Source organism: Bradyrhizobium sp. ISRA442 (assembly GCF_038085055.1).
Taxonomy (GTDB): domain Bacteria; phylum Pseudomonadota; class Alphaproteobacteria; order Rhizobiales; family Xanthobacteraceae; genus Bradyrhizobium.
Genome location: NZ_JALGCN010000003.1, coordinates 168,921 through 224,313, shown reverse-complemented (window position 1 = coordinate 224,313; position 55,393 = coordinate 168,921). Strand labels below are relative to the sequence as shown.

At 65.0% G+C, this 55,393-nt stretch carries 56 protein-coding genes, 1 tRNA gene and 1 pseudogene (2 of these 58 only partly in view); 26 read left to right on the top strand and 32 right to left on the bottom strand.

The genetic code is table 11. From position 1 onward, the window contains the following. The 4 genes from MTR72_RS07340 to MTR72_RS07325 form a co-directional block, all read right to left on the bottom strand. Positions 1-870 carry the 5' portion of an electron transfer flavoprotein subunit alpha/FixB family protein gene (locus MTR72_RS07340; protein ID WP_280968180.1) on the bottom strand. It extends 75 nt beyond the left edge of the window, so 870 of the gene's 945 nt are visible here — the first part of the coding sequence; the start codon lies at positions 868-870; its stop codon lies off the left edge, out of view. Then, positions 870-1,619, bottom strand: a complete 750-nt coding sequence (locus MTR72_RS07335) for an electron transfer flavoprotein subunit beta/FixA family protein (RefSeq protein ID WP_280968179.1) — start codon at positions 1,617-1,619, stop codon at positions 870-872. The genes MTR72_RS07340 and MTR72_RS07335 overlap by 1 nt, the downstream gene beginning before the upstream one ends. A gap of 126 nt (positions 1,620-1,745) precedes the next feature. Further along, the gene (locus MTR72_RS07330) at positions 1,746-2,318 is read right to left on the bottom strand and encodes a cob(I)yrinic acid a,c-diamide adenosyltransferase (RefSeq protein WP_280968178.1); all 573 of its coding nucleotides are present in this window, start codon (positions 2,316-2,318) and stop codon (positions 1,746-1,748) included. A 22-nt stretch (positions 2,319-2,340) separates the two neighbouring features. Then, positions 2,341-2,535 carry a twin transmembrane helix small protein gene (locus tag MTR72_RS07325; protein ID WP_279374876.1) on the bottom strand — a complete coding sequence of 65 codons (195 nt, stop codon included), beginning with the start codon at positions 2,533-2,535 and terminating at the stop codon, positions 2,341-2,343. Positions 2,536-2,875: 340 nt separating this feature from the next. Between MTR72_RS07325 and MTR72_RS07320 the strand changes: the two genes are divergently transcribed. Beyond that, positions 2,876-3,769, top strand: a complete 894-nt coding sequence (locus MTR72_RS07320) for a YihY/virulence factor BrkB family protein (RefSeq protein WP_341510261.1) — start codon at positions 2,876-2,878, stop codon at positions 3,767-3,769. On the opposite strand, the gene MTR72_RS07315 is transcribed toward MTR72_RS07320, so the two are convergent. Together MTR72_RS07315 and gluQRS are read right to left on the bottom strand one after the other, a co-directional pair. Continuing rightward, positions 3,696-4,958 carry an ATP-binding protein gene (locus MTR72_RS07315; RefSeq protein ID WP_280968176.1) on the bottom strand — a complete coding sequence of 421 codons (1,263 nt, stop codon included), beginning with the start codon at positions 4,956-4,958 and terminating at the stop codon, positions 3,696-3,698. The two genes, MTR72_RS07320 and MTR72_RS07315, sit on opposite strands and share 74 nt — an antisense overlap. 102 nt (positions 4,959-5,060) lie before the next feature. After that, a complete protein-coding gene (gene gluQRS / locus MTR72_RS07310) occupies positions 5,061-5,933 on the bottom strand; it encodes a tRNA glutamyl-Q(34) synthetase GluQRS (protein WP_280968175.1) in 873 nt (290 codons plus the stop codon). 223 nt (positions 5,934-6,156) lie between these two features. Between gluQRS and MTR72_RS07305 the strand changes: the two genes are divergently transcribed. The 4 genes from MTR72_RS07305 (at position 6,157) to MTR72_RS07290 (ending at position 10,945) form a co-directional block, all read left to right on the top strand. Next, on the top strand, positions 6,157-6,804 hold the full coding sequence (locus tag MTR72_RS07305; RefSeq protein ID WP_280968174.1) for a DNA-3-methyladenine glycosylase family protein: 648 nt from the start codon (positions 6,157-6,159) through the stop codon (positions 6,802-6,804). A 95-nt stretch (positions 6,805-6,899) separates the two neighbouring features. Next, positions 6,900-7,985, top strand: coding sequence for a DUF2855 family protein (locus tag MTR72_RS07300; protein WP_280968173.1), 1,086 nt, complete (start codon positions 6,900-6,902; stop codon positions 7,983-7,985). 77 nt (positions 7,986-8,062) lie between these two features. Continuing rightward, entirely contained in the window at positions 8,063-9,838 is a 1,776-nt protein-coding gene (locus tag MTR72_RS07295) for a flavin-containing monooxygenase (RefSeq protein WP_280968172.1), read from the top strand. 132 nt (positions 9,839-9,970) lie between these two features. Then, complete coding sequence (locus MTR72_RS07290) at positions 9,971-10,945, top strand: peptidyl-alpha-hydroxyglycine alpha-amidating lyase family protein (RefSeq protein WP_280968171.1); 975 nt, start codon at positions 9,971-9,973, stop codon at positions 10,943-10,945. A 136-nt stretch (positions 10,946-11,081) separates the two neighbouring features. On the opposite strand, the gene MTR72_RS07285 is transcribed toward MTR72_RS07290, so the two are convergent. Beyond that, positions 11,082-12,059: a Bug family tripartite tricarboxylate transporter substrate binding protein gene (locus tag MTR72_RS07285; protein WP_341510260.1), complete on the bottom strand. Its 978-nt coding sequence runs from the start codon at positions 12,057-12,059 to the stop codon at positions 11,082-11,084. 162 nt (positions 12,060-12,221) lie between these two features. On the opposite strand from MTR72_RS07285, the gene MTR72_RS07280 reads away from it, so the two are divergent. Both MTR72_RS07280 and MTR72_RS07275 read left to right on the top strand, forming a co-directional pair. Beyond that, on the top strand, positions 12,222-12,779 hold the full coding sequence (locus tag MTR72_RS07280; protein ID WP_025033554.1) for an HNH endonuclease: 558 nt from the start codon (positions 12,222-12,224) through the stop codon (positions 12,777-12,779). A 243-nt stretch (positions 12,780-13,022) separates the two neighbouring features. Further along, positions 13,023-14,249 (top strand): glycosyltransferase family 87 protein, encoded by a 1,227-nt coding sequence (locus MTR72_RS07275; protein WP_341510259.1) that lies wholly within the window; start codon positions 13,023-13,025, stop codon positions 14,247-14,249. A 1-nt stretch (position 14,250) separates the two neighbouring features. Here the strand turns inward: MTR72_RS07275 and MTR72_RS07270 are convergent, their stop codons facing one another. Beyond that, the gene (locus MTR72_RS07270) at positions 14,251-15,129 is read right to left on the bottom strand and encodes a DMT family transporter (RefSeq protein WP_280968168.1); all 879 of its coding nucleotides are present in this window, start codon (positions 15,127-15,129) and stop codon (positions 14,251-14,253) included. 182 nt (positions 15,130-15,311) lie between these two features. Between MTR72_RS07270 and MTR72_RS07265 the strand changes: the two genes are divergently transcribed. Both MTR72_RS07265 and MTR72_RS07260 read left to right on the top strand, forming a co-directional pair. After that, the gene (locus MTR72_RS07265; protein ID WP_279374866.1) at positions 15,312-15,533 is read left to right on the top strand and encodes a dodecin; all 222 of its coding nucleotides are present in this window, start codon (positions 15,312-15,314) and stop codon (positions 15,531-15,533) included. A 249-nt stretch (positions 15,534-15,782) separates the two neighbouring features. Next, complete coding sequence (locus MTR72_RS07260) at positions 15,783-16,406, top strand: HAD family hydrolase (RefSeq protein ID WP_341510258.1); 624 nt, start codon at positions 15,783-15,785, stop codon at positions 16,404-16,406. Positions 16,407-16,418: 12 nt separating this feature from the next. Here MTR72_RS07260 and MTR72_RS07255 read toward each other — a convergent pair whose 3' ends face one another. The 7 genes from MTR72_RS07255 to MTR72_RS07225 all read right to left on the bottom strand — a co-directional run bounded on the left by MTR72_RS07255 (position 16,419) and on the right by MTR72_RS07225 (position 25,034). Beyond that, positions 16,419-17,669 carry an MFS transporter gene (locus MTR72_RS07255; protein ID WP_280968167.1) on the bottom strand — a complete coding sequence of 417 codons (1,251 nt, stop codon included), beginning with the start codon at positions 17,667-17,669 and terminating at the stop codon, positions 16,419-16,421. Positions 17,670-17,733: 64 nt separating this feature from the next. After that, positions 17,734-18,702, bottom strand: a complete 969-nt coding sequence (locus MTR72_RS07250; protein WP_280968166.1) for an ABC transporter ATP-binding protein — start codon at positions 18,700-18,702, stop codon at positions 17,734-17,736. Then, positions 18,699-19,679 (bottom strand): ABC transporter ATP-binding protein, encoded by a 981-nt coding sequence (locus MTR72_RS07245; RefSeq protein ID WP_280968165.1) that lies wholly within the window; start codon positions 19,677-19,679, stop codon positions 18,699-18,701. Before MTR72_RS07245 ends, MTR72_RS07250 begins: the two co-directional genes overlap by 4 nt. Next, positions 19,679-20,608, bottom strand: a complete 930-nt coding sequence (locus MTR72_RS07240) for an ABC transporter permease (RefSeq protein ID WP_280968164.1) — start codon at positions 20,606-20,608, stop codon at positions 19,679-19,681. The genes MTR72_RS07245 and MTR72_RS07240 overlap by 1 nt, the downstream gene beginning before the upstream one ends. Next, entirely contained in the window at positions 20,574-21,533 is a 960-nt protein-coding gene (locus MTR72_RS07235; RefSeq protein ID WP_280968163.1) for an ABC transporter permease, read from the bottom strand. The genes MTR72_RS07240 and MTR72_RS07235 overlap by 35 nt, the downstream gene beginning before the upstream one ends. Positions 21,534-21,564: 31 nt before the next feature. Further along, positions 21,565-23,355, bottom strand: a complete 1,791-nt coding sequence (locus tag MTR72_RS07230) for a peptide ABC transporter substrate-binding protein (RefSeq protein ID WP_280968162.1) — start codon at positions 23,353-23,355, stop codon at positions 21,565-21,567. Positions 23,356-23,615: 260 nt separating this feature from the next. Next, complete coding sequence (locus tag MTR72_RS07225; RefSeq protein WP_280968161.1) at positions 23,616-25,034, bottom strand: M20 family metallopeptidase; 1,419 nt, start codon at positions 25,032-25,034, stop codon at positions 23,616-23,618. A 287-nt stretch (positions 25,035-25,321) separates the two neighbouring features. Here MTR72_RS07225 and MTR72_RS07220 point away from each other — a divergent pair, with 287 nt between their 5' ends. From MTR72_RS07220 to MTR72_RS07210, 3 genes and pseudogenes are all read left to right on the top strand, one after another. Then, positions 25,322-26,293 (top strand): S1C family serine protease, encoded by a 972-nt coding sequence (locus tag MTR72_RS07220; RefSeq protein ID WP_280968160.1) that lies wholly within the window; start codon positions 25,322-25,324, stop codon positions 26,291-26,293. Between the two features lie 30 nt (positions 26,294-26,323). Further along, positions 26,324-27,392, top strand: a pseudogene (locus MTR72_RS07215) (carboxylesterase family protein). Between the two features lie 82 nt (positions 27,393-27,474). Further along, a complete protein-coding gene (locus MTR72_RS07210) occupies positions 27,475-27,681 on the top strand; it encodes a hypothetical protein (protein WP_280968158.1) in 207 nt (68 codons plus the stop codon). A gap of 93 nt (positions 27,682-27,774) precedes the next feature. Here the strand turns inward: MTR72_RS07210 and MTR72_RS07205 are convergent, their stop codons facing one another. The 3 genes from MTR72_RS07205 to MTR72_RS07195 all read right to left on the bottom strand — a co-directional run bounded on the left by MTR72_RS07205 (position 27,775) and on the right by MTR72_RS07195 (position 29,424). Further along, a complete protein-coding gene (locus MTR72_RS07205) occupies positions 27,775-28,440 on the bottom strand; it encodes a DsbA family protein (RefSeq protein ID WP_280968157.1) in 666 nt (221 codons plus the stop codon). A gap of 108 nt (positions 28,441-28,548) precedes the next feature. Next, on the bottom strand, positions 28,549-28,992 hold the full coding sequence (locus MTR72_RS07200) for a PaaI family thioesterase (protein ID WP_280968156.1): 444 nt from the start codon (positions 28,990-28,992) through the stop codon (positions 28,549-28,551). Between the two features lie 3 nt (positions 28,993-28,995). Beyond that, entirely contained in the window at positions 28,996-29,424 is a 429-nt protein-coding gene (locus MTR72_RS07195) for an acyl-CoA thioesterase (protein WP_280968155.1), read from the bottom strand. 110 nt (positions 29,425-29,534) lie between these two features. Between MTR72_RS07195 and MTR72_RS07190 the strand changes: the two genes are divergently transcribed. Then, complete coding sequence (locus tag MTR72_RS07190) at positions 29,535-30,083, top strand: TetR/AcrR family transcriptional regulator (RefSeq protein WP_280968154.1); 549 nt, start codon at positions 29,535-29,537, stop codon at positions 30,081-30,083. A gap of 55 nt (positions 30,084-30,138) precedes the next feature. Here the strand turns inward: MTR72_RS07190 and MTR72_RS07185 are convergent, their stop codons facing one another. After that, positions 30,139-30,621, bottom strand: a complete 483-nt coding sequence (locus tag MTR72_RS07185) for a hypothetical protein (RefSeq protein WP_280968153.1) — start codon at positions 30,619-30,621, stop codon at positions 30,139-30,141. 191 nt (positions 30,622-30,812) lie between these two features. Between MTR72_RS07185 and MTR72_RS07180 the strand changes: the two genes are divergently transcribed. Both MTR72_RS07180 and MTR72_RS07175 read left to right on the top strand, forming a co-directional pair. Further along, the gene (locus tag MTR72_RS07180) at positions 30,813-31,082 is read left to right on the top strand and encodes a PsiF family protein (protein WP_280968152.1); all 270 of its coding nucleotides are present in this window, start codon (positions 30,813-30,815) and stop codon (positions 31,080-31,082) included. Positions 31,083-31,183: 101 nt separating this feature from the next. Next, positions 31,184-32,269, top strand: a complete 1,086-nt coding sequence (locus MTR72_RS07175) for an AbrB family transcriptional regulator (protein ID WP_280968151.1) — start codon at positions 31,184-31,186, stop codon at positions 32,267-32,269. A 16-nt stretch (positions 32,270-32,285) separates the two neighbouring features. Here the strand turns inward: MTR72_RS07175 and MTR72_RS07170 are convergent, their stop codons facing one another. Further along, entirely contained in the window at positions 32,286-32,825 is a 540-nt protein-coding gene (locus MTR72_RS07170) for a disulfide bond formation protein B (protein ID WP_280968150.1), read from the bottom strand. A gap of 158 nt (positions 32,826-32,983) precedes the next feature. On the opposite strand from MTR72_RS07170, the gene MTR72_RS07165 reads away from it, so the two are divergent. The 6 genes from MTR72_RS07165 (at position 32,984) to MTR72_RS07140 (ending at position 39,707) form a co-directional block, all read left to right on the top strand. Next, positions 32,984-33,068: transfer RNA gene (locus MTR72_RS07165), tRNA-Leu, on the top strand. Positions 33,069-33,238: 170 nt separating this feature from the next. Then, entirely contained in the window at positions 33,239-33,541 is a 303-nt protein-coding gene (locus tag MTR72_RS07160) for a hypothetical protein (protein WP_341510257.1), read from the top strand. Positions 33,542-33,742: 201 nt separating this feature from the next. Continuing rightward, positions 33,743-33,973: a hypothetical protein gene (locus MTR72_RS07155; protein WP_280968148.1), complete on the top strand. Its 231-nt coding sequence runs from the start codon at positions 33,743-33,745 to the stop codon at positions 33,971-33,973. A 207-nt stretch (positions 33,974-34,180) separates the two neighbouring features. Continuing rightward, a complete protein-coding gene (locus MTR72_RS07150) occupies positions 34,181-36,946 on the top strand; it encodes a DUF2235 domain-containing protein (RefSeq protein ID WP_280968147.1) in 2,766 nt (921 codons plus the stop codon). Positions 36,947-37,101: 155 nt separating this feature from the next. Continuing rightward, positions 37,102-37,785, top strand: coding sequence for a response regulator (locus MTR72_RS07145; protein ID WP_280968146.1), 684 nt, complete (start codon positions 37,102-37,104; stop codon positions 37,783-37,785). After that, positions 37,782-39,707 carry a sensor histidine kinase gene (locus MTR72_RS07140; protein WP_280968145.1) on the top strand — a complete coding sequence of 642 codons (1,926 nt, stop codon included), beginning with the start codon at positions 37,782-37,784 and terminating at the stop codon, positions 39,705-39,707. Before MTR72_RS07145 ends, MTR72_RS07140 begins: the two co-directional genes overlap by 4 nt. 181 nt (positions 39,708-39,888) lie before the next feature. Here the strand turns inward: MTR72_RS07140 and MTR72_RS07135 are convergent, their stop codons facing one another. Next, positions 39,889-40,179 (bottom strand): hypothetical protein, encoded by a 291-nt coding sequence (locus MTR72_RS07135; RefSeq protein ID WP_280968144.1) that lies wholly within the window; start codon positions 40,177-40,179, stop codon positions 39,889-39,891. Positions 40,180-40,425: 246 nt separating this feature from the next. Between MTR72_RS07135 and MTR72_RS07130 the strand changes: the two genes are divergently transcribed. Then, positions 40,426-40,650, top strand: coding sequence for a hypothetical protein (locus MTR72_RS07130; RefSeq protein WP_280968143.1), 225 nt, complete (start codon positions 40,426-40,428; stop codon positions 40,648-40,650). Between the two features lie 168 nt (positions 40,651-40,818). Here the strand turns inward: MTR72_RS07130 and MTR72_RS07125 are convergent, their stop codons facing one another. The 4 genes from MTR72_RS07125 to MTR72_RS07110 all read right to left on the bottom strand — a co-directional run bounded on the left by MTR72_RS07125 (position 40,819) and on the right by MTR72_RS07110 (position 43,888). Continuing rightward, entirely contained in the window at positions 40,819-41,514 is a 696-nt protein-coding gene (locus tag MTR72_RS07125) for a hypothetical protein (RefSeq protein ID WP_280968142.1), read from the bottom strand. Between the two features lie 89 nt (positions 41,515-41,603). Then, complete coding sequence (locus tag MTR72_RS07120; protein WP_280968141.1) at positions 41,604-42,299, bottom strand: hypothetical protein; 696 nt, start codon at positions 42,297-42,299, stop codon at positions 41,604-41,606. A gap of 132 nt (positions 42,300-42,431) precedes the next feature. Then, the gene (locus MTR72_RS07115; protein WP_280968140.1) at positions 42,432-42,680 is read right to left on the bottom strand and encodes a hypothetical protein; all 249 of its coding nucleotides are present in this window, start codon (positions 42,678-42,680) and stop codon (positions 42,432-42,434) included. Between the two features lie 230 nt (positions 42,681-42,910). Further along, positions 42,911-43,888: an NAD(P)H-dependent flavin oxidoreductase gene (locus MTR72_RS07110; protein ID WP_341510256.1), complete on the bottom strand. Its 978-nt coding sequence runs from the start codon at positions 43,886-43,888 to the stop codon at positions 42,911-42,913. A gap of 107 nt (positions 43,889-43,995) precedes the next feature. On the opposite strand from MTR72_RS07110, the gene MTR72_RS07105 reads away from it, so the two are divergent. After that, a complete protein-coding gene (locus MTR72_RS07105; protein ID WP_341510255.1) occupies positions 43,996-45,558 on the top strand; it encodes an AMP-binding protein in 1,563 nt (520 codons plus the stop codon). Positions 45,559-45,997: 439 nt separating this feature from the next. Here the strand turns inward: MTR72_RS07105 and MTR72_RS07100 are convergent, their stop codons facing one another. From MTR72_RS07100 to MTR72_RS07070, 7 genes are all read right to left on the bottom strand, one after another. Then, a complete protein-coding gene (locus MTR72_RS07100) occupies positions 45,998-46,771 on the bottom strand; it encodes a thioesterase family protein (RefSeq protein WP_280968137.1) in 774 nt (257 codons plus the stop codon). A 173-nt stretch (positions 46,772-46,944) separates the two neighbouring features. Then, positions 46,945-47,913: an NAD(P)H-dependent flavin oxidoreductase gene (locus tag MTR72_RS07095; RefSeq protein ID WP_280968136.1), complete on the bottom strand. Its 969-nt coding sequence runs from the start codon at positions 47,911-47,913 to the stop codon at positions 46,945-46,947. A gap of 218 nt (positions 47,914-48,131) precedes the next feature. Beyond that, a complete protein-coding gene (locus MTR72_RS07090; RefSeq protein WP_280968135.1) occupies positions 48,132-49,532 on the bottom strand; it encodes an aspartate ammonia-lyase in 1,401 nt (466 codons plus the stop codon). A gap of 36 nt (positions 49,533-49,568) precedes the next feature. Further along, positions 49,569-50,102, bottom strand: coding sequence for a hypothetical protein (locus MTR72_RS07085; RefSeq protein ID WP_280968134.1), 534 nt, complete (start codon positions 50,100-50,102; stop codon positions 49,569-49,571). A 50-nt stretch (positions 50,103-50,152) separates the two neighbouring features. Further along, complete coding sequence (locus MTR72_RS07080) at positions 50,153-50,755, bottom strand: YqaA family protein (protein WP_280968133.1); 603 nt, start codon at positions 50,753-50,755, stop codon at positions 50,153-50,155. A gap of 45 nt (positions 50,756-50,800) precedes the next feature. Further along, a complete protein-coding gene (gene hisE / locus MTR72_RS07075; protein WP_280968132.1) occupies positions 50,801-51,205 on the bottom strand; it encodes a phosphoribosyl-ATP diphosphatase in 405 nt (134 codons plus the stop codon). A 118-nt stretch (positions 51,206-51,323) separates the two neighbouring features. Then, complete coding sequence (locus MTR72_RS07070; protein WP_280968131.1) at positions 51,324-51,692, bottom strand: hypothetical protein; 369 nt, start codon at positions 51,690-51,692, stop codon at positions 51,324-51,326. A gap of 226 nt (positions 51,693-51,918) precedes the next feature. On the opposite strand from MTR72_RS07070, the gene MTR72_RS07065 reads away from it, so the two are divergent. The 3 genes from MTR72_RS07065 to MTR72_RS07055 all read left to right on the top strand — a co-directional run. Further along, the gene (locus tag MTR72_RS07065; RefSeq protein WP_341510254.1) at positions 51,919-52,968 is read left to right on the top strand and encodes an ABC transporter substrate-binding protein; all 1,050 of its coding nucleotides are present in this window, start codon (positions 51,919-51,921) and stop codon (positions 52,966-52,968) included. An 87-nt stretch (positions 52,969-53,055) separates the two neighbouring features. After that, a complete protein-coding gene (locus MTR72_RS07060) occupies positions 53,056-54,852 on the top strand; it encodes a glucan ABC transporter ATP-binding protein/ permease (protein ID WP_280968129.1) in 1,797 nt (598 codons plus the stop codon). A gap of 177 nt (positions 54,853-55,029) precedes the next feature. Beyond that, positions 55,030-55,393, top strand: partial view of a serine hydrolase gene (locus tag MTR72_RS07055; RefSeq protein ID WP_280968128.1) — the beginning only. 1,130 nt of this gene lie beyond the right edge of the window; the window shows 364 of its 1,494 coding nt (coding positions 1-364); it begins with the start codon at positions 55,030-55,032; the stop codon falls past the right edge of the window.

Here is a 55,393-nt window from a genome sequence, read left to right as displayed (position 1 = left end):
GGCAACCTGGAAGATCGGCGCGTCCTCGTCCTTGTTGATCGCGACGATCACCTTGGAGTCCTTCATGCCGGCCAGATGCTGGATCGCGCCGGAAATGCCGACCGCGACATAGAGCTCAGGGGCCACGACCTTGCCGGTCTGGCCGACCTGCCAGTCGTTCGGCGCATAGCCGGCATCGACCGCCGCGCGCGAGGCACCGACGCCGGCCCCTAACTTGTCGGCGAGCGGCTCGATGTATTTGGTAAAGTTTTCCCGGCTCTGCATCGCGCGACCACCGGAGACGATGATCTTCGCCGAGGTCAGCTCGGGGCGGTCGCTCTTGGCGACTTCCTCGCCGACAAAGGACGACAGGCCCGGATCGGCCGCCGCCGCCACGTTCTCAACAGCCGCGCCGCCGCCTTCGCCCGTCGCGGAGAAGGTGGAGGTGCGGACCGTGATGACCTTCTTGGCATCCTTCGACTTCACCGTCTGGATGGCGTTGCCGGCATAGATCGGGCGCTCGAAGGTGTCGGGTGCGACCACCTTGGTGATCTCCGAGACCTGCATGACATCGAGCAGCGCGGCGACGCGCGGCATCACGTTCTTGAAGCGCGAGGTCGCCGGCGCGACGATCGCGTCATAGCCGGACGCCAGCGACACGATCAGCGCAGCCAGCGGCTCGGCGAGATCGTGCGCGTAGAGCGCGCCGTCGGCGAGCAGCACCTTCTTCACGCCGGCGAGCTTGGCGGCGGCATCCGCCGCGGCCTTCGCGTTCTGGCCGGCGACCAGCACCTCGACGTCCGCGCCGAGCGCGGCAGCCGCGGTCAAGGCCTTGTTGGTCGCATCCTTCAGCGACGCATTGTCGTGTTCGGCAATCAGAAGCGTCGTCATCAGAGCACCCCGGCTTCGTTCTTGAGTTTCGCCACCAGTTCGGCGACGTCCTTGACCTTGACGCCTGCCTTGCGGCCCGGTGGCTCCGTCGTCTTGAGAACTTCGAGACGCGCGGTGACGTCGACGCCGTAATCGGCGACTGTCTTCTCCGCGATCGGCTTCTTCTTCGCCTTCATGATGTTCGGCAGCGAAGCATAACGCGGCTCGTTGAGGCGCAGGTCGGTGGTGACGATCGCCGGCCCCTTCAGCTTGACAGTCTGCAGGCCGCCGTCGACTTCGCGCGTGACCTTGAAGTCGGAGCCGTCGACCTCGAGCTTGGAGGCGAAGGTCGCCTGCGACCAGCCGAGCAGCGCGGCCAGCATCTGGCCGGTCTGGTTGCTGTCGTCATCGATCGCCTGCTTGCCCAGGATAATCAGGCCCGGCTGTTCTTCCTCCGCGACCTTCTTCAGGATCTTCGCGACGGCGAGCGGCTCGACGGTGCCCTCGGCCTTCACCAGGATGCCGCGGTCGGCGCCCATGGCAAGACCGGTGCGGATCGTCTCCGACGCCTGCGCCGGTCCGATGGAGACCACCACGACCTCGGTGGCCTTGCCGCCTTCCTTCAGGCGCAGCGCTTCCTCGACCGCGATTTCGTCGAACGGGTTCATCGACATCTTGACGTTGGCGAGTTCAACGCCCGATCCATCGCCCTTGACGCGGACCTTGACGTTGTAATCGACCACCCGCTTTACCGGCACTAAGACCTTCATCGATCCTCTTTCACTTATTTTGGGAGGGGGGTTATCAACTGGCGCGGAACCTAAAGGCCTGATCCGGCCCGGTCAACGCGCGAACGGGCCAAATTTTGGGTGGGCCGAACGCTACCCCCCAATGGGTCAGCGGTTCTGGCCCGGAACCCACAGCACGTCGCCCGCGCCATTATGATTTGCGGAGCGGCTCGCCACAAACAGGAAATCGGACAGCCGGTTCATATACTGAATGCCAGCCGCGCCGACCGGCTCGCCCGGCTTGGCGGCAAGCTCCACCATCACCCGTTCCGCCCTGCGGCATATCGTGCGCGCGACATGGAGATGCGCCGCCGTCGGGGTGCCACCCGGCAGCACGAAGGAGGTCAGCGGCGCCAGGTTTTCGTTGAGCGCGTCGATGTCGCGCTCAAGCCGCTCCACCTGGCTTGCCACGACCCGCAGCCGGTCCGCTTTGCCCTCACGCTCGGGCACCGCAAGGTCGGCGCCGAGATCGAACAGATCGTTCTGGATGCGGCCGAGCATCGCATCGAGATCGGAGGCGTCCTTGGTATGGAGCCGCACCACGCCGATCGCGGCATTGGTCTCGTCGACCGTGCCATAGGCCTCGATGCGCAGATCGTACTTGGCCCGGCGTTCACCGGTGCCGAGCGCCGTCGTGCCGTCGTCACCGGTGCGGGTATAGATGCGGTTGAGCACGACCATGTTTGCCTCGCGGATCTCTGCGCTAGCGGCCCATCGCCCACACCGCCAGCATGGCGATGATGATCGCCACGAACTGAAGCAGCACGCGCCACCGCATCAGCTTCTGCGAGGTGTTGGGCGAGCCGCCGCGCATCATGTTGACGAGTCCGAGCAGCAGCACCAACGCCACGGCGCCGGCTGCCACCGGCAGGATGAAAGAACTCAAAAGGGATGCCATTGGGGCTAGATAACACCGTGCTTGCCGATGCGCCATGGCGTCGCCGTGGCGACCGGCGTCATTCCGCGGCGATGCGACGGGACCGCGCAAAAGCGCCGCCCCGGAGCATCGAGCCCGGAATCCATTTCGCCATTAGCACCGCCGCTGAATGGATTCCGGGTTCGCGCTGCGCGCGTCCCGGAATGACGATCGACGGGGAACGGCCGCATCCACGATCTGGCTTTTAGGTCAATAATATCAGATGCTAGCGGGATGATCTCCGATCTGCGCCAATTGTCTGCCTTGTTCGCCTCTCCCCATATGCGGGGAGAGGGAGCAGCATCAGCTATGTAGGTGGCGCGTGAAGGCGGTTCGCTACCTCTATATCGTCGCGATGGATGCGTTCTACACGTTCCTCGCCGACGACGGCTGGGCGATTGCGAGCCATATCGCGCTGTCGACGCTGATGGCGCTGTTCCCGTTCCTGATCGTGCTGACCTCGCTCGCCGGCTTCTTCGGCTCCAAGGAGCTCGCCGACCAGGCCGCAGGCCTGATGCTGCAGGTCTGGCCGAAGCAGGTCGCCGATTCGATCTCGGGCGAAGTCCACGACGTGCTGACCACCACCCGCTCCGGCGCGCTGACGATCGGCGCGGTGCTGTCGGTCTATTTCGCCTCGAACGGCGTCGAAGCGCTCCGGGTCGCGCTCAACCGCGCTTATGCGGTGGTTGAGATGCGGCGCTGGTACTGGCTGCGGCTGGAGTCGATCGGCTACACGCTGGTCGCCGCCTTCACCGCGCTTGCCATGGCGTTCCTGATCGTGCTCGGGCCGCTCATCATCGAGGCGGCGCGGCGCCACATCCCGCTATTCGTCGAGTCCAACGAGAGCATCCTCACTTGGCTGCGTTACGGCATCACCATCGGCGCACTGGTCGTGGCACTATTCATCCTGCACGCCTGGCTCCCGGCGGGACGGCGCGGCTTCCTGCAGATCCTGCCCGGCATCGTCTTCACCGTGGGGGCATCGCTGATCTCCGGCATCGTGTTCGGGCAATATCTGGCGCGCTTCGCCAACAACTACGTGACGATGTATGCGGGCCTCGCCTCGGTGATCATCGCGCTGGTGTTTTTGTATTTCATCGCCGCGATCTTCGTCTACGGCGGTGAGCTCAATGCCGCGATCATCAAGTCGCGGCTTCCTCACGGCGTCTCGCTTCAAGCAGCGCAGTCGCTAAAGCCCGCGGGGACACAGGCTTGACCAGGAAGGCGTCGGCGCCAGCCTGACGCGAGGGCACCTCGTCCTCGCCGCGGCCCGACACTCCGATGATGGGGATATGAGCGAGCGGCGGCGGCATAGTGCGGATCCGCTTGATCGCCTCGATGCCGCCGATGCCCGGCAGCACCATATCCATCAGCACCGCGTCGAAGGTGCCCTGCGCGAGCCGGTCGACCGCATCCTCGCCGCGCCCGACGAACTCCGCATGATGGCCGAGCTCGGTCAGGATGGTGTTGAGCACGACCCGGCCGAACGGATTGTCTTCCACGCTGAGCACGCGCAAGGCCGCCACCGCATCAGCCTCGGGATCGTCGCTGCCCAATCCGTGGGGCTCGCCTGATCCCGACGCATGCAGCGATACCGTCAGCGTGAAGGTGGCGCCGCCGTTGCGCCGCGGAGCGACCGTGATGTCGCCGCCCATCGCACGCGCCAATTGCTTCACCGAAGACAGCCCGAGCCCGGCGCCGCCGAAGCGCGCCGCGATGGTGACGTTGGCCTGGGTGAACGGACGGAACAGCCGCTTGATCTCGGCCATGCTCAGGCCGATGCCGCTGTCGGAAACCGCAAACGCAACGCCGACCTTGCCCTTGTCTTTCGCCTTACCGCTGCCCGCTGGGGGACGCCAGGGCGCGACCGCAAGAGCTACGCCGCCCCGGTCGGTGAACTTCACGGCATTGTCGATCAGGTTCTCGAGCGCAGCGCGCAGGCGGACGGGATCGCCCACCACCAGGGCGGGAAGCTTGTCGGAGATCTCGACCTGGGCCTGAAGTCCCTTGGCCGCGGCGCGCCCGGCCAGCGAGTCGCCCATGCTGCGGGCCAGCGCCCGCAGGTCGAACAGGTCCTGGCGCAGCGCGTTTGCGCCCTTCCCGGTCCTGGCCGCGTCGACGAACAGGGTGGCAAGGCTCGCCAGGTGCTCGGCGCCGGCCTTGATGGTATCGGCCCAGCGCCGCTCCCGCTCGCCGAGATCGGAGGTCGCCAACAGGTCGCTGATCGCCAGAATTCCGGTCAGAGGCGTGCGGACCTCATGGGCGAAAGCAGCCAGCGCCGCCTGGACCACGTCGGGCGTGATGGCCGTGGCGCGTTTGCGCGCCGGGGCAACCACCCCGGACCGCTTCCGAGGCGGCCGCCTGGACGTCCGCGTGGTGCGCAATGCGCGCGTTTTCGCCGCCATGAATCCCTTCGAAGTATCGCTTCGAACCCCCGGGCTCACGGCGAGCATCGCACGGAGGAACACTCCGAGTCACGGCGACCTTTTGCTAAACCCCAGAGAAACTTAACCTAATCCCACCAGCCGGCGGATGTCGGCGGGCGTGGCGCCGGCCGCGCGCAACTCCCGCAGACCGGTCGAGCCGGTCGATTTCGACAGCTTCCGCCCCGCCTCGTCGCGAATCAGCCGGTGATGACGGTAAGCGGGCTCGGGCAGATCGAGCAGACTTTGCAGCAACCGGTGCACCGAGGTGGCGTGAAACAGGTCCTGGCCCCGCACCACCTCGCTTGCGCCCTGGAGCGCATCGTCGACCACCACCGACAAATGATAGCTGGTCGGCGTCTCCTTGCGCGCGAGGATGACGTCGCCCCACGCCTCGGGCCGCGCCGTGACAAGGTTGCGCTCGCCGTCCGGCCCTTCGCCCAATTCGTGCCAAGTCAGGTCGGCAACCCAGCGGCAGGCGGCCGCCATATCGAGCCGCAAGGCATAAGGCGCGCCGGACTCGATGAGGCGCGCGCGCTCGTCGGTCGGCAGCGACTTCGCGTCACCGGGGTAAAGCGGCGCCCCGTCGGGATCGCGCGGCCAGGGCCCGGCCGCCTCGCGCCCGGCTATCAGCCTCGCGATCTCGGCGCGGCTTTCGAAGCTGGGGTAGACGAGGCCGAGCACGGCAAGCTTCTCCAGCGCGGAGTGGTAGTCGGCAAGATGCTGCGACTGCCGCCGCACCGGCGTCTCCCAAGTGATGCCGAGCCAGGCGAGATCGTCGTAGATCGCCGTCTCGTATTCCGGCCGGCAACGCGTCGCGTCGATGTCCTCGATTCGCAGCAACAGCCGCCCGCCGCTCTCACGCGCACGGTCGAAGTTCAGCAGCGCCGAATAGGCGTGGCCGAGATGTAGGAAGCCGTTCGGGCTCGGCGCGAATCGGAAAACGGGTGGCGACATACGACAGATCTCGTCATGGCCGGGCATAGCCGTCTGAAGGACGGCGTGCTTCCGCTCACCTACGACCCGGCCATCCACCTTCTTCGGTGCCACATGCCGATCGTGTCAAGCTCAGGGACGAATACGAAGACCGTCACTCATGCTAACAATGATGCGCGGTTAGAAAGACGTCATGGCCGGGGCAAGCCCGGCCATGACGCTGGAAAGAGCTTGCCCAACCCCAATGACCATCCACCTCGAAAGCCAGTCCGATCTCGAAGATGCCGTCCAAACGCTGGTGAAACGCGACCCGCGCCTCAAACCCGTATTCGAGGTCGCCGGCATGCCCGCCTTGCGGCGGCGCGAGCCGGGCTTTGTCGGGCTTGCGCACATCGTCTGCGGGCAGCAGCTCTCAACCGCAAGCGCCGCGGCGATCTGGGGTCGGTTGTCGGCCGCTTTCGATCCATTCGACCATGACGCGGTGCGCCGCGCCCGCACCGACCGGCTGGGACGGCTCGGCCTCTCCGCCGCCAAGATCAAGACCTTGAAGCATCTTGCGCGCGAGATCACCGCGCAGCGGCTCAACCTCGAGGTGCTCGCCGAAGAGGACGCTGACGCGGCACATCACACCCTGATCTCGCTGCCGGGCATCGGGCCGTGGACGGCCGACGTCTACCTCCTGTTCTGTCTCGGCCATGGCGATGCCTGGCCGGCCGGCGACCTCGCCGTGCAGGAAGGCATCCGCATCGGACTGGGTTTGAAGGCACGGCCGACGGAAAAGCAGATGGCGCCGCTCGCCGAACCATGGCGGCCGCTGCGCGGCGCCGCGGCGCATCTGTGGTGGAGCTACTATCGCGCCGTGAAGAAGCGCGAAGGCGTGCTGACGGCCTGAAATGGCCGAACACCGTTTAAAACTATGTTGCTGTTGCAAACGGCACGCGCGTGACCGATGAGATGCCGGCGCGGACAGGAGCCGGGATCAAGACCATGACAGCCGCCGAGTTCATCGTTGCGCGAGACGATCTCGAAACGTGCAAGACGATCGCAACCGAGCTTCCTGCCGGCGAGGCGCTGCCGCAAGATGCGCTGCTCGTGAAGGTCGAGCGCTTTGCCTTCACCGCAAACAACATCACCTACGCTGTGCTCGGCGACGAACTGAAGTACTGGCAGCTCTTTCCCGCACCGAACGGCTTCGGCAACATTCCGGTGTGGGGCTTCGGCGAGGTAATCGCCTCGAAGCATCAAAACGTCGCCGTGGGCGAACGCCTCTTCGGCTATTTCCCGATGGCAACGCATCTCGTGATCGAGGCCACCGATGTCAGCAAACGCGGCTTGCGCGACGGCGCCGCGCACCGGCAGGGCGTGGCGCCGGTCTATAACGCCTATTCGCGCATCGGCGGCGATCCCGCTTACGCAGGCCGCCAGGGCGACTATCAGGCGCTGCTGCGGCCGCTGTTCATGCTCTCGTTCCTGGTCGACGATTTCCTCGCCGAGAACGACGATTTTGGCGCGCGGACCGTGCTGCTCTCGAGCGCCTCGAGCAAGACAGCGTTCGGGCTTGCGTATCTTCTGCACACGCGCGGGCGCAAGGTGATCGGATTGACGTCGGCCGGCAATGCGGGCTTCGTTGCCTCGCTCGGCTGCTATGACGAGGTCGTCACCTACGACGGTGTGACGACGCTGCCGTCGGATACGCCGGTCGCCTTCATCGACATGGCCGGCAACAGCGCACTGCGCGCTGAGCTGCACCGGCACTTTCGCGATCAGATGAAATGCTCCGTGCGCGTCGGATTGACGCATCGCGCCACCGATGCCGACGAGGGTGAGTTGCCCGGCGCGAAGCCGCGCTGGTTCTTCGCTCCCGACCAGATCCGCAAGCGCGCCAAGGAATGGGGCCCCGGCGGCATCGAGCAGCGTTTTGCCACGGCATGGTCCGGCTTCGCTCCGCTCCTGGAGACATGCCTGACCGTCGTCGAGAGCCGCGGACCGGAGGCCGTGCGGCGCGTCTATCTCGGCACGCTGAAGGGCCGTATTCCGCCTGAGCAGGGCCACATGCTCTCCTTGCTCGGGTAATCGGCTTTTGGGCGCTGGCGAAACGGTATAGCGTCGATCTCAGAGGAAACGCCGCGAAGACGGCCATGAGGTCGCGCATGCTGGACAGGACGAAGGATATTTCCGTATCCGCGCAAGCCTGGCTCGATGAGTTCGAGCGCACGCTGGGCAAGCCTGATCGCACTGCGCTGGACCGCCTCTTCCTCGCCGACAGTTTTTGGCGCGATGTGCTGGCGCTGAGCTGGAACCTGCAGACGATCGCCGGCCGAGATGGCATTGCGCAAGAGCTGGCGACGCTCGCGCCCAAGGCGGCACCACGCAGCTTCCAGATCGCACAGAACCGCGCGGCGCCGCGCTGGGTGGCGCGCGCCGGCACCAACAACATCGAAGCGATCTTCAATTTCGAGACCGCGATCGGCCGCGGCAGCGGCATCGTCCGGCTCGCTCCCGATCCCGCTGACGGCGACCGGTTGAGGGCATGGACGCTGCTCACGGCGCTCGACGAGCTGAAGGGTTTTGAGGAACAGCTCGGCACGACGCGGCCGCGCGGACAGGCCTACTCGCGCGATTTCCGCGGGCCGAACTGGCTCGATTTGCGCAAGGCATCGACCGACTACGCCGATCGCGATCCCGCCGTGCTGGTGGTCGGCGGCGGACAGGCCGGGCTCGCGATTGCAGCGCGGCTGAAGCAGATGAAGGTCGATACGCTGATCGTCGACCGATGGCCACGGATCGGCGACAACTGGCGCAAGCGCTATCACGCGCTGACGCTGCACAACCAGGTGCAGGTCAATCACCTGCCCTACATGCCGTTCCCGCCGAACTGGCCGGTCTATATCCCCAAGGACAAGCTCGCCAACTGGTTCGAGGCGTATGTCGATGCCATGGAGCTGAACTTCTGGACCGGCACAGAATTCGAGGGCGGCTCCCACGACGATGCGAAGGGCCGCTGGACGGTCACGCTGCGCCGCGCAGACGGAACCAAGCGCATCATGCATCCGCGCCATGTGGTGATGGCAACCGGCGTCAGCGGCATCGCGAACATCCCGGACCTCCCGAGCCTCGACAATTTCAAGGGCACGTTGGTGCATTCGAGCCGATACGAGGACGGCGAGAACTGGACAGGCAAGCGCGCCATCGTCATCGGCACCGGTAACAGCGGCCACGATATCGCGCAGGATCTTTATTCCAGCGGCGCCGAGGTGACGCTGGTGCAGCGCTCGCCGACACTGGTCACCAATATCGAGCCGTCGGCGCAGCTTGCGTATGCGACCTACAATGAGGGCACGCTCGAGGACAACGACCTGATCGCGACCTCGATGCCGACGCCGCTCGCGAAGAAGACGCATGTGATGCTGACGGAGCAGTCGAAGGAGCTCGACAAGGAGCTGCTGGAGGCCTTAGGGCGCGTCGGCTTCAAGCTCGACTTCGGCGAGGCCGGCACCGGCTGGCAGTTCAAATATCTCACCCGCGGCGGCGGCTATTATTTCAACGTCGGCTGCTCCGATCTCGTCGCCCAGGGCGCGATCAAGCTGAAGCAGTTCGCCGACATCGAGGGTTTTGTCGCCGAAGGCGCGCGAATGAAGGACGGCGCGCTCCTCACCGCCGACCTCATCGTTCTCTCCACCGGCTACAAGCCGCAAGCCTATCTGGTGCGAAAGCTGTTCGGCGACGGCGTCGCCGATCGCGTCGGCCCGATCTGGGGCTTCGGCGACGGCTTCGAGCTGCGCAACATGTATGCGCGCACCAGGCAGCCCGGCCTGTGGTTCATCGCCGGCAGCCTCGCGCAGTGCCGCATCAACTCGAAATATCTCGCCCTTCAAATCAAGGCGATCGAGGAAGGGATGCTCGGGCGCGATGTAGGCGCGGCTTGAGCCTCTCGTCATTGCGAGCGGAGCGAAGCAATCCAGAATCTTTCCGAAAGCCAGTCTGGATTGCTTCGCTGCACTCGCAATGATGGTGTGGCAACGACCGCGCGTCGCTGAAACGAACAAGAGGAGAAGCCAATGCCAGCCATTCTCGGCACCGGCGAGCACCGCTACCGCGTCGTCGACAACTTCGCAAAGCTGCCGGATGGTTGGCAGCTCACCGACGTCGCCTCCGTCGCCGTCGACAGCAAGGACCGCATCTACGTCTTCAACCGCGGCGCCCACCCGATGGTGGTGCTGGACCGCGAGGGCAATTTCCTGCGGAGCTGGGGCGAGGGCCTGTTCTCGCGTGCGCACGGCCTGCACATCGACGCCGACGACAATCTCTACTGCACCGATGACGGCGACCACACCGTGCGCAAATGCACGACCGACGGCAAGGTGCTGCTGACGATCGGCATTCCCGAGAAGCCGGCGCCGTTCATGAGCGGCGATCCCTTCCATCGCTGCACCCACACGGCGCTGTCGCCAAAGGGCGAGATCTACGTCTCGGACGGCTATGGCAACGCGCGCGTGCACAAGTTCACCCCTGACGGCAAGTTGATGAAGAGCTGGGGCGAGCCCGGCACCGATCCCGGCCAGTTCAACATCGTCCACAACATCGCGACCGACGCTGACGGCTGGGTCTACGTCGCAGACCGTGAGAACCATCGCGTGCAGGTGTTCAACGACGAGGGCAAGTACGAGGCGCAGTGGAACAATCTGCACCGGCCCTGCGCACTGTGCTGCTGCGGCGGAAAGCAACCGACTTTCGTCGTCGGCGAGCTCGGCCCCGGCATGGCCGTCAACCGCAAGGTACCCAATCTCGGCCCGCGGCTGTCGATCGTCGACGCCAAGGGAAACCGCATCGCGCGGCTCGGCGGCGAGGAAGGCCCGGGCATTGCGAGCGGCAAATTCCTGGCGCCGCACGGCATCGCGCTGGATTCGAAAGGCGACATCTATGTCGGCGAGGTCGGCGTCACCGACTGGAAGACCAGTTTTCCCGACGAGGAGATGCCTGCCGCAGTGCGCACCGCGCGATGCCTGCAGAAGCTGGAGCGGGTACCGGAGTAGACGCGCAAACAGGACCGCCGCACGCCGTCGAGGCGACAGTGCCCACCCAACGTCGTCCCGACGAAGACTGGTCATCGTGTGGTACTGAGACTATCCGATGTGGCGGCATCGTTCGACACGTCAAGCTGTCGAAGGCTCACTCGACCTTGATCCCCGACGCCTTGATGATCGGCCACCAGCGTTCGGCCTCTTCCTTCTGGTAGGCGCGCAGCGCTTCCGGGGATTGCTGCATCAAGGGCGAGACCTGGATGCCGAGCTCGGCGAAGCGCTGCTTCACCTGCGGGCTCGCCAGGATCTGCACCATGGCGGCGTTGAGCTTTGCGATGACGTCTTTCGAGGTGCCCTTCGGCGCCCACAAGCCGTACCACAGCGACGCGGAGAAGCCGGGCACGCCGGCCTCATCCGCGGTCGGAAACTTCGGCCAGGACGGCGAGCGCGACTTGCTCGTGACGGCGAACGGCTTGATGGTGCCGGCGCCGACGAGGGATTTGAAGTTCGAGGCCGGCTCGATCATCGCATCGATCTGGCCGGCGACGAGGTCCTGCATCGCCGGACCATTGCCGCGATACGGCACGAACTGGAATTGCGTGCCGGTTTCCTTCTGGAACGAGATGCCGGCGAGATGGCCGGTGGCGCCGACACCGGCGATGCCGACCGACGCCTTGTCCGGATTTGCCTTCAGCCACACGATCAATTGTTTGAGATCGTCGGCGGGCAGGTCCTTGCGGCCGACGATCAAGAGCGGCTCGCTGCCGATCAGGATGACCGGTTCGAGATCGCGCAAGAGGTCGAACGGCAGCGCGTAGAGCCCGCCGGTCAGCATGTGCGTGGTCGAGGTTCCGATCGACAGCGTATAGCCATCGGCTGTGGCGCGCACCGCGCGGCCGACGCCGAGCGAGCCGGCCGCACCGCCGACATTTTCAATGACAATGGGCTGCTTCAGCACGGCGTGCAGGCGTTCACCCAGGAACCGCGCCAGCGTGTCGGTCGCACCGCCCGCCGGGAACGGCACGATCATGGTGACGGGGCGCGCAGGATAATCCTCGGCCATAGCAGGCCCGATCGACGCAGCACCGAGCACGGCCGCGAGCAGCACGGCGAGCCAGCCTCGCATGGATCTTCCCCAAATCGCGGCGTTTTTTGCGCGCTTGCCACCCGGCCGCCGCATTGCGTGCGGCTGAATAAGTCGCTCGGCGGGCTTCACAATCCCGTCACGCTGCATGTAGTATGTCAATACATGCTGCTTCGCAGCGTATATGGAGGCCGGGAGCGTTACTTGAACGCACATGTCTCGCAAGGCAGTTGGCCGGTGTTGGTGCTGAATGCGGACTTCCGGCCGCTGAGTTATTACCCGCTGTCGCTCTGGTCCTGGCAGGACGCGATCAAGGCGGTGTTCCTCGACCGTGTCAACATCGTCGCGCATTACGATCAGGCGGTTCGAAGTCCCACGCTGGAAATGCAACTGCCGAGCGTCGTCTCGCTCAAATCCTTCGTCAAGCCGACCACCCATCCCGCCTTCACCCGTTTCAACGTCTTCCTGCGCGATCGTTTCGCCTGCCAATATTGCGGCTCGCCCGAAGACCTCACCTTCGATCACATCATCCCGCGCAGCAAGGGCGGCCAGACCACCTGGGAGAACGTGGTCGCGGCCTGTTCGCCCTGTAACTTGCGCAAGGGCAATCTCACCCCGGCGCAGGCAAAAATGTTTCCGCGCCAGACCGCCTTCGCCCCGACCGTGCACCAGCTCCACCGCAACGGCCGTCTCTTCCCGCCGAATTATCTGCACGATAGCTGGCTGGACTATCTCTACTGGGATACGGAGCTGGATCCGTAGGATCAGCGCACACGGGGCAACTGGCCCGCGTTTCGAGTGGCCCCCCGATCTCAAGCCGGCGCGATGAGAGCACGGCTGGTCACGCCAAAATCCTCTCCAATCCGTTACCGGACCTTAAGATTCAGGCGGCAATCTCTCCCGCAATACTGCCGGCTGTTCCGTCCCGTTGCCAGAGATAGCGCGTTCATGCTCACCGAAACGCTTGAGCAAATTCAATTCCTGCCGTCGAAGCGGGAGACGTATGTGCGCGTCATTGTTGCGGGACTGGCGGCGATGGTGGCTTTCAAGGTCTTCCGGTTCTTCGAGGGCGGTCTGTGGGCCGGCAACCAGACAGCCGATTTCTCCGCGTTCCACATCGTCGCGCAGCACGTATGGCGCGGCGATCTCGACCTGACTTACCAGTTCGCGTTGTTTGCGCGGATGCAAGCGGAAGCATCCGGCGGCGCGACCAGCTTCATGCCCTGGACCTATCCGCCGCAATTCGATCTGCTGCTGGCGCCCCTTGGATTCCTGCCCGGCTGGGCCGGCTACTTTGTCTTCACCGCAGCAACGCTTGCAGCCTATCTGATCACGCTTCGCACAGTCGCGGCAAACCATCTGGCGCATGTGCTCGTCATCACGTTCCCGGCAATCGCGATCACCATCGCCTGTGGCCAGAACGGTTTTCTCACCGGCGCGCTGATAGGACTTGTCTGCATCAATGCCGATCGACGCCCGGTCCTCGCCGGTCTCGCGCTCGGTGCGATGGTGATAAAGCCTCACCTGGCCATTGCGGTCGGCGTCTATATGCTCCTGACACGCCGCTGGACCACGATCGCCACTGCCGCGATCGTGGTGATCGCGAGCTCGCTCGTGTGCACGATCGCGTTCGGGCCGCAAATCTGGATCGCATGGCTGGGCGCCATCAAGGAGTCCGCCGGCTATCTGGAGCAAGGGCGGTATCCGCTGTTTCGGATGATCTCGGTCTACGCGTCGCTGCACAAGTCCGGCCTTCCTCCGGTCCTGGCATTCTGGGGACAAACGGCCGTCGCGTGCCTTGCGCTCGCGGCCGTCGCACTCGCCGTCCTTCGCGGGCCGTCTGCCCGCTTCGCGCTCGGCGTCGTCGCGATCGTGTCGGTGATGATCAGCCCTTACGCCTACGACTACGATCTGCCGATCGTGGGGATCGGTCTTGCGTTGCTGCTTCCGGATCTTTCCAGACTGGCCAGTGCGCGTGAACGCAGCGTCTTGTACGGGCTCATCCTGTTCGTCAACTCCTACGGGCTGCTGCAATCGGCGCGGCTGGCTGCGGAGCACGCCACCGCGGAAGAGCTCGAGCACTATTTCACGCCGGCCGTCGCCGGCGTCGTGCTCCTGGCCGTGCTCGCGATGTTGCTGCGTCTCCTGCTTCGCGATGCCAGGACCGCGAACGCAACGCAGCGCGAGGAGCCCGCCGATCTTCTGCCGCGCCCCGCGCGCGTCCTGGAGTGAATCAGGCCCGCTGCAGCGCCAGTGTCACGCCCCCGAGTGTCAGCGCCATCGCCGCCCCTTCGCGCAGGCCGAGCGATTCGCCGAGAATGATTGCGGCGGAGACCACGCCGATTGCGGGAACCATCAGCATGCCGGTCGAGGCAGAGGTCGGCGGCAGGCGCCGCAGGGTCTCGAACCAGGTGACATAGCAGACGCCCATTGGCACCAGCGTCATGTAGATGAAGCAGCCGAGTCCTAGAGGCGTGATCGCGGTGGTATCGGGATGCTCGAAGAGAACACCGAGGATCAGCATCGTGGCGCAGCCGAGCCCGACCTGCCAGGCCACGACGACCAGCGGCGGCATCGGCAGCGGCTTACGGTTGAGCACGTTGCCAAGCGCAAACAGGATGGCGCAGGATAGCGCCAGGGCGATGCCGAGCAGCTTGTCAGCGCTGAATGCCAGGCCGTTGCCGCTGAGCAGCAACGCAACACCCGCAACGCCGAGAACGAGGCCTGCGACGTCGCGGATGGTCGGCCGCGTATGCAGGACCGGCCAAGCGAACAGCATCGCCCAGATCGGCATGGTGTAGGCGAGCAGAGCGCCTTCGCCCACGGTCACATATTTCATGGCGACCGTACCGAGCCCCATCCAGGCAAACACATTGGTGAAGGTCGCAAACAACAGCCGCGGGATCACCTCGCGTGGGACGGCAAGCGTCTCCTTCCGGCTGAGGGCCAGCATGGCGAGGATCGTCGCGGCGCAGATACCTGCGAGCCCGCGGGCGAACAGCGGCGGCCATTGCTGCAGCAAAAGCTTCATCAGCGGCCAGTTCAGCGCCCAGCCGAACGCTGTCACGCAGAGGCAGAGAAAGCCGATCGTCCTGTCGCGCCCCGAATCCATGGAGAACGCGCTTAGCAGGCGAACGCGGCCCGCTCCACCTCGGCTGGTGCATGCGGGCCATCGCGGACGACGGAACCCGCGACCGTTCCGCCCGTTCAGGTGAGAGGTGGCGCGGCTTACGAATGAGGGCATTTGTAGATGCTGCCCCTAGCCTGCCGTAGCCGACCAATCGGAGGTTCGCCATGCCCACAGCCGAGAAGGACCACGTCTACAAGATCCTGGAACTCGTCGGATCGTCGGAGACGTCGATCGATGATGCGATCAAGAACGCGATCAGCCGCGCCGCCAAGACCGTTCGCGAGATGAAGTGGTTCGAGGTCGTGCAGACGCGCGGCCACATCGAGAACGGCGCCGTGCGTCACTACCAGGTGACGTTGCGCGTCGGCTTCACGCTGGAGGGATGAGGACGGCAGCACCGCGCTCGAGCTGTGCAGCGCACTGGTGGCCGCCGCCGACCGCGAACTCTACGCGGCCAAGGACGGCGGCCGCGCCCGGCTGGTGATGTCGGGCGAGGTCATGCCCTCGCCGGCCAAGAGCGCGTGACGACCGAGGAATAGCCTTCATATGTTGGCGCCGCCGGATTTGTCGCCCGCGTTCCGACGGGATATGATTCCTGTGCCGCCGGATGCTTCGGCCAGGCTGAGAGCGTTGCTGTGGCTAACAAGATCGAGCTTATCCTCTTCGACATGGACAATGTCCTCTGCGAATATGACAGGGGAAAGCGCATCGCACATCTCGCGGAGATTGCGGGATCCACCAGCGAGTTCGTCTACAAGGCGATCTGGGAGGCAGGATTCGAGTTTCTCGGCGACAGCGGCGCCCTCGATGCAGCGGATTATTTACGTGGTTTTGGCGAACGCATCGGCTACCCCTTGTCGCTGGAGCAGTGGGTGGAGGCGCGGCGCCGTTCGATGAGGGCCGACCTCGCGATGCTGGAGATCGCCGGCGGCTTGCGCGGATCGGTCGACATTGCCGTCCTCACCAACAATACGACGCTGGTTGCCGAACACATCGATACGCTGCTGCCGGAATTGCGGCCGCTGTTCGGCTCCAGGATCTACACCTCGGCCCAGTTCAAGGCGGCCAAGCCCGACCCGCGATGTTACCGCCTCTGCCTCGCGGAGCTCCAGGCGAAACCCGAGACCGTCTTCTTTGTCGACGACCTCCCGGCAAATGTCACAGGCGCACGGCAAGCCGGTCTCGTCGCGCATCACCACACGTCGGTAGAGGCCTTCAAGCAAGCTCTGTCGAGTAACGGCCTGCTTCGGGGACGATGAACGAGCATCGCTTCAGGCGAGATCGACGCCGCCTCGCTCCGGGATCAGTGCGAGCAGCGCCACGATATCGAGGATGTAAAGCAGCGCGAGACCGGCGATCGCCGTCGGGAAGCCATAAGCTGCGCTGACGATGCCGACCACCAGCGGACCGAAGCCGGCGACCGCGCGACCGATATTGAAGAATACGTTTTGCGCGGTGGCGCGCGCCGCGGTCGGATAGAGTTCGCTCATCAGCGCGCCGTAACCACCGAGCATGCCGTTGACGAAGAAGCCCATCACCGCTCCGCCGATCAACAATGCCGTCGCCCCCGTCAATTGCGAATAGACCACCACCATGACGGCCGCGCCCAGCATATAGGTCAGGAACGCCGGGCGGCGACCGAAGCGATCGGCGGCGTGGCCGAACAGGAAGATGCCGAGCGCCATGCCGGCGATGGTGACGGCGGTCCACAGCGCCGATTGCGTGAGGCCATAGCCGAACCGCGTCGAGAGATAGTTCGGCAGCCAGATCATGATGCCGTAGTAACCGAAATTCTGCACCGAGCAGAGGATGATCATCCCGAGGCTGATCCTGGTCGTCTCGCGGTCGGCCACGAGCGCGCGGAGCGCGGAGCCGGCGTCCGCCGTCTTCGCCTTGTGCGCCACGAACACATCAGGCTCATGCAGCTTGCGCCGAATCACATAGGCGACGAGCGCCGGAAACACGCCGATCGCGAACATCCCGCGCCAGCCGATGAGGGGTAGCAGGATCGGCGTCACCAGCGCCGCGGTGAGCACGCCGAATTGCCATCCGAGGCCGACATAGGACGTCGCCCGCGCGCGCTTCGCGGGCGGCCAGGCCTCCGCCACCAGCGCCATGCCGATGCCGAATTCGCCGCCGAGACCGAGCCCGGCGATGGCCCGGTAGGTCAGCAGATCCCAATAGCCCTGCGCCAGCGCGCACAGCCCGGTAAAGACCGCGAACAGGACGATGCTCCAGGTCAGGACGCGGACCCGGCCAAGCCGGTCCGACAGCATGCCGAAGATGAAGCCGCCGACGACAGCTCCGACCAGAGTCCCCGTCACCAGCGAGGCCGCCTGCGGTTGCGTGAGATGAAGATCCCTGGAAATCGCCGTCAGCATGAAGCCGAGGATGAGGAGGTCGAACCCATCCATGGCATAGCCCAGCGCCGATCCCCACAGCGCACGGCGTGCCTCCGTGTCCGCATCCCTCGACGGCTGCGCGTCGATACCGGCAAGACCGACGCCTTCTATCTGGCTCATTGCTCCCCCGCTCCCCGGGCCGATCCGTTTGAATCAAGCCGTATCTCACATGCGCAGCGCGCCTTTAGGCCAGATGACACGCCACGGCGTGTCCACCCGGCCCCTCCTTCAGCTCCGGCGCGCTCTCCGAGCAGCGCGGCTGGGCGATCGGACAGCGGGTGTGGAAGTGACAGCCCTTGGGCGGCTTCATCGGGCTCGGCACGTCGCCCTTCAGGCGAATGCGGTTGCGCTTGAGTTTCGGGTCCGGCACCGGCACGGCGGATAGCAGCGCCTTGGTATAGGGGTGTTGCGGATTGCGGTAGAGGTCGCTCGCTTTCGCGATCTCGACGATGCGGCCGAGATACATCACCGCGACGCGGTCGGAGATGTGCTCGACCACCGAGAGATCGTGCGCGACGAAGAGATAGGTGAGGTTCAACTCGGCCTGGAGGTCCTCCAGGAGGTTGATGACCTGCGCCTGGATCGAGACATCGAGCGCGGAGACCGGCTCGTCACAGACGATCAGCTTCGGCTCGACTGCAAGCGCACGCGCGATCACGATGCGCTGACGCTGGCCGCCGGAGAATTCGTGCGGGTAGCGGCGCATGTGCTCGGCCTTGAGGCCGACCTTCACCAGCAGGCCCGCGACGCGCTCCTCCCGCTCCTTGGCGGAGGACGCGAGATTGTGGATGGTGAAGGCTTCGCCGAGGATGGCACCGACCGTCATGCGTGGATTGAGCGAGGCGAACGGATCCTGGAATACGAGCTGCATGTTCCGCCGCATCGCGCGCAGGTCGTTGCCACCGAGCTTGCGCACGTCCTGACCGTCGAACACGACTTCGCCGTCGGTCGGCTCGATCAGCCGCAGCACGCAGCGCCCCGTGGTGGACTTGCCGCAGCCGGATTCGCCGACCAGCCCAAGCGTCTCGCCGCGATTGACCGAGAACGACACGCCGTCGACCGCATAGACGCTGCCGACCTGGCGCGACAACAGGCCGCCGAGCACGGGGAAGTACTTCTTCAGCCCGGAGACGCGCAGCAAGGGCTCGCTCATGACGCATCTCCCAGATGACAGGCCATGCGGTGGCCGGGCGCGATCTCGCGCAACAGCGGCTCCTTCTTGGTGCAAATATCCATGGCAAAGCGGCAACGCGGGGCAAAACGGCAGCCGACCGGCGGATTGATCAGGATCGGCACCGAGCCGCCGATCGCCTCCAGCCGCGTCTTGTGCTCGCTGGCGAGATCGATACGCGGGATCGAGCGGATCAGGCCTTGGGTATAGGGATGACGCGGATCGCCGAAGAGCTCGTCGACCGGAGCCTCCTCCACAACCTTGCCGGCATACATCACGACTACGCGCTGCGCGGTCTCGGCGACGACGCCCATGGCATGGGTGATCAACATCACCGCCATGCCGAAGCGCTCCTTCATGTCCTGCAGGAGGTCGAGGATCTGCGCCTGAATGGTGACGTCGAGCGCCGTGGTCGGCTCGTCGGCGATGACGAGCTTCGGCTTGCAGGCGAGCGCCATCGCGATCATCACGCGCTGGCGCATGCCGCCGGAGAACTGGTGCGGATAGTGGTGCACGCGCCCCTCCGAGTTCGGGATCTGCACCAGCTTCAGCATCTCGATGGTGCGCTCGAGCGCCTGCTTCTTGGTCACGGCCTCGTGCCGGCGCAGGCTCTCGGCGATCTGCTCACCGATGGTGAGCACCGGATTGAGCGAGGTCATCGGTTCCTGGAAGATGAAGCCGATCTCCTTGGCGCGGATCTCGTCGAGCTGGTTGCTCGTCAGCGGCACGAGATCGCGGCCCTCGAAGATGATCTCGCCGGCCGCGATGCGGCCCGGCGGCATCGCGATCAGCTTCAGGATCGACATCGCGGTCACGGTTTTGCCGCAGCCGGATTCGCCGACGACACAGAGCGTCTCGCCCTTGTTGATGGAGATGTCGACGCCGTCGACGGCCTGCAAGATGCCGTCGTCGGTGGAGAAGTGGGTCTTGAGCCCTTTGATCTCGAGCAGCGGCGCCATCAGATCACCCGTCGCGCATCGAGCGCGTCACGCAAACCGTCGCCGATGAAGTTGATCGCAACCACCGCGATGAAGATCGCGCCGCCCGGAAACAGCGCCCAATGCGGGCCGATGTCGAGGAAGTCCTTGGCGTCATAGAGCAGCCGTCCCCAGGTCGGCGTATCCGGCGGGAAGCCGAGGCCGAGGAAGGACAGCGTCGATTCGGCAATGATAGCGGCGGCGACGTCGATGGTGCCGGCGATGATCACCGGGCCAACCGCATTGGGCAGGATGTGGCGCACCACCTGCCGCACCGGGCTCGCGCCGAGCGCACGCGCGGCCTCGACGAACTCCTTCTCGCGGATCGACAGGAACTGCGCGCGCACGAGGCGGGCGACCGGCATCCAGCGCAAGCCTCCGATCACCAGCACGATCAGGATGAAGATGCCGCCCTCGGGGCCGAACATCGTCTTCAGCCCGTCACGGAAGAGATAGATGAGCAGCAGCAGCAGCGGCAGTTGCGGCAGCGACAGGAAGAGGTCGGTGAGCCACATCAAGGCGTGCCCGAGCGCGCCGCGCGACATGCCGGCGAGCGCCCCGATCAGCGTGCCGACGAACACCGACACCAGCATCGCGGCGAGCCCGACTGCCAGCGAGATGCGGCCGCCATAGATCATGCGCGCCAGAATGTCCTGGCCGAGATCGTCGGTGCCGAAGGGATGGGCGAGAGAGGGCCCCTGCAGGCCGGCCACGATGTCGATGTCGTTGATCTTGACGCGCCAGACGAACGGTCCAACGACGACCGCCAGAACCAGGAGCAGGAGCAGGAAGGCGCTGACCACGGCAAGCCGGTGGCGGCGATAGCGCCGCCACGTCTCGCGCCAGGGCGAATAAGCGGCCCGCGCGGTGGTCCGTTCAGCGGAGGGAGATGCGAGGGTCAAGCCAGCCATACAGGACGTCCGCGATGAGATTGAACAGCACGACGAGGCACGCGAAAACGAAGGTGACGGCCATCACCACCGGCGTGTCGTTGGCCAGAATGGAGGAGATCAGCAGCGAGCCGATGCCGGGGATGCGGAAGATCTGCTCGGTGACGATGGCACCGCCGAACACCGCGGGCATCTGCAGCGCGATCAGCGTGACCACCGGGATCATGGCGTTGCGCATCACGTGCTTGACGATGACCTTGGCCTGGCCGAGGCCCTTGGCCCGCGCCGTGGTGACGTAGTCGAGCCTGATCACGTCCAGCATGGCCGAGCGTACGAAACGCGTCATCGACGCTGCCTGGAACAGACCGAGCACCGCCACCGGCATGATCGCCTGCCGGATCATCTCGAGCACCCAGCGGATGCCGGTCGCCTTGATGTCGGTGGAATAGACGAAGGGCAGCCAGTCCAGCGTGACCGAGAAGATCAGGATGAACAGGATGCCGGTGAAGAAGGTCGGCAGCGAGAAGCCGACGAAGGCGAGTGTGTTCGCGATCTGGTCGAACAGCGAATAGGGCTTCGTCGCGGCATAGACGCCGACCGGAATCGCGATCAGCAGCGCCAGGATCTGCGCCGAGCCGATCACGTAGAGCGTGGCCGGCAGGCGCTGCAGGATGAGCGTGTCGACGTCCATCCGACTGACGAAGGAAAATCCCCAGTCGCCATGCGCCATAGCCGAGAGCCAGTGCAGGTAGCGAAGGTAGATCGGATCATCCATGCCGAACTTCGCCCGAAGAGCGGCAGCGACCTCGGGCGGCACGTTCGGATTGGTCGTCAGTTCCGAGAACGGGTCGCCCGGCGCCATCGCCAGCACGATGAACAGCACCAGCGAGATGCCGAGCAGGCTCGGAATGGCAATCAGCAGACGACGCAGGACATACTGACTCATAGGGTAGAAAGCCCCTTCTCAGCCCGCGCGATCATGCCTCCCGGTACCAGTCGAACAGATTGTCGGTTTCGTTGGCCCAGCCGCTGATGATGCACTGCAGGTTGTTGGCGGCAGCTTCGACCTTGAGGCGATGCTGGACCGGGATGAACACCACGTCCTGGATCAGGAGATCGTTGGCCTTGATGTAGAGCGCCGCACGCTTGACGGGATCCATCTCGCCTTCGGCGGCCTCGATCGTCGCGTCGTATTCCTTGTTGACCCAGCGCGGGAAATTCCGCCCCTGCCACTTGTTCTCCTTGGTCGCCACTTCGCTCGAAATATAGCGACGCATGTGCTGGGCAGGATCGGGCTGGCTCATCGGAATCTGGAACATCTCCATATCCGCATAGAACTTCGGGTAGGTGTCGGGATTGCCGACGTCGGAGGAGAAGAATACCGTGGCTACGACCGATTTCAGCTCGACATCGATTCCCGCCTTCTGGCAGGCCTGCTTGACGATGGCCTGGGTCTTCTGGCGCGGGCCGTTGATGGAGGTCTGATACAGCAGCTTAAGCTTCTTACCGTCCTTCTCGCGGATGCCGTCCGCGCCGGGCTTCCAGCCGGCATCATCCAGGATCTTCGACGCCTTCTCGATGCTGAACTCCCACGTGGTGTTCTTGGAGACGAACTTTTCCGGGCCATTGAGGAAGTTCGCGGTGGTGCGGCCTGCGCGTCCGTAGATGGCCTTCTTGACGGACTCACGATCGACCAGCAGCGACAACGCCTTGCGCACGGCGGGATCGGAAAACAGCGGATGCTTCGTCTTCATCGAGGAGCGTTCGCCGTCGACCTCGGTGTTCGGATCGGTGAAGTTCAGCGCGACGAATTCGGTGTCACCGCCCACGGCGTAGACGGCCTTGCCCTTGCCGCCTTTCTCGAGCCGCAGCAGGACATCGTCTTCCACCTGAATGTTGTAGCCGAAATCGTATTCGCCGGTCTGGATCACCGCGCGCGCCGCCGAGACGGCATCACCGCCGCCTTTCATTTCAAGCGTATCGAAATAAGGACGGTTCGGCATGTGGTAGTCGGGGTTGAGCACGCCGCGCACGAGATCGCCCGGCTTGAACTCGACGAACTTGTAGGGGCCGGTGCCGACCGGCGAGAGATTGTTCGGCGCCTCGCGGGACTTGGCGCCCTTGTAATCGGCGAACAGATGCTTGGGGATGATGGCGTTCGGAGCCCCGACGAAGGCGTCGGCCCAGAACGGCGTCGGCTTGTTGAAGACGATGCGGACCGTGAGGTCGTCAATCTTTTCGACCACGATGTCGCGGAAGGTCCCGATGGTGAGCGCGGAGGTCGCGGGATCACTGGCGTATTCCCAGTTGAACACGACGTCGTCGGCCGTGAACGGCTTGCCGTCGTGCCATTTCACGCCGGGCTTGAGTTTCCAGGTCACCGACTTGCCGTCGGCGGCCAGCCCGCCGTTCTGGATCGAAGGGATCTCCGCGGCCAGCACCAGCTTCATGTTGCCGTCCGGATCCCAACAGGCGAGCGGCTCATAGAACAGGCGCGAGCCGTCCTGATCCTTGGTGCCGGTGGCGAAATGCGGGTTGAGCAAAGTCGGGCCCTGCCACCACAGCAGCTTCAGCGCACCGCCGCCGCCGCGCTTGGTCGGCTTGTAGGTCGAGGCGCCTTCCGCCATGGCGACGCCGCCAAGCGCGAGGATCTGGTTGGCGACGGGTGCGGTGAGGCCGATGGCGGCCATGCGCTGGATGAAGGCGCGGCGATCCATCTTGCCGCCCGCCACCTTGTCGATCATCGAACGCAGTTCTTTATCCAGCATGGTTGTCCCCCGTCTGGTTCCCTTACGGATGCAGGCGGCCGAGATGCGGCCGCCGGGTTTGGCTGGCGGTAGATGGCACACCGAATAGGGCGCGCGTCAACTGGGACCGTGTGTGTGCAAACGGTCTTCTGACTTTCCGTTGGGCAAAACTGCGTTCCGCAGCCCAAGCGCTCGGCAATCCGGCGTCAAAACGCGCCAAAAGCCGCGCTGCACTGCGGAAAATTTGTTCGCCGGATCAGACGAAGTATCGAGACGAAATTCTACGCCACGGACATATCGAGCGGCGGCGCGACGTGATCCGGCAGTGGGCAGACGTAAGGTGTCTTGGCCGTCCGCTTCATCAGATCCGCCTTGGCGGCCTTGATCAGCTCCGGTTCCGTGAGCGCCCTGACGCCGAGCCCGGCCATGGCCTTGGCCGCCTGCACCATGGCTTTGTGGGCATGCGCGCTCTTGCCCTGCGCCACGACCTGCCAGGTGTGGAACGGCGTGCCGATAGCAACCGTCGGTGCGTGCACCTGCACCGTCGGCACGACCCAGCTCACGTCGCCGACGTCGGTCGAGCCGACCAGCGGGTTGCGCTTGGCATCGAGCGGCACCAGGAAATCGGCGAGCGGACGATCGGTCGGCTCCATGCCGATCGCGTAATAGACCGACGCAATATCTTTCTCACTCAGCGTCGCGCGGATCTGGCTGGCAAAGCCCTTGTCCGCATCGTCGAAATGCGGCGGTCCGAGCTCTTCCATGACCCGGTGCAGTGCTTGCTCCAGCGGCGCGTTCGGAAGGATGTTCGAGACCGCGGAGATGATCTTCATCTCGACCTTGGTTTCGGTCATCAGCGCCGCGCCCTGCGCGATCTTGCTGACGCGCTCGACCAGCTCGGTCATGCCGGGCAGATCGCGGGCGCGAATCGAATAGCGCACCCGCGCATGGGCCTGCACGACGTTGGGCGCGATGCCACCGGTATCGAGCAGCGCGTAATGCACGCGCGCATCGCTCGGCATGTGCTCGCGCATGTAGTTCACGCCGACATTCATCAGCTCCACCGCATCGAGCGCGGAGCGGCCGAGATGCGGCGAGGCCGCCGCATGCGAAGTGCGGCCGGTGAAGATGAAGTCGGCGCGCGTGTTGGCAAGCGACGGCGTCACCGCCACTTCCCAGAAGCTGTGCGGGTGCCAGGTGATGGCGATGTCGGCGTCCGCGAAGGCGCCCGAGCGCACCATGAAGGCCTTGGCCGCGCCGCCCTCTTCCGCCGGGCAGCCGTAATAGCGCACGCGGCCCGGCACTCTGTTCTCGGCGAGCCAGTCCTTCACCGCGGTCGCGGCAAGCAGCGCCGCAGAGCCAAGCAGGTTGTGACCGCAGCCATGGCCATGTCCGCCAGTCTCGATCGGGCGGTGCTCGGCGACACCCGCCTCCTGGCTGAGGCCCGGCAGCGCGTCATACTCCCCCATGAAGGCGATGACCGGACCGCCCTCACCCCATTCGCCCATCAGCGCGGTCGGGATGCCGGCGACGTTCTCGGTGATACGGAAACCCTGATGACGGAGCTCGGCGAGATGTTCGGCGGCGGACCGCGCTTCGGTGTAGCACACCTCGGGCGTGCCCCAGACCTTGTCGCTCAGGTCGATGAAACGCGCCTTGATGGTGTCGACGCCACGCCAGATGTCACTGCGGTTATCCATGCTTCGGTCCGTGATCTAGGTCAAAACGAAGCGGCAATGGTTAGCAGCTTCGTCTGCGAACGACCAGCCGCTGGCCGGACACCAGCCATGCGGCCGGTGCCGGTATGACGGCATGTCTGTCAAATCTTGTGCAGACAGTTCCTGTGCCCTTTCGAAGAATTCACGCAGCGTCCCGAATTGTTGGCGGTCAAGTCTTTCAAGACGGCCGCCCCCGGCCTAAATTACCAATGCTTCGCGCGTCCGCTTGTCGCGACGAAGGGGCCGCGTTCGCTGATCAGGAGAACTCCATGCCCGCTCTGACCGAATGGCGCGTGCCGCCGGCCAACCAGCCGCGCGCGAGCGACTACGGTTTCGACCTCGACCGCGCGCTCGCCTCCATCGTCGGGCTGCACGCCATCATCCCACCGGACGCCTTCAGCGCAGAGACGCTGGGCACCGAGCGCGCCGGCAACGGCGTCGTGATCGACGACGGGCTGGTGCTCACCATCGGTTATCTCATCACCGAGGCGGAATCGGTCTGGCTGCATCTCGCCGACGGCCGCGTGGTGGAAGGACATGCGCTGGGCTTCGATTCCGTCACCGGCTTCGGCCTGGTGCAGGCGCTCGGCCGGCTCGACATCGAGCCGCTGCCGCTCGGCGCATCGGCCGCGACCCGGACCGGCGATCGCGTCGTTGTCGGCGGCGCCGGCGGGCGCACGCGATCGGTCGCGAGCCAGATCGTGGCCAAGCAGGAATTCGCCGGTTACTGGGAATATCTGCTCGACGAAGCCGTCTTCACCTACCCTGCCCACCCGAATTGGGGCGGCACGGGCTTGCTCAATGAGCGCGGTGAATTGATCGGGATCGGCTCGCTCCAGCTCGAGCGCGAGCGCGACGGCAAGGCCGAGCACGTCAACATGATCGTGCCGATCGATCTGTTGAAGCCGATCCTCGACGACCTGCGCAAATTCGGCCGCGTCAACAAGCCGGCACGGCCCTGGCTCGGGCTCTACTCGACCGAGATCGACAACCGCGTGGTCGTGATCGGGATCTCCTCCGACGGCCCGGCCGCGCGCGCCGAGCTCAAGACCGGCGACGTCATTCTCGCGGTCGACGGCGACAAGGTGACGAGCCAGACCGACTTCTATCGCAAGATGTGGGCGCTCGGCGACGCCGGCGTCGACGTCCCCCTGACGGTGCACCACGAAGGCGTCACCTTCGACGTCACGGTGACGTCGACCGACCGCTTCAAGCTGTTGAAGGCGCCGAAGCTGCACTGAGCAGGACTGACATCAGGCAAGGACGAGGCAATGACCGAGGCCGTGGTGGACGACATCGTCGCCGTGCTGCCACCGCTGCTCAATGCGCTGGAAGGGCTGGGTTTCGTCGGCCGGCACCTGCATCCGCCAGCCTTGTTCGGTGATGAACGCGATCGGTGCGCCGGACGAGGCGTTGCGGGCAGCGCGCGCCGGCATCGGTGAGTGGCCGGAGCAGTTCGCTGCACTTCACAGCCTGGTGGAGCGCGCCTGCGACGAGACGCTCGCCGCCTTCGCCGGCTTGCGCGAGGTCGAGCGCGGCAATGGCGATCTGGTCGCCGTGTTCCGCGCGCTGCGCCACGTGCCCCGCGCGCAGGAGGCGCTTTATCCGCTCGCGGCAAAGTTTCCGCCGGTGAGCAGTTTCTTCCTTGGCGCCGCGACACGCGAGGCTGAAAGCCTGCTGACGCGGCTTGCCGCCGACGCGAGCGAGCACACCGGCATCTTCCACGATCACAACGAGCCGGGCAGCCGTGGCGGCTTCTCCGTTTACGTACCCGAATATTACAGGCACGATCGCGCCATGCCTCTGGTGATGGCGCTGCATGGCGGCAGCGGCAACGGTCGCGGCTTCCTGTGGAGCTGGCTGCGCGATGCACGCAGCTTTGGCGCGATACTGGTTGCGCCGACCGCGACCGGCCCGACCTGGGCGCTGATGGGCGACGACACCGACACGCCGAATCTCATGCGCATCCTCGAAACCGTACGCAGCCGCTGGACCATCGATGCCACACGCCTGTTGCTGACCGGCATGAGCGACGGCGGCACCTTCTGCTACGTCACCGGGCTCGACGGCGCTTCGCCCTTCACGCATCTTGCGCCGGTCTCGGCGACCTTCCATCCGCTGATGGCGGAGATGGCCGATGCCGCGCGCATGCAGGGCCTGCCGCTCTTCATCACCCACGGCAAGCTCGACTGGATGTTTCCGGTGCAGACGGCACGGCAGACGCAAGCGGCGCTGTCGGCGGCCGGGGCCGACGTGACCTATCGCGAGATCGACGATCTCAGCCACTGCTATCCGCGCGAGATCAATGCGGAGCTGCTGCAATGGCTGAATGGGGGATGAACAATCCGTCCTTGCCTGCGCCGCAGTGCCGCGGAACCATCATTCCGGGCCGACGTTATCGACGGTCACCGGAGGTTCACCAATGCAGACTTTTTTCGGAATGATCCTGGGCGCGCTGCTTTTGGTTTGCGGCGTCTACATCTATGACTCCATGCAGACGTCGTCGGTCGCCAGCGGCGAGGTCGCGGCCGCCAACCGCACGCTCGTGAACTGGGACGTCGCCAAGGCCGACTGGGACGCGCTGCGTGATCGCGCGCACAAGGACTGGGTCCGCATCTCGTCGAAGTAACATCGCTCGAACACGAACGAGGCGCCGTCGCGATCCGCGGCGGCGCCTTTGTGTTGGCCGCTGTTGGTGCGGCACGCGGATCAGTTCATCTTGTCAGTTCATCTTGGCCTTGCGGGCGTCGGCGATGACCTGCTCGAACTCCGCCATCGTCAGCACGCCGGGCACGCGGTATTTGCCGACGATGAAGGACGGCGTGCCGCGGAAACCGAAGGCCTCGGCCTGATCGTTGTTGCGCTTGAGGACGGCGTCGATGTCCTTGGCGCGCGCGGTGAGGTCGCGCTTCAGGCGGTCCATGTCGACGCCGGCGCCAGCCAGCAGCTCATTGATGCGCGGCTCGGTCAGGCGCGAGCTGACGCCCATCATGGCGTCATGGGCCTGATGATACTTGTCCTGGAATTTCGCGGCGAGCGCGATTCGCGCCGCCGTGACCGAGACCGGACCGAGGACCGGCCAGTCCTTCAGCACCAGCCTCACCTTGCCGTCGTCCTGAACGACCTGGCGCAGCTCGGGCTCGAGCTTGCGGCAATAGGGACAATTGTAGTCCGACCATTCGACGATGGTGATGTCGCCCTGGGGATTGCCGGCAACGGGAACGTCCGGGTCGCGCAGCACCTTGGCTTCGGTCAGCACTTCGCCATCGTCGACCGCCGCCGCGCGCGCCGTGGCGATGCCCCCCGCCACGAGGGCGCCGGCCCCAATCAACGTCAATGCCGTGCGCCGCGTCGGCACAAGGCCGCTGTTAGTCCTGGATTTGGTCATATCTCGTCCCGTTTCGGCCCCATCGCCGCAGATACGGCGCGCGACCGGGAATTGTTACGCGACATATAGAGTGTCGCGCCGGCATTGTCATCGCACCGGCAGCGAGGGCTACGCGCGGGGCAACATCGCCATCAGCGTGCCGGTCATGGCGGCGATCAAGGTGGTCTTGCCGTCATGCTCGGCAAAGGCCTTGGCTTCGCAGAATGTCAGCGTGCGGCCCGGCTTGACGACCTCGGCCTTGAAGGTGAAGCGCTCGCCCCGGGCGGGCGCGAGCAACGTTGTCTTGAACTCGACGGTGAGAATGTCGGCCTCCCACTGCATCAAGGTGAAGGCGGCAACCCCGCAGGCGTTGTCCAGCCCTGCCGTGATGATGCCGGCGTGAACGAAACCGTTCTGCTGCGTGAAGGCGGACGAATGCGGCATCGCCAGCTCGACCCTGCCCGGCGCGAGATGGACGAGCGAGATACCGAGCGCACGCATCGCCGGCTGTCCGGCGAACAGCGCAGTGGCGGCCGCGTGGTAGTCCGGGTTTTTCGGCTCGAACGCGATCATCGCCTAGGCCTCGGCCGGCTGGGCGAGATGCGTCATGGCGATTTCGCGGATTGCATCCGCGAACGGCGCGGACCTACGCGCCGTTCTGTCCATATGCACGCCCGTGATCTCGCAGATCGCGGCGATCTCACCGGTTTCGGCATTCGTCATCTCATGCCGGAAGCGGATCGATTTGTCTCGGATCTCGAGGAGGACGCTGCGGATCTCGATGATGTCACCTGCGAGCAGCTCGCGCTTGTAGGTGATGTTCTGCTGTACCGCCGCCATGCCGCGGCCGGAGCTGCGCAGGTAACTCGGCGTCAGCCCGAGCCGCGCGAACAGATTCCAGTTGGCCTCGTCGAATTTGCCGACATACCACATGATGTTCATGTGGCCGACATGATCGCATTGCCACGGATAGACCGTGCCGCGATAGGTCGCCTCCTGCTCCATCGCAATTCCCGCCCTTTTGTGTCTGCCTTTTGATTTTGATACGGTAGCGTATCAGCCTGGGGACGCGCTAGCAATACGGCACCGTATCAAGAACCGGTGAGGCTTCCTTCATGAGCGACGACAGAGGCGACGTCTGGGTCGAGGCAGGATTTACCGAGCTCGCCCGCTCGGGCGTTGAGGGGGTCCGGGTCGAGGTCCTCGCCAAGAACCTCGGCGTGACCAAGGGCGGGTTCTATCGCCGCTTCGCCGACCGCGCCGCGCTGCTCGATGCCATGCTGGAGCGCTGGCGCGAAGGACGCGCCGCGGCGATCGCGCAGCAGACGAGCCTCCACGGACAAGCGCCCCGCGAACGGCTGAAATCGCTGATCCAGCTCTATTCCGAGCGGCTGAACCCCGAAGGCATGGCGATCGAGCTCGCGATCAGGCAATGGGCCCGCGCGGACGAGAATGCGGCGGCGGCGGTCGCGAGCGTCGATGCCGCACGACTCAAGCACGTCGCCGAGCTCTATCATGCAACCGGGCTTGCGACTGAGGAGGCCGACGCGCAGGCCTTCCTGTTCTACTGCTTCATCTTCGGCCAGAGCCTCTTGTTCGTCGAGCGCAGCCCGCGCAAGCGCTCGCAGCTCGTGGCGAAGTCGGCCGAGAAGCTGCTGGACTAGATGCCTTAAGCGAAATGGCCGGAGCTCTGCTCCGGCCATCGCATCACATCGAGCCTCAGCCGGCGCCCTTCAGGCGCTTGTTGCATTCCGAGTAGTAGCCGCCGCCCTTCTCGATCCACTTCATGCCGCCATTGGCGTTGGTCGCCTTGTTGGCATTGTACTGGTCGACGCAGGTGTGCAGGCGGGCCTTGCCGGCCGTCTCCTTGGCATATTTCGGATCGACCGCGTTCGGGAACATCGCAGGTCCCGCCGGCAGCGCCGGAGCGGCGGCGGGAGCCGCCTCCTTCTTCGCCTGCTTCGGCTCGGCGGGAGCCGCAGGTGCAGCCGCAGTTGGCGCAGCAGCGGGGGTGGCGTCCGCGCCGCACTGGGCCTTGCGGAAGTCATTCCACTTCATGGTGCCTAGCGTACCGTCCTTCTTGGCGGCCTGGTATTTCGCGCTGCACTCCTGCGTGGTCAGCGCCTGCGCCGGCGCGCTCGCCACCAGCGCGGCGAATCCCGCCACCGCTGCGCCACACAACAATTTGGCTTGAATGGTCATCCTTGGTCTCCTTCTTGGTCTTCCCTCAAGGGAAGTGAAATGAGGATTGCTATCCTAGAGTGTCGGCGGCTTCCGACAAGGAAGCGATGCCAAAATATAGTGATCCCCTCGCGCGGCTTATTCATGCTGCGTTCAGCATGGCGAGCCGACGTTCGCGTCCCTCGCTAACTTGCAACCAAGAGTGCAACGCCATGAACCTCGCCTCGCGCCTCGCCGCCGTCGCCCTTGCCTCCCTGCTCGCCACCGGCACCGCCTTCGCGCAGACCGCCGCGCCGGCTGCCAAGACCGATACCGCGGCTACCACTGACAAGAAGGCGCCGAAGGAGCGCTCGGCCGAATCGCTCGAATGCTCCAAGCAGGCGGATGCCAAGGGCCTCAAGGGCAAGGAGCGCAAGAAATTCCGCCGAGAGTGCATGAAGGAAGCGAAGGCCGGCACCGCCGCCCCCGCGGACAAAAAGTAAATCGCCCCAATCCCCAACGTCGCATTTCGGCGAAAGGCGTGCGCATTGCGGCATGACTTGGCCGCAATTGTGCGCCTCCCGCCGATTTGCCATAAGGTGGCGTGAAGCAAATCACCGCCTCCCTGTCGTTCGAATGGCCGAGCCGCGCCAAGGTCTTGAGCGCGGTGGAGACGCTCGTCATCGGCTCTGCCGGCGGGCTGTTGTTTCTGGTCGCGGGCCTTCCCGGCGGGCTGATCTCGGGATCGATGATCGCGGTCGGGATCGCCGCGATCGCCGGCCGCCAGCTCGCGATGCCACCGCTCCTAACGCAGATCGTGCTGGTGCTGCTCGGCATTTCCTTGGGCTCCGTCGTCTCGCGCCACCTGATCCAGCAAGTCAGTGCCTATCCCCTGACCATCGGCCTGCTTGCGCTGGCAACCTTCTGCGCGACCTTCGGCTCGAGCTATTACCTCCAGCGTGTCCACGGCTGGGATCGCACCTCCGCATTCCTCGCCGGCAGCCCCGGCGCGCTGTCGCAGATCACGATCCTTGCGGTCGAGCGCGGCGCCGACTTGCCAGGCATCGCTGTGGTGCAGACCATGCGCGTCATCATCCTGACCGCCGCGCTGCCGCTGGTGCTGGCGCTGGCGGGCGTTGCGCCCTCCGCCGGGCCGTCGCTGACGACGACGATCGCCTCGCCGCTCGACCTCGTGAAGCTGGTCGCCGCTTCGCTGGCGCTGTCGCTGCTGTTGCGGCTGATCAAGTTTCCGGCGAGCTGGATGTTCGGCGCGATGATCGCCTCCAGCGTGCTGCATGGCGCGGGATGGGTCGAGGGCGGCCTGCCGAACTGGGTGCGCGGCGTGGCGCTGGTCGGCATCGGCGCGCTGATCGGCAGCCGTTTTGCGCGGATGAAAATCAGGACGTTGGCCGGCCACATCAACGCCGCGCTGGGTTCGTTCGCGGTCGCGATTGCGGTGTCCGGCGTCTTTGTCGGGATCGTGGCGCTCACCACGCAGGTGAAATTCTCCGACGTCGTCGTCGCCTTCGCGCCGGGCGCGATGGACGCCATGCTGGCGCTGGCCCTAACCCTGCACATCGACCCGATCTTCGTCGGCGCCCATCATTTGTCGCGCTTCGTGTTCGTGACGATCGCGACCCCCGGCATCGTGCACCTGTTCGGACGCACGCAGGACGATGTGGATGACTAGTGCGCTGCCGTAGGGTCTAGCGCTTCGCCGTCGCCACAAACCCCCACGCCGCGATCGCGGCCATCAGCAGCGAGATCAGCACGTTGTAGCCGGCGAGCGAGATGCCGAGGAAGCGCCACTGCACCTCGTCGCAGCGCACCACCTTCACGGTGTCGAGCCGAGAGAGCAGGTCGGTGGCGCTGCCGAGACTGACGACGGGGCCTGAGCAGTCGGTCGGTCCCTTCCAAAAGCCCCATTCGACGCCGGCGTGGTAGCCACCGAGCCCGGCATTGGCGAGCGTCGCCAGCGCGAGGATCGCAAGCCCGACGAGCAGCAGCGGCCGCGGCGCGCCGCGGCGTGCCGCGAACGCCGTGAGCGCTCCGAGCGGGATCGCCAGGTAATACGCGTAGCGCTGCTCGAGGCAGAGCGGACAAGGCAGGATTTCCAGCACGAGCTGGAAGAACCAGGCGCCTGCGATCGTCACCGCCGCGATCATGGTGACCAGAAGCGAGGCAGTCAGGGCGGGGCCGCTTGCGGCCCGGTTGAACGCTGGTAGTGCGGCACTATGGGTCGTCACGGCAGCCTCTATCGGATCGGTCGCGGCTTAAGCCTCTAACTCCGGCCCATGCCGCTGTCGAGAACGGCCGGGATCACTTTGGCGCGGGTTGACCCCGCCTTTCCCATGGCTATAGTCCGCCGGCTTCGCGACGCCCTCGCCAGAGGGGCCGACCGAGGGCCCCTGTGGCGGAACTGGTAGACGCGCTCGACTCAAAATCGAGTTCCGCAAGGAGTGCTGGTTCGATTCCGGCCAGGGGCACCACGCTTCGCCCTTTCGGGCTTCGCGTGGCGCAGCCATGTCAGACCGAAAGGCGAGGCGTGTCCGGCGAAGCCTCTTGGTGAAGACGGACTGGCGCCGCATCTCCCCTCCTAGCAATTGTCACATCTCCACTATATAAGCCCTTAGCTTCTTCGCTCACCGAAGAGGCTCACATGAACGACCTGCACACGTGGCTCTCAGAGCAGCACCACGGTCTGCGAACTTGCCGGACATTCCAGCAGAAACTCGAGACGCTCGGTCGCGACGACCCCGAGCAGCGCGGCCTGTGCCGTCTCCTGAGCAGCCTCGTCGGCAGCTATGTCGAAGCCTTTGACGAGGCCCCGGTACCGGTCGCAGTCGCTGATGACGCCTATCATCGCCTGTTGACGCTCCTCGCCAGCATCGATCCCAAGGGCGACGCAAGCCGGCGACTCGCCGACATCAACCGCGTGGCCGAGAGCGAACTCTGGCAGTGACGAGGCCACTGCGGACGCGTGGCAACGCCATAGCGCGTTGAAGACGCGCGTAAACGCGCTTAGGGCGTTGCTGCGCAGCGCCGGGACCCAGATGGGCAACGCATTCAGCGCGGAGAGACGGGTCCTCCTAACGAGTTCGACCTCCCCAGACTTCATGCTTATATCCTGCGGCAACGCGTGTTGGTGCAGCGAGTAGCTCTGATGGCCAGGAGACGCACGACGGAGCCGGATGACCTCCCCCGCTTTTTCGTCTGGGTCCGGGGGCTCGAAGGCCCCGAGCCGCAGAAATGGATGGCAATGGATTTTGGCGTCGACGACTGGAAGCGGTCGCAGGTGCTGTCCTATCTCGAGCTGCCGGAGGACGAGCGGCATCTGCCGCTGTCGGTGCTGGCGCGGCGGTACCCACCACCGCGAGACGAGCTGAATGGATGATCCGGCGCGGTCGCGCAGTCCGCTCACGCGATCGCTGCGGCCTCGTCCGGCGGCGCCTGCCGCCACGGCAATCCGGCTTGCTACCTCAGCGGGTTTATGCACAGAATGCAGCTCTATTTTCATGACGCAACCATTGATTGACGCTGGCGGATGCCGCCCGGCTGGGGCTTGAGCGGGCACCCCGGTCAAGATTGTCGGAGGGGGTCCATGCTGCACGATCATGGGGCGCAGAACGCCGATCCTGCCAGTGCGGGCGGCGCCACGAAGGCAGAGGATCCCGCGACCACCACGCCGCCGAAACGCAAGCTGGTGCTGTTCGCCGACGGCACGGGCAACGCGTTCACCACCCAGGAATCCAGCGTGTGGCGCCTCTACGAGGCGCTCGATCACACTCAGCCCGACCAGATCTCGTACTACATCAAGGGCGTGGGCACCGCAGGCTGGGCGCCGCTTGCCGCGCTCGACGGCGCCACCGGCATTGGCGTGCCGGCCAACGTCCGCAAGCTCTATCGATTCCTGTGCTGGAATTGGCGGGAGGGCGACGAGATCTACATCTTCGGCTTCAGCCGTGGTGCCTTCACGGCGCGCACACTGGCGGCGATGATCGCGAGCCAGGGGCTGGTGCCGGCACAGATCAAGGGCGAGCCGGTCTCGCATGCAGAGATGAACCGCAATGCCATGGCGGCGTGGCGGAAGTACCGTAGAACGACCGTGCCGTTCTACAAGAGCCTGCCGACGATCTGGATTGCGCGAATAATCCGGGACGTCCTGCTCTTTCTCTATCACGGTCTGCTGCTGCATCGTCCCTATTGCAAGGTCCGCAAGGCGATGGGACGTCGCGCGAACGTCAAGATCGAATTCCTCGGGCTGTTCGACACGGTCGAGGCGTTTGGCGTTCCGATCGAGGAGCTGCGCGTCGCGATCGACTGGGCGATCTGGCCAATCTCCTTCCGCAATCACCGGCTTTCGGACAAGGTGAAATACGCCTGCCACGCGCTCGCGCTCGATGACGAGCGCACCACCTTCCACCCGCTGCGAATCGACCAGAGCAAGCTGGCGGCGAAGCAGGTCGTCAAGGAAGTGTGGTTCGCGGGCGTTCATTCCGACGTCGGCGGCGGCTATCCGGAATGCACGCTGTCCTTCGTGCCGCTGGTGTGGATGGTCCAGCAGCTCGGCAGCAAGCTCCGCTTCCAGGACGGCACGATCGAGCATTTTTGCGCATATCAATCGGCAATCGGGCCGGCGCACGATTCGCGCAGCGGCGCGGCGGTGCTTTACCGCTACGGTCCGCGCCCGATCCTTGAAGGCAAAGCGAACGGCGGCACGCCGGTGGTGCACTTCGCGGTGGTCGAGCGCATGCTGTTCGGGTGCGACGACTATGCACCGATTATGCTCCCTGCGAACGCCCGGGTGCTGATGCCAGACGGAAGTATCAGGGACCTCGCCAATGGCGGCACGCACAAGGCAATGCAGGACGCCTATCTGGAGAAGGCCAGGGGGCCGTTGAGCAAGGAAGAGGCCAGCGCCTTCGCCACGATGAACGCGCCCGACGCCAAGATGGCCAATCTTGCGCGCGGCGCCGTGTGGTGGCGACGCGTGGCCTATTTCTCGCTCCTGATCATGGCCGGTGTGATCGTCGCCTGGCCGTGGATCGCCCACAAGATCGTCGAGACATCCGAGGACAACGGCCTGCGCGATACTCCAGTGCTGCGGATCATTACCGACATAGACTGGGGCCTGGGCGCCGTGATCGGCCCGATTGCAAACCTGCTCAAGGACGTGTTGCCATCCTATGCCGGACCATGGCTCAACATCGCACTCTATTATCCTTTCCTGACCTCGCTCGTTGTGCTCGCCACGTGGGGGGTCTGGAACCTGAACTCTGTGCTGCGCGACGGCATCCAGGAGCGCGCGCGGCTGGCCTGGTACCGGCCGGATCGCAAAGCAAGCCTGAAGCACCTCAGCAGGGTGAACGTGCTGTTCAGATTTGGCGGCTTTATGCAGAGGAAGGCGTGGTGGATCCGCCTCCTGTTCGCCAAAATCGTCTTTCCGTTCGCCTTCATCGTCGCGATCTACTCCTCGGCCCTCATGATCGCCTCGAACAGCTTTTTCACCTGGCGCGTCGCGACGGGGCAGGTTTGCGAGAGCCCCGAGACTAAGACGGAACGAGAGAAAAAAGCAGGGTTGAACGTAGCGACGAGTATCGCGCCGGCGAAGCCGGTGAGTGACACCGCGCTGCAGGCGAGCGAACTGTTCAAAGTCGAGCAATTCTGTTGGGCGAGCAGGCTCGCGGTCGAGAAGGGCCGCAAGTATCGCATTTGGATCGACATGGACGAACCCTGGTTCGACCGCACGATCATGACCGGCGTCAACGGATTCCAGACCTACGAAATACACCACTATCTCGCCTTGCCAATCCGGCGGTTGTTCGGCGCAGACTGGTTCCAGCCGGTGGTGCGCGTCGGAGAGAAGGGATTGAACGATCAACCCTTGCAAGCCGTGAACGTAGTCTCCGCCGACGAGCTGCCACGTCGCATGAATCCTACTCTCCCTGCGGAAAGGGACATGGACAAGTCGAAGAACAGATATCCCGTCCGCCTCGAAGACGCGACGGGACTGCCGGATCCTGCCGACACGGAGAAGCTGAAGAAGCTGAAGGACGAGATCGCGAAGATGGGCACGTTCGATGCTCTGGCGCAAGACGATACGGCACGGAAAATCTGGGACGCGCAGCACCTCACCGATCGGGTGGTCGCGGAATTCGTGGCGCCGGACTCCGGCGAGCTGTTCTTCTACGTCAATGACGCCGTGCAGATCTTCCCGGGTTTCCTGAGATGGCTGGTCCCAGCAAAATTCGCGGCCTATTTCGGGCCCGACGAGCAATACTACAAGAACAATAGCGGCACGGCGCGGATCACCGTGCAGCGGCTGCCGCCGCCGGAGCAGCCGGCGCCAGCGCTGGCGAACAAGTAACGTCTGAACCCACGCGCCCGATGCGATTGGTCCCCCGCCTGTTGAGCACGACGCCGCGAGGTTTTTTCCGCCCCCATGATTATGGGTGTCGCGCGGTCCGCGCCGAGGCTAAAATTGCTCGGCCCGCGGGGGACACGCGGTGCGGGACGATGATCATGACCGAACAGGGCGAGACGGGTGAGGCCATCACCATCCTCCTCGTCGAGGACGACGCGCCGACCTGCTGGCGGCTCCAGGACGCGTTGGTCAAGGCCGGCTACGAGGTGCGCACCGCCGGCACGCTGGGGGAAGCCCGCAGCGCACTCGGCGAGGGCGCACCGCGCGTGCTGCTGACCGACTTGCGGTTGCCCGACGGCCACGGCGTCGAGCTGATCCGCGAGACGCGGCAGCGGTTTCCAGACACCGAGATCATGGTGATCTCCGCCCTCGGAGACGAGGAGAGCGTGATCTCGGCGATCACCGTCGGCGCCACCGGCTATCTCCTGAAGGATGCGTTCCCGACCGACATTGCCACCACCGTGCGCGAGCTCGTCGCCGGACATTCGCCGATCTCGGCCTCGATCGCGCGCTTCATCGTGCGCAGAACGCAAGGTACCGCGCAGGGCTCTGCCGAGCCGCCGCCGGGTCCCGCGCTCAACACCGCAAAGCTCACCCCGCGCGAGATCGACATCCTCTGGGGGATCGCCAAGGGCTTCAGTTACGCCGAGATCGCGAGCCATCTCGGCCTGTCGCGGCAGACCGTGCCCGGCCACATCAAGAACATCTATCGCAAGCTCGAGGTGCACACGCGTAGCGAAGCGGTGTTCGAGGCGGTGCAGCAGGGCCTGATCAAGCTGTGAGCGAGGTTGCAGCGAAGGCAGTGGTCACGCGCACGCGGCTGCGGCTTCGGGCCTCGCGCCTCGTGCCTTACCTGCTGCTCCAGGCGCTGATCGTGATCGCCACCATCCTCGGCTTGCGGCTGCTCCAGCCGAGCGATCCCGACGATTTTGCCGTGAGCGAGTTTTCGCTGCAGGAGGACGGCACGACACGCCCGGTGACGCTGCCGCATTTCACCGCCTCGCGCTATTCGCTTGCCGACCCGCCGCTCTACAACGGCACCTTCACCTTCCGAAACGGCGATGCCGCATCGGGATGGTCGGTGTTCCTGCCGCGCTTCAGCAATGCGGTGGAAGTCGCCATCAACGGTGTCGTCGTACTCGACTCCCGGCGCGACGCTAACGCCAACCGGCCCGACCGCAACACGCCGCAGATTGCGGTCATCCCGTTCTCGCTGCTGCACGACGGAGCCAACCAGATCGCCGTGCGGTTGTTCATATGGGGGCCGCTGAAGGGCTTTCTCGACACCGTCTATGTCGGGCCGGACGAGGCCTTGCGGCCGGCCTTTGAGACGCGAACTCTGCTGTTCGTCACGCTGCAGGTGGTGTTCTCCGCCTGGCAATCGATCCTCGCCCTCATTCTCGCGATCATGTGGCTGATGCGCCGGCGCGAACCGGTCTATGGCGTGCTGGCGGCCGCGATGGTGCTCGGCGTGGTGCAGACGTTCCTGCCAGCGCCCGTGCCTCCGGCCACCTCGTTCCGGCTCGCGCCAGTGCTGCTGGCATCGGCGCCGCTCGAGAGTGCCCTGATCGTCGTTTTCGGCGTGCTGTTCTTCGGCTGGCGCTGGCCGCGTCACGGCACGCTCCTGTTCGCGCCGGGGCTGATCGTGTTCGTTGTCGGGCTGACTGCGGGGCCGCCGCTGCCGCGCATTCTCTTCCTGTTCTTGGGTATTCCGACGGTGGGCATCTGTCTGTTCCTAATGGCCTGCGTGACGGCGACCGCAGTGATCCGGCGGCAGGACGCGGCGAGCTTCACGATTGGCTGCGCAGTGACCATCGTGCTGACTTGCTGGGTCCACGACATGCTGTCGGTGTTCGACATCGTGTCCAACGAGCGCATCTTCGTCTCGCGCCTGTCCTATTCGGCGATGCTGGTCGCGATCGGCGCAGGGCTGACCTGGCGCTTCGCCCGCGCGCTGAACCAGGTCGACAATTTTGCCGGCCAGCTCGTCGCGAGGGTGCGCGAGGCCGAGGAGCGGCTCAAGGCGAGCTTCGCCCGCGAGGAAGAGCGGGCGCGGGCCGCAGCGCTCGCCAACGAGCGCACGCGCCTGATGCGCGATCTGCATGATGGCCTCGGCGGCCAGCTCGTCAGCATCGTCGCGCTGTCCGAGCGCGGTCATGAAGGCGCGACCATCACGGATGCGGCACGCGCCGCGCTGAAGGATCTTCGCCTCGTCATCGATTCCATGGACGACATCGGCGGCGACCTCATGCTCGCGCTCGGCTCCTGGCGCGAGCGTGCGGCGACACAATTGCGGCCGCACGAGCTCGTGCTCGACTGGCACGTGGCAACACCGCAGGGCCTGCCGCTGCATCCGGAGCTGCGGCCATGGCACGTCATCCAGATCGTTCGGATTCTGGACGAGGCCGTCACCAACGCGGTCAAGCATGCAGGCGCCCGTCACATCGCCGTCACCATCGAGACGCTCGATGATGGCCGGGGGCCATACGGAGTGATCAGCGTCGGGGATGACGGCAAGGGCTTTGCGCTGGCCGACAATGGCGAGGCGGCGGGCGCACGCCAGACGGCGCGGGGCCTGCGCAACATGAAGAGCCGCGCCGCCCGCTGCGGCGCTGTGCTCGATTTGAACTCTGATTCCTCGGGCACCCGCGTTCGGCTGCAATTGCCGCAGCGTTTTCCCGACAGCGACGCAGCCGCGGGCTGAAAAGGCCCCCTCTCCGAACGTGTGGGACGCACGGAGAGAGGGATCGGACCGGGATTTCTGCCTGCGGAGGACGGGGGTTGCGTTCGCAAGTCGTCCCATTGCCCGAAACGTTCGTCCTCTCCCCGCATCTGCAGTCGCTAAAGCGTCGGCGGACAAGAATGGGGCAGGGTGACGAAAGAGCTCAGCGCACACCGACGCGGTTGACGGGACCGCCGCGGTTCATCGGCGTGCCAGCCCGCACACCGACGCCGGGCGCACCCACGCCGGGCGTCGCCACCGCCGCCGCGGCAACCGGCGCAGCCGGTGCAACCACCACGGCCGCGGTCGGCCGCACCACGCAACCCTTGGGCACACCGACGGTCTTGCAATAGACCACTGCCTGCGCGGGGCTCGTGCCCAGCGACACCATCGCCGCACCCGCCAGCGCCATGATGGTCAAGCCGGCGCTCAACGCTCCTGCCTTCTTCAACATCTTGCTCTCCTGCTTCCCGTTCGGCGTCCCGATGCGATTACCGGGTCTCGCAGCCGACGTGCGGCCTCAATGGCAAAAGACGGCGCGCCGATACATGCCATGAAGATGGGGTGCGGCGGTCGTTGCGGCGCAAGGCCGGCACCCCCGATGCCATGAACATGGCATGGACCGGCCATCGGCCGGGGCGCAAAGGTCGCGCCGCTTGATCTCAAACCGGACTACGACAATTCGAGAAAGAGGTGCTTTATGAAGACTTCGATTCTTGCCGCGCTGCTGCTCGCCGCGACCGCCCTTCCCGCGTCGGCGCAATCCGGGCCCACGCCGCAGGAGCAGATGGCCTGTCGTGGCGACGCCAGCAAATTCTGCGCCGAACATATCGGCAAGCCGCCGCAGATGAACGCCTGCCTGCGCGACAACAAGGCAAAGCTCTCCGACGCTTGCCGCAAGGTGGTGGAATCGCACGGGGGTTGAGGTAACCGTCATTCCGGGGCGCGCCAACGGCGCGAGCCCGGAATCCCTCTCGCCACGTTACGAGCTAATGAATGAAATTCCAGGCCTGCGTGCTACGCACGCATCCCGGAATGACGAGGCGAGTTTGCGACGTAGGTCTCGCCATCGCCCACCAGTCGGCCTGTCGCCCTAATCATCATCATCCGGCCCGAACAGCCTGATCTGCGGGAAGCCGCCGCGGGGGCGCGCGGCGAAGTCGCGGGCGTCGGAATCTTCGCGGATGTTGCGCGCAACATCATCCCAGTCGGTGCGATCGCGCATGCCGCGTGAATCGCGGAATTCGTTGCGGCGGCGCTCGGCCCAGCGCTCGCGCCGTTCGGTGCGGCGCCGCTCGGAGGCCGCCCGTTTCACGTCGGAATCCTTCGCCCTCGCATTGGCGTTTTCGGGCGAGGATGCCGGCTCGGTCGATGCCTGCTGCTCAGCAGGTTTGACGCTGTGTACGGCTGTCCGCTTCGACTCTTCTGTTGCATTCCGCGGCGGTGGCGGCGGCGCCGGAGGTTCAGCTTTGGCCTGAGTGGTCTGCGCTTGCGGTTTCGCGTCAGCCTTTGCTTCGGATTTCGCTTCAGATTTGGCTTCGTCGTGCGGCTGCGCCGGCGCGGCGATCGTGGCGCCGAAAGCCTGCGAGCCGGCGAGATATTGGATGCGTTCGGATCGCGCGCTCTCCGCGCCCGCGGATTCGGCGCGCCACTCCGTGGCGGTGTCAGGGCCCTGCTTGGGCGCGATCGGATTCATGATGTTGCCGGCGACGATGCCGCCGCCGAGACCAATCGCGATCGCCGCAATGATTGTTCCGGCACCGACGAAATAGGCTGTCGAGGCGCGCATTGGTCCACTCCGTCTTTTGGAGCGGGCAACGCGTGGGGATTACCGGATGTTCCTGAAGGCAGAAGCGCGGTCCCGAGGGGGAACTCGCGTCAGATCTGCTGCGCGACCTTTTCCAGTCCGATGATGCGGGCGAGCTTGCGCACTTCCTCTTTCTGGTCGTCGCGCAACTGGAACAGCAACGGCATCGCGGCCGATTTCAACTGCGCGATCTCATCGCAATTCGGATCGATCGGCACGCCCGGCGCATTCGGATTCGACAGCTTGTTCGCCTGGATCTTGCGGGCGACGTTGCGCAGCGCGGTTTCGACCGACGGCCAGTAATATTCCTGCGAGGAGGACAGCTTCAGCCGATCCCTGATGCCGGCGATCTGCACGTCAGAGAGCAGCGAATAGGCTTTCTGCGGCTGCGGCTTTGCCACCTTCGGCTTGGCGGGAGCCTCGACGGCATGCGCCGGCGCATCAGGCGCGCTGGCCTTGGACATTTCCTTGGGCATCGCGAAGTCGGACGGCGTCGCCGCCGCGAAGGCCTGGCGAAGCGGCTCGGTCAGCGCAGGCATTTCAGTTTGAGTCTGCACCGGCTCGATCGCAGCCGAGGCGAGCGCCAGCGTCGGGATCAGGCGGTCGGCTTTGGCGGCGCGGTTGGCAGCGACCGGCTTCGGCGGCGGGGCCTGCGTGATCATCTCGGCGCTGACGCTGGGCACGCTGTCGCGGCCGAGAATGGCGGTGGCCGCGGCGCCGAGGACGAGGACGCAGGTCAGCGCGACGATGGTGATGGCTTTGGACAAACGTCTCTCCGCGTCCGGCTTTCAAGTCCACGTGATCACTGCCCGGAAACTGGGCGGTAAATAAGGCCTAACCGTGCCGCCACGGCGGAATTCGCTGGGACTGGGGCGACACTGGCCGGAACATTCAATGAATCAGGCAGCTATCGCGAGGTCATAGGCGTCCTGGATGTCGGCGACGATCTCGGAGGCCTCCCAGACGGCACGCGGCTCGACCGATTGCAGCGTTACCGTCCAATTGCCGCCCCGGCGGGTACGGGGGACGCTGAGGATATCGAAGCGCACGTTTCGGCACAGCGGATGACGGGCGAGCGCATGGGCCACGCGGATGCGGATTTCATCCATCGACGCCGACGTCTTGGTGTTGAGAAAATCGAAGTCCATCGCCTGTCCCTCTCGGTCCTGATTGGCGCCCTTGAGAGGATTCTTGGCGGGTGATGGTTAATCTGCCGTTAAGCGCGGCGAACCGCAGGAGTGCGGGATTAACCGTGCGGCTTCTTCTCCCTCTCCCCGCTCTTCGCGGAGCCGCGACGAGCTTCGCTCGCGCTGAGAAGGTCGGGGTGAGGGGCTGTCTCCACACAAACGGTGAAAGTTGGATTCGCGGAAGCTCCCCCTCACCCGCCGCGCTGCGCCCCGCCCGTTCCGCGATATTCCGCAATCCTACGCGCGACGAGATCGTCGACCCCCGGCACGTCGGTCACGCCGGATGTCGAATGTCCGCCGCTCCAGATGTCGCGCCAGCGCTTCGGGCGGCTTTCGCGCGCGGTGATGTCGATGTCCTTGCCGATGTCGATCGCGCCGCGCGCCGGAAGGTCGTCCGGATCGAGACCGGCAGCCACGATCGACGGCCTCAGCATGTTGGTTTGAAGTCCGGTGAACGCGGTGGTGAGCAAAATGTCGTCGGCGCTGCTTGTGACCAGCATCTGCTTGTAGCGGTCATCCGCCATGCTCTCGCGCGTGGCGATGAACTTCGTGCCCATATAGGCGAGATCGCAGCCGAGCACTTCGGCGGCATGGAGCGCACGGCCGTCGCTGATGCCGCCCGCGAGCACGATGATGCCGTCAAAGAACGCGCGCACCGCGCGAACGAAGGCGAACGGGTTGAGCCAGCCGGTCTGGCCGCCGGCGCCCGCGGTGAGCAGCACGAGCCCGTCGGCGCCGGCTTCAGCCGCGCGCTCGGCATGCCGGATCGAGGCGACATCCGCCAGCACCAGCGCGCCGGCATCATGCAGCGGCTTCAGCACCGGCGCGGGCGAACCGACCGAGGTGATGACGATCTCCGGCCTGCGTCGCAGCAGCGCGGCGAGATCTTCTTCCAGCCGCGTATTGGAGCGATGCACGATCAGGTTCGGGCAGAGCGGCGCCGGCTTGCGGCCGGTCTGATCCGCATGCAGCTCTAGCTGCGCTGCGATCTCGTCCAGCCATTGCTCGAGTTGTTCCGTGCTACGGCAATTCACGGTTGGAAAACTGCCGATCACGCCGTTGCGGCAGGCCGCGACCATGAGCTCGACGCCCGACACCAGAAACATCGGCGCCGCGATCAGCGGCAGGCTGAGACGATCGCGGAAGCGTTGCAGCCGGTCGGACGTCACCCATGCCTCCTTGCGCGGGCTCCGCCATTCCATCCCGCATTCGCTGTGCTAGCGTTGCGGCAACATTGGCACGCTCAGGAGCCGATGACAAAGCAACGAGGAAACATATGCCCGATCCGGTCCACGCAATGCCCCCGACTTGCGCGCAGACGCTACGCGCACTGTCGCGCTATCCTGGTCGCACCGCCTTCGCCTGGCCCGGCGGGTCGCTGACCTACCAGGGCGCGATCGATCTGATCGGCCGTATCCAGGGCGTCTTCATGCGGATCGGACTTCAGCCCGGCGCCCGTGTTGCCTTCCTGACTGCAAACCGCGCCGACACCTGGTGCGCCGGCGTGGCCGCGCAATTGTCGCGGCTTTGCATCACCTGGCTGCATCCGCTGGGATCGCTGAACGACCAGCTCTTCCAGCTCGAGGATTCCGAAGCCGAGATGCTGGTGGTCGATGCCGCCGCTTTCCGCGACCGCGGCGGCGAACTGGCCGCGAAGGCAACGCAGCTCAAAGCCGTCTTCACGATGGGCCCGGCGGATTACGGCGTCGATCTCCTGAAAGCTATTGAAGCGGCCGGCCATGCCAGCGCGCTCTGCCTTGCCGGTCCTGACGATCTCTCCACACTGAACTACACCGGCGGCACGACAGGCAAATCCAAGGGTGCGCTACGCTATCACCGCGAAAATGGCGGGGCCGCCGCCGCGATCCTTGCCGACTTCGAAATCCCGGACGGCGCACGCTATCTCACGGTCGCCCCGATCAGCCATGTCGCCGGCACAAAAGTGCTGCCGACTCTGATGCGTGGCGGCACCGTGCACATGCTCAAGGGCTTTGATCCCGAGGCCGTGCTGACCACGATCGCGCGCGAACGCATCAACTTCACCCTGTTCGTACCGACGATGATCTACGTGCTGCTCGATCATCCCGCGCTCGACAACACCGACCTCTCCTCGCTGGAGCTCGTGCTCTATGGCGCGTCCGCGATGTCACCAAGCCGCCTGGTCGAGGGCATCGAGCGGATCGGACCGGTGTTCTCGCAGCTCTACGGCCAGACCGAATGCTACCCGGTTTCGGTGCTGCGCAAAGCGGACCATGATCCGAAGACGCCGGAGCTGTTTTTGTCCTGCGGCTTCCCGATCGCGGCCTGCGAGGTCAGGATTCTCGACGACAACGACCAGGAAGTGAAGACCGGCGAAGCCGGCGAGATCTGCGTGCGCGCCCCGCACGTGATGGCGGAATACTGGAAGCGGCCGGACATCACTGCCGAGACCCTGAAGAGCGGCTGGCTGCACACCGGCGACATCGCGCGCAAGGACGAACGCGGCTACATGTTCATCCTCGATCGCAAGAAGGACATGATCGGCTCCGGCGGCTTCAACATCTTTCCGCGGGAAGTCGAGGACGTGCTGTCGCAACATGCGGACGTAGCGATGGTCGCGGTCGTCGGCATTCCCGACGAGAAATGGGGCGAAGCTGTCACCGCCGTCGTCGTGCCGCGCGAAGGAGCCCAGCCCAACCCGGATGAGCTGATCAACCTGGTGAAATCCCGAAAGGGCCCGGCGCATGCGCCGAAGCAGATCCAATTCGTCAAGCAGTTGCCGATGACCGGCGTCGGCAAGATCGACAAGAAGGTGCTGCGCGCGAGCTTCTGGAGCGGGCGAGACCGGATGGTGGGGTAATCGTTCAGATTGCAACGCCGGGTTCGGAGCACACGCGTCGCGCGAAAAGCTGGTGCGTAGCAGTATTTGCGTCCGGGATTTTACGGTGTTGTTGTGGCCGCCGCACAACAACGCGCCACGGAGTGAGCGAGCTCGATGCGCGCGCAATTGCAGGCGAATCAACGAATCAACTAGACCGCTAACGGGGCTGGGAAGCGGAGTATCAAATGAGAGTCGCTTCCTTGGAAAGTGCGTTGGCTGCGGTCACGTTGATCACGGCTATCATTGTTCTGCTGTGGGAGATCAAGATCGTCTACGGCAGTTGAAAGGCAGGACGCCGGCGTCGAACAAGAGACCTCCGGACAAGAAGAGGTTCGCGACCAGGGCATCCCTTCCGCGGCGGCGGAAGCCTGCCATTCAACTGGCTTCGGGAGCAACCGCGGTGCGCCCCCGGTCATGCTCATCGTTTCTCAATCACGAGACTCTGCACCGCGCGACCAAAATATCCTTGCCTGTCTGCGAGCCGCGACATCGCAAGCCCGGCGCCGTCCGCGCCGATCCAGGACTCTCCGTCGAGCAAAATCCATTCGCCGACCGGCTGTCGCGCAAAGCTGACGGTGAGATCCGCATTGATGTAGGTCCAGGCCCGGAAATCCAGCGTCGAGGCGGTGCCGTTGGAGAAATCGGCGGCGACCACGGCGCGCATCGCCTGCGAGATCGCTTCGCCTTCGATCAGCGGATGGTCGACGCGAAACCAGATCGCGCCGGCGCCGGCCTGGCCGAAGCGGCCGCGCGCGGCGCGCATCGAGACCGATCGCACGAACGGGCTGGTGGCGGCGTGACCATCCTCGGCGAGAGACTCTTCCGGCGACGGCAACGCGACCGGCAGCTCTTTGACGTCGTCGGGCAGCGTCAGCGCCTGCCGCTTGATCTTGAGCACGGTCGCGCCGACGACCTGCACGCCTTCGGCCAGCAGCTTGACTTCGCAGAGCTGGATCTTGCGTCCTTCACGCAAGACCTCGGTCGCAATGGTGAGCGGCGCCACCGGCACCGGCCGCATCAGGTCGATCGTGACGCGCGCGATGTCCATCGCGACCTGCGTCGGGATGCGTTCGGCCGCCCAGGTCACGAGCGAGGCCGGCGCCGAGCCGTGCTGCATCCGCCGGTCCCACGGGCCGGCGGCATCCGGGCTGGTGACGACGCTGTAGCCGTCGACACGGTAGATGGCGGTCATCGTTTCATTTCTCTGTTGTCGTGAGCAGTAGCCGGCCAAACAGCTCGTCGTCCTGGCGAAAGCCAGGACCCACTACCCAGAGTACGTCCTGTGATTATGGGTCCCGGATCTGCGCTCCGCTACGCTGCGCTTATCCGGGACGACGGATGAGAGATGCCGAACGACGGCTTTGATCACAGCGGCGGATCGATCGCCTCGTCATATTCCTTCTTGAAACGCGCGATCAGTTCGGCGGCGGGCACGACCTTTTCGATGCTGCCGATGCCCTGGCCCGAGCCCCAGATCTCCTTCCAGGCCTTCGGCTTGGCGCGCTCGCCGGAGGCGTCGGTGCCGAAGTTCATCTTGGAGGGATCGGAGGTCGGAAGGTTTTCCGGATCCATGCCGGCGGCGAGGATCGAGGGCTTGAGATAATTGCCGTGCACGCCGGTGAAGAGGTTGGAATAGACGATGTCGTCGGCCGTCGATCCTGCGATCATCTCCTTATAGCGCTCGACGGCATTGGCTTCCTGCGTGGCGATGAAGGCGGAGCCGATATAGGCGAAGTCGGCGCCGAGAATGCGCGCGGCACGGATCGCCTTGCCGTTGCCGATCGCGCCCGACAGCGCGATCGGACCGTCAAACCACTTGCGCGTTTCCGCGACGAAGGCGAGCGGCGAGATCGTGCCGGCATGGCCGCCGGCACCGGCCGCGACCAGGATCAGCCCATCGGCGCCCTTCTCGATCGCCTTGTGCGCGAATTTCTGGTTGATCACGTCGTGGAAGACGATGCCGCCCCAGCCATGCACGGCCTGATTGAGCTCCTCGCGCGCGCCCAGCGAGGAGATGATCATCGGCACCTTGTACTTGGCGCAGAGCTGCATGTCGTGATCGAGCCGGTTGTTCGACTTGTGCACGATCTGGTTGACTGCGAACGGCGCCGAGGGCTGCTCGGGATGGGCGCGGTCATAGGCCGCGAGCTCTTCGGTGATCCGCGCCAGCCACTCGTCGAGCAGTTCCGCCGGACGCGCGTTCAGCGCCGGAAACGAACCGACCACGCCCGCCTTGCACTGCGCGATCACGAGATCGGGCACCGAGATGATGAAGAGCGGCGAACCGATCACGGGGATCGACAGGCGCCCTTTGAACAAGGCAGGCATGGACATAGCGAAACGATCCTCTATTGCCGGACAAATCGAAGGCTTGACGGCCATACCAACAAGGCAATCTTTCCACTGTCAAGTATTGCGTTTTCACGCCGTCGGCGGACGCCATTACCGCAATTCCAAGGCGCGGAATTCGCGATGCGGGTTCGTTTCAATTCCCGCTTCGTCATTCCGGGGCACGCGGAGCGCGAACCCGGAATCCATCGCGCCATGAACGTTCACGCGATCAGATCGGGATTGATCAGCCGCTCGAACGAGAACATCTCGTCCCACTTGTCCTGCGTCAGCAGCTTGCGCTCGACCACCACGATCTGGTGCAGCGACTTGCCGCTCTTGTAGCCCTCGCGCGCGATCTCGGCGCACTGCTTGTAGCCGAGCAGCGGTTTTAGCACGGTGACGATGCCGAGCGAGTTGAGCACCATGTTGCGTGTGTGCTCCTCGTTTGCGGTGATGCCGAGCACACAGTTCTCGCGCAGGCTGTTGACCGCGCGCTCCATGGTGCGGATCGAGAAGAACAGCGCAAATGAGATCACCGGCTCCATCACGTTGAGCTGGAGCTGACCGGCGGAGGCGGCAAGCGTCACCGTGGTGTCGAGGCCGATGACGAGGAAGCTCGTCTGGTTGACGACCTCGGGGATCACCGGATTGACCTTGCCCGGCATGATCGATGAGCCCGGCTGGAGTTGCGGCAGGTTGATCTCGTTTAGGCCCGCGCGCGGGCCGGAGGCGAGCAGGCGGATGTCGTTGCAGATCTTGGTGAGCTTGCTCGCGGTGCGCTTGAGCACGCCGGACAATTGCACATAGGCGCCGGTGTCCGACGTCGCCTCGACGAGATCGCCCGCGAGCATGAAGTCGACGCCGGTCAGCACGCTCAAATGGCGCACGGCAAGCTTGGGATAGCCGGGTGCGGCGGTGACCGACGTGCCGATCGCGGTGGCGCCGAGATTGATCTCGCGCAGCAGCGCGCGCGCTTCCGAAATGCGGTCGACCTCCTCGCCGATCGTGGTGCCCCAGCCGCGGAATTCGGCCCCTAACGACATCGGCACGGCGTCCTGCAAATGCGTGCGCCCCATCTTGAGCACACGATCGAACTCGCGGCCCTTGGTGAAGAAGGCCTCCTGGAGCTGGCGCAACGCCGTCATATAGCTCTCGAGCCGCAGGATCAGCGCGAGGCGGAAGGCGGTCGGATAGGTGTCGTTGGTCGACTGGCCGTAGTTGACGTGGTCGTTGGGACTGACGTGCTGGTAGTCGCCCTTCGCAAAGCCGAGCGATTCCAGGGCCAGATTGGCGATCACCTCGTTGGCGTTCATGTTGGTGGAGGTGCCGGCGCCGCCCTGGATGAAATCGGTGACGAACTGGTCCATCATGTCGCCGGCGATGACGCGGTCGCAGCCGACGATGATCGCATCGGCGACCCTACCGTCGATCACGCCGAGATCACGGTTGGCCATGGCCGCGGCCTTCTTGACGTAGCCGAGCGCCTTCACGAAATAGGGCTCCTGGCTCATCGGAATGCCGGTGATGTGGAAGTTCTCCTTCCCCCGGATGGTCTGGACGCCGTAGTAGATGTCGTCGGCGATCTCACGCGGTCCGAGGAAGTCCTGCTCCGTCCGGCTCATGGGCGCTCCTTGTTGCTCACGCGCGGCGTCACGCCTTTAGTTCTGACACAGCGCGCTGGTCACGAAAGTATCGGTGCGGCAGTCGTCCGGTTTGCGCTGCCTGCCCGGAATCAGGACCTTGGCCGAGCACTTCTCGGCGGAATCGGCGTTCAGGCTCTTGCCTTCCCTGTAGCCCTTGCCCTGGCAAAGCTGGTCAGCGGCCTGCTTGCAATCGGGCGCGCCGTTCGCCGAAGCCGGGCAGGCAACGCGGCCCGACACGATGGTCGACGGCTTCGCCAGCCGCGACAGGCCGTCCATCGTGTCGCTCGAGCTTTTCAGCGGCAGGATCGAGGGCAGCCTGCCGAACAGCTTGCCCATTTCGTTGATCAACCCCGGATTCTCCTCGCCCGTCGGCGGCCCCGACGGAGCAGGCGTCGATTGCGGCGGCGCCTGGGGTCCCGCCTCCCGAAGGCCGAGCGACGGCGCGGGTGACTGGGCCCATCCGGGGCCGGCGGTGCCAGGCAGGAGCAGCAGCCCCGCAGTCACAATCATCCGGAGTCGAGCGACCGTGTCGCCGGATCGAACCATCATGGTGCAAGCGTAGCCGAAGCCGGCGCCGCAGCAAAGCGCCTCGCAAGGCGCTAGACCAGCTTGATCGCGATCACGAAGCCGAGCACCAGCACGGCGGCGCCGATCGCCACCCAAAGGCCGAGATGCCGCTCGATCCTGATGCGGATCCAGTCGCCATAGCGGTTGAGCAGCACGGCGGCGACGAAGAAGCGTCCGCCGCGCGCGACGATCGAACACAGGATGAACAGCCCGATATTGTAGCCGGCAAAGCCCGATGTGATCGTGACGAGCTTGTAGGGGATCGGCGTCAACCCCTTGAGCAGGATGATCACGGCGCCCCATTCGGCATAAGAAGCGCGAAAAGCGTCGACCTTGTCGCCGAGGCCATAGACCTGGATCAGCCAGTGTCCGACCGAGTCATAGAGCAGCGCGCCGATGGCGTAGCCTAGGATGCCCCCGAGCACCGAGGTGGCGGTGCACACTGCCGCATAGACCCAGGCGCGCTGCGGGCGCGCCAGCGACATCGGGATCAGCATCACATCCGGCGGCACCGGAAAGAATGAGCTCTCTGCAAAAGACACGGCGCCCATGATCCAGAGCGCGTAGGGCTTGTGGGCGGCGTCGATGCACCAGTCGTAGATACGTTTCAGCATGGCGCCGCGATGAAGCACCATGGGACGGATTTGTCCATGACAAGATTGGTCCGGTTTGTGCCGCTTCTAGTGGCGCTTGCGCGAGGCGCGGCCCTCGAGCGCGACGATTGGCCGCCGGGCGGCGACGCGCGGTGAGGCGACCTTGGGCAGCTTCATCGGCGACTTCGGCAGCTTTTCGGCGATGCCGAGCATGTCTTCGCGCCGGGCCATCTCGCGCCAGACGTCGTCGGGACGCACGCCGGCTGAAGCCCAGAGCACGGTGAGATTGTAGAGCAGATCGGCGCTTTCCCTGATCACAGCCTCGCTATCGCCGTGGACCGCGTCGATGACGACCTCGATGGCCTCCTCGGCCAGCTTCTTCGCCATCTTGGTTGGCCCGCGCTGAAACAGCCGGGCCGTGCGCGATGTTGCCGGATCAAGATCCCTGGCCGCGAGCACAGCCAGATATAGCCGCTCAAGCGAATCACTCATGTCTTCGAAACTACTCCAAACCAATGGCGAGCGCGTTAACGTCCGATGGCAAAACCTAAGAAACAGGCCGTCGCGGCAAGCGCGACGGCCTGTTGTGGTCAACCTTTGGTAGCCAAGGTTAGTAGCAGTTGGTGAAGTAGCCCTGGCCGCAGAGCTCGGCCGGCGCAGTGCCGCCGTAGCGCTGCGCCTGATAGTCCGGGCCCGGACCGTAATAGGGGCCGTAGTAGGCAGGGCCGCCATAATAGACGGGACCGCCGCCGTAATAGGCCGGACCGTAGTCATAAGCGTAGGCGTTGCGGGACGCGGCGATCGCAAGGCCGGTGCCGACGATGCCGGCAATGGCCGCGGCGGCAGCCGCTCCGCCGCCGCCATGCCAGTGGCGGCCGCCTGCGAACGACGCCGTCGGTGCGACGGTGGTCAGGGCCAGCACGGCCGCGGTGGCGAGAACGGCCTTGCGGCCGGCAAATCTGGAAACTTGGTCAAACATGTTTCGGGACCTCCAATGGTGCCTGCGGACAGGCTCATGCCTCTCAAACCCGCGCATCCCATGTTGGGTTCCCCAACCCCAACGCAAGCTGAACGGGGTTGCGTAATCGTGACGCAACCGCCGCTCATCAGCCGTTCATCTTCGATCCTGCACGATAGCCGTGAGCGGGCGCTGCACACATCGTCAAGCGTCACCAAACCATAATAAAGGCGGACCGGCGCCGCTTATGTTCGGATTCAGGACGATCGCCCTTCGCGGCCTGCTGTCACTTTTCATTGCGCTGACCGCGCTGACCGTGCGCGACGTCAGTGCCGCCGAGACCGTCGCGCCGTCGGTCGCGATCCGGTTCGCCTTCGATCGGCCGATTGAATCGAGCATGGCGCCGTTCTTCGTGGCGATGAAGGACGGCAGGTTCGCCGCCGAGCATCTCGCCGTCTCGCTCACCAGTGCGGCCGGATCGCCGGAGGCGCTTGCGCGCGTTGCCAAAGGCGACAGTGATCTCGCGCTCGTCGACATCAACGAATTGATCCGCTTCCGCGACAGCGCCGATGCGCCGCCGGTCAAGGCGGTGTTCGTGCTGTTCAACCGCGCGCCTTACGCGATCGTCGCGCGCAAGAGCCGCGGCATTCACCTTCTGTCCGATCTCGACGGCAAGACCGTCGGCGTTGCCGAGAGCGATCTGTCGATCCGCCTGTGGCCGGCGCTGGCGCAGCACAACGGCCTCACCGCTTCGCACGTGAAATTCCACAAAATGAGCGCAGCGGTGCGCGAACCGATCCTCTCGGCCGGGCAGGTCGATGCGGTGGCGGGCTTCCCCTATCTTTCAGCGGTGAACCTGCGCGACCGCGGCGTGCCGGGGGGCGATCTCGCCGTACTGCGCTACGCCGACTATGGCTGCGAGGCCTACGGCTTTGCCGTGGTGGTCAACCCCGCCTTCGCAGCAGTGAAGCCCGACGCAGTGAAAGGCTTCGTGCGCGCGCTGGTCACCGGCATCAACGCCACCGTCAAGGAGCCGGAGCGCGCCGTGGAGGAGGTCGTGAGCCGCATGGACAACGGCGAACGCGACCTCGAGCTCGAGCGCCTGCGCACCGTGCTCGCCGACAACGTTCTGACCGACGAGGTCCGCCGCAATGGCCTCGGCGACGTCGATCCCGCGCGCCTCGAGCGCTCGATCGACCAGATCGCGCAGGATTTCAAATTCCGCAAGCGGCCGACGGCCGGCGATATCTTCGATGCGCAGTTCCTGCCGCCGGTCGAAGGGCGCCTGATCAATTGAGTAAAACTGGCAGCTACGGCTGTATCTCGCGGGTGATCCCTGTTTAGAATACGAACTCATCCTGGCTCGCCCGAGTTGGTCGCCCGCATGTCCATACTCCGCCTCTACACCCGCGTCCTTGAGCTGCTCGGCAAAGAGGCGCGGCTGGGCTGGCTGCTGGCGGTCGCCAATCTCCTGCTTGCAGGCGCACAGTTCGCCGAGCCCGTGCTGTTCGGCCGCATCGTCGACGTGCTCTCCGGCAAGACAGTCGCCGGCTCAACCTCGGCCTGGCCGTTTCTTTGGGCCTGGGTCGCGTTCGGGCTGTTTACCATCGCCTGCAGTGCGCTTGTTGCGCTGCACGCCGATCGCCTCGCCCATCGTCAGCGTCAGGCGGTGCTGACAAGCTATTTCGAGCACATCCTGCAACTGCCGCTGACCTTCCACTCCGGCACCCATTCAGGCCGGCTGATGAAAGTGATGCTGAACGGGACGGACGCGCTGTGGCGGCTGTGGCTCGGTTTCTTCCGCGAGCATTTTGCCGCAATCCTCTCCGTCGTGGTGCTGCTGCCATTGTCGCTCTATCTGAACTGGCGGCTCGCGATCCTCTTGTTCGTGCTCTGCATCGTCTTTACGGGCCTCACGACCTTCGTCGTGCGCAAGACCTACGGCATGCAGATGGCGGTCGAGGAGCACTACAGCGACCTCTCCGCGCGCGCCTCCGACGCGCTCGGCAATGTCGCGCTGGTGCAGAGCTTCGTGCGCGTCGAATCCGAGGTGCAGGGCTTGCGCTTCGTCGCAGATCAACTGCTCGCGGCGCAGATGCCGGTGCTGTCCTGGTGGGCGCTCGTCACCGTGATCACGCGCGCCTCCACCACCATCACCGTGCTCGCGATCTTTACGCTCGGCATCGCGCTGCACGACCGGGGACTGACCACGGTCGGCGAGATCGTGATGTTCGTGAGCTTCGCGACGCTGCTGATCCAGAAGCTCGAACAGGTCGTCAGCTTCATCAACAACGTATTCATGGAGGCGCCGCGCCTGCGCGAGTTCTTCAACGTGCTCGACGCCGTGCCCGCAGTCCACGACCGGCCCGACGCGATCGACGCCGGACGGCTGTCCGGCCTCGTCGAATTTCACGACGTCACCTTCTCCTATGACGGCAAGCGGCCGGCGGTCGAGGATCTCTCCTTCACCGCACTGCCCGGCCAGACCATCGCGCTGGTTGGCCCGACCGGCGCCGGCAAGTCCACCGCGATCGCACTGCTGCATCGCGCCTTCGACCCGCAATCCGGCTTCATCAAGATCGACGGCATGGACGTGCGGGGAATCACGCTGACGTCGCTGCGGCGGAACATCGGTGTGGTGTTCCAGGAGGCGTTGCTGTTCAACCGCTCGATCGCGGAGAATTTGCGCGTCGGCAAGCCCGATGCGACGGACGCCGAGATGCGGCTCGCCGCCGAGCGCGCGCAGGCACTCGCATTCATCGAGCGGAGCGGCGGCTTCGAGACCAATGCCGGTGAGCGCGGCCGCATGCTGTCCGGCGGCGAGCGGCAGCGGCTGTCGATCGCGCGCGCGCTGCTCAAGGACCCGCCGATCCTGATCCTGGACGAGGCAACCAGCGCGCTCGACGCGGTCACCGAGACCAAGGTGAACGCCGCTCTCGATGAAGTGATGAGGGGCCGCACCACCTTCGTGATCGCGCACCGCCTCTCCACCATCCGCAACGCCACGCGGATCCTGGTGTTCGAGAATGGCCGGGTGATCGAGAGCGGAACTTTCGATGAACTCGTGGCCAAAGGCGGCCATTTCGCCGAGCTCGCCAGGGCCCAGTTCATGGTGCAGGAGAGCGCACGGGCCAGCGTGACGGCGGCGGAGGCAGCGGCATCGGCGGCCACGTCCTCTTAAGGCCGTCGAAATTCAGCCTATTTGATCGCTGAATACCCCGCCAAGCCCCCTGTTCTCGACGCACGAGCCGGTATAGGTTTGCGATGCCGCGAGCGGCGGCGCCGGATTTCAAAATTCGAAACTCAGATCGCGAGAGCCCTCCTGAACCGGCGGGTCTCCAAGGACCGGAATCGGATAGTGCACGTCTTTCGCCCGCTGCTTCGCCATTCGCTGTCGAACCTGTTCGCCGCAACGCTTGCGCTCGCCGCGTTGCTTGCGCCGCGCGCCGCAGATGCCGAAGCGTTGCTGCTGATCGAAGCCGACAGCGGCAAGGTGCTGCAGGCGGATAACGCGACCATTCCCTGGTACCCGGCGTCCGTCACCAAGATCATGACCGCCTATGTGACGCTGAAGGCGGTCAAGGACGGCAAGATCACGCTCGACACGCTGTTCACGGTGTCGCCGACCGCGGCCTCGCAATCACCTTCCAAGATGGGATTTCGTCCGGGAACGCAGCTCACCGTCGATAACGCGCTGAAGATGATGATGGTCAAGTCGGCGA

Excerpts from the sequence above, each read along its gene's own strand:
- MTR72_RS07335 (WP_280968179.1), bottom strand. The coding sequence starts at position 1,619 with ATGAAGGTCTTAGTGCCGGTAAAGCGGGTGGTCGATTACAACGTCAAG.
- MTR72_RS07330 (WP_280968178.1), bottom strand. The coding sequence starts at position 2,318 with ATGGTCGTGCTCAACCGCATCTATACCCGCACCGGTGACGACGGCACG.
- MTR72_RS07325 (WP_279374876.1), bottom strand. The coding sequence starts at position 2,535 with ATGGCATCCCTTTTGAGTTCTTTCATCCTGCCGGTGGCAGCCGGCGCC.
- MTR72_RS07315 (WP_280968176.1), bottom strand. The coding sequence starts at position 4,958 with ATGGCGGCGAAAACGCGCGCATTGCGCACCACGCGGACGTCCAGGCGG.
- gluQRS (WP_280968175.1), bottom strand. The coding sequence starts at position 5,933 with ATGTCGCCACCCGTTTTCCGATTCGCGCCGAGCCCGAACGGCTTCCTA.
- MTR72_RS07305 (WP_280968174.1), top strand. The coding sequence starts at position 6,157 with ATGACCATCCACCTCGAAAGCCAGTCCGATCTCGAAGATGCCGTCCAA.
- MTR72_RS07300 (WP_280968173.1), top strand. The coding sequence starts at position 6,900 with ATGACAGCCGCCGAGTTCATCGTTGCGCGAGACGATCTCGAAACGTGC.
- MTR72_RS07295 (WP_280968172.1), top strand. The coding sequence starts at position 8,063 with ATGCTGGACAGGACGAAGGATATTTCCGTATCCGCGCAAGCCTGGCTC.
- MTR72_RS07290 (WP_280968171.1), top strand. The coding sequence starts at position 9,971 with ATGCCAGCCATTCTCGGCACCGGCGAGCACCGCTACCGCGTCGTCGAC.
- MTR72_RS07285 (WP_341510260.1), bottom strand. The coding sequence starts at position 12,059 with ATGCGAGGCTGGCTCGCCGTGCTGCTCGCGGCCGTGCTCGGTGCTGCG.
- MTR72_RS07270 (WP_280968168.1), bottom strand. The coding sequence starts at position 15,129 with ATGGATTCGGGGCGCGACAGGACGATCGGCTTTCTCTGCCTCTGCGTG.
- MTR72_RS07265 (WP_279374866.1), top strand. The coding sequence starts at position 15,312 with ATGCCCACAGCCGAGAAGGACCACGTCTACAAGATCCTGGAACTCGTC.
- MTR72_RS07255 (WP_280968167.1), bottom strand. The coding sequence starts at position 17,669 with ATGAGCCAGATAGAAGGCGTCGGTCTTGCCGGTATCGACGCGCAGCCG.
- MTR72_RS07250 (WP_280968166.1), bottom strand. The coding sequence starts at position 18,702 with ATGAGCGAGCCCTTGCTGCGCGTCTCCGGGCTGAAGAAGTACTTCCCC.
- MTR72_RS07245 (WP_280968165.1), bottom strand. The coding sequence starts at position 19,679 with ATGGCGCCGCTGCTCGAGATCAAAGGGCTCAAGACCCACTTCTCCACC.
- MTR72_RS07240 (WP_280968164.1), bottom strand. The coding sequence starts at position 20,608 with ATGGCTGGCTTGACCCTCGCATCTCCCTCCGCTGAACGGACCACCGCG.
- MTR72_RS07235 (WP_280968163.1), bottom strand. The coding sequence starts at position 21,533 with ATGAGTCAGTATGTCCTGCGTCGTCTGCTGATTGCCATTCCGAGCCTG.
- MTR72_RS07230 (WP_280968162.1), bottom strand. The coding sequence starts at position 23,355 with ATGCTGGATAAAGAACTGCGTTCGATGATCGACAAGGTGGCGGGCGGC.
- MTR72_RS07225 (WP_280968161.1), bottom strand. The coding sequence starts at position 25,034 with ATGGATAACCGCAGTGACATCTGGCGTGGCGTCGACACCATCAAGGCG.
- MTR72_RS07220 (WP_280968160.1), top strand. The coding sequence starts at position 25,322 with ATGCCCGCTCTGACCGAATGGCGCGTGCCGCCGGCCAACCAGCCGCGC.
- MTR72_RS07210 (WP_280968158.1), top strand. The coding sequence starts at position 27,475 with ATGCAGACTTTTTTCGGAATGATCCTGGGCGCGCTGCTTTTGGTTTGC.
- MTR72_RS07205 (WP_280968157.1), bottom strand. The coding sequence starts at position 28,440 with ATGACCAAATCCAGGACTAACAGCGGCCTTGTGCCGACGCGGCGCACG.
- MTR72_RS07200 (WP_280968156.1), bottom strand. The coding sequence starts at position 28,992 with ATGATCGCGTTCGAGCCGAAAAACCCGGACTACCACGCGGCCGCCACT.
- MTR72_RS07195 (WP_280968155.1), bottom strand. The coding sequence starts at position 29,424 with ATGGAGCAGGAGGCGACCTATCGCGGCACGGTCTATCCGTGGCAATGC.
- MTR72_RS07190 (WP_280968154.1), top strand. The coding sequence starts at position 29,535 with ATGAGCGACGACAGAGGCGACGTCTGGGTCGAGGCAGGATTTACCGAG.
- MTR72_RS07185 (WP_280968153.1), bottom strand. The coding sequence starts at position 30,621 with ATGACCATTCAAGCCAAATTGTTGTGTGGCGCAGCGGTGGCGGGATTC.
- MTR72_RS07180 (WP_280968152.1), top strand. The coding sequence starts at position 30,813 with ATGAACCTCGCCTCGCGCCTCGCCGCCGTCGCCCTTGCCTCCCTGCTC.
- MTR72_RS07160 (WP_341510257.1), top strand. The coding sequence starts at position 33,239 with ATGAACGACCTGCACACGTGGCTCTCAGAGCAGCACCACGGTCTGCGA.
- MTR72_RS07155 (WP_280968148.1), top strand. The coding sequence starts at position 33,743 with ATGGCCAGGAGACGCACGACGGAGCCGGATGACCTCCCCCGCTTTTTC.
- MTR72_RS07150 (WP_280968147.1), top strand. The coding sequence starts at position 34,181 with ATGCTGCACGATCATGGGGCGCAGAACGCCGATCCTGCCAGTGCGGGC.
- MTR72_RS07145 (WP_280968146.1), top strand. The coding sequence starts at position 37,102 with ATGACCGAACAGGGCGAGACGGGTGAGGCCATCACCATCCTCCTCGTC.
- MTR72_RS07135 (WP_280968144.1), bottom strand. The coding sequence starts at position 40,179 with ATGTTGAAGAAGGCAGGAGCGTTGAGCGCCGGCTTGACCATCATGGCG.
- MTR72_RS07130 (WP_280968143.1), top strand. The coding sequence starts at position 40,426 with ATGAAGACTTCGATTCTTGCCGCGCTGCTGCTCGCCGCGACCGCCCTT.
- MTR72_RS07125 (WP_280968142.1), bottom strand. The coding sequence starts at position 41,514 with ATGCGCGCCTCGACAGCCTATTTCGTCGGTGCCGGAACAATCATTGCG.
- MTR72_RS07115 (WP_280968140.1), bottom strand. The coding sequence starts at position 42,680 with ATGGACTTCGATTTTCTCAACACCAAGACGTCGGCGTCGATGGATGAA.
- MTR72_RS07105 (WP_341510255.1), top strand. The coding sequence starts at position 43,996 with ATGCCCGATCCGGTCCACGCAATGCCCCCGACTTGCGCGCAGACGCTA.
- MTR72_RS07100 (WP_280968137.1), bottom strand. The coding sequence starts at position 46,771 with ATGACCGCCATCTACCGTGTCGACGGCTACAGCGTCGTCACCAGCCCG.
- MTR72_RS07095 (WP_280968136.1), bottom strand. The coding sequence starts at position 47,913 with ATGTCCATGCCTGCCTTGTTCAAAGGGCGCCTGTCGATCCCCGTGATC.
- MTR72_RS07090 (WP_280968135.1), bottom strand. The coding sequence starts at position 49,532 with ATGAGCCGGACGGAGCAGGACTTCCTCGGACCGCGTGAGATCGCCGAC.
- MTR72_RS07085 (WP_280968134.1), bottom strand. The coding sequence starts at position 50,102 with ATGATGGTTCGATCCGGCGACACGGTCGCTCGACTCCGGATGATTGTG.
- MTR72_RS07080 (WP_280968133.1), bottom strand. The coding sequence starts at position 50,755 with ATGGTGCTTCATCGCGGCGCCATGCTGAAACGTATCTACGACTGGTGC.
- hisE (WP_280968132.1), bottom strand. The coding sequence starts at position 51,205 with ATGAGTGATTCGCTTGAGCGGCTATATCTGGCTGTGCTCGCGGCCAGG.
- MTR72_RS07070 (WP_280968131.1), bottom strand. The coding sequence starts at position 51,692 with ATGTTTGACCAAGTTTCCAGATTTGCCGGCCGCAAGGCCGTTCTCGCC.
- MTR72_RS07065 (WP_341510254.1), top strand. The coding sequence starts at position 51,919 with ATGTTCGGATTCAGGACGATCGCCCTTCGCGGCCTGCTGTCACTTTTC.
- MTR72_RS07060 (WP_280968129.1), top strand. The coding sequence starts at position 53,056 with ATGTCCATACTCCGCCTCTACACCCGCGTCCTTGAGCTGCTCGGCAAA.